This is a genomic window from Streptomyces sp. Tue6028, from assembly GCF_002300165.1.
Classification (GTDB): domain Bacteria; phylum Actinomycetota; class Actinomycetes; order Streptomycetales; family Streptomycetaceae; genus Streptomyces; species Streptomyces siamensis.
Genome location: NZ_MLCE01000010.1, coordinates 115,344 through 172,550, shown reverse-complemented (window position 1 = coordinate 172,550; position 57,207 = coordinate 115,344). Strand labels below are relative to the sequence as shown.

Genomic DNA, 57,207 nt, shown 5'->3' with positions numbered 1-57,207 from the left:
TGCGGGTCGGTCATCACGTCCCGCACGTCCTGCACGGGGGCCACCGCGGCCTCCGCCTTCTCGAAGGCCTCCAGGACCTCGGTGCGGTCGTGCCGGGCGATCCACGAGCCGACCGCCTCGTCCAGGACGTCCGCGTGCCGGGCCCGGTCCGCGCCCGTCGCGAACCACGGCTCGTCGATCAGGTCCGGGCGTCCGACCAGCCGCATCACCCGCTCCGCGATCGACTGCGCCGACGTGGAGACCGCCACCCAGGAGCCGTCCGCCGTGCGGTAGGTGTTGCGGGGGGCGTTGTTCGCGGAGCGGTTCCCGGTGCGCGGCTGGACGTGGCCGAGCTGGTCGTACCAGATGGGCTGCGGGCCGAGGACGGTCAGGATCGGTTCGATGATCGCCATGTCGATGACCTGGCCCTCGCCGGTGCGGTCGCGGGCCCGCAGCGCGGTCATCACGGCGTACGCCGTCGCCAGGCCCGCGATCGAGTCGGCGAGCCCGAAGGGCGGCAGGACCGGCGGCGCGTCGGGCTCGCCGGTGACCGCGGCGAAGCCGCTCATCGCCTCGGCGAGCGTGCCGAAGCCGGGGCGGTGCGCGTACGGGCCGAACTGGCCGAACGCGGTGACCCTGGCCAGCAGCAGACGGGGGTTGGCGGCCGACAGTTCGTCCCAGCCCAGGTCCCACTTCTCCAGCGTGCCGGGGCGGAAGTTCTCGACGATCACGTCGGCGGTGGCGGCGAGCCGGAGCAGGGTCGCGCGGCCGCCGCGCTTGGACAGGTCCAGCGTGATCGTGTGCTTGTTGCGGCCGAGGAGTTTCCACCACAGGCCGACGCCGTCCTTCGACGGGCCGTGACCTCGCGACGGATCCGGTTTGGCCGGATGCTCCACCTTGATGACCTCCGCGCCGAAGTCGCCGAGCATGGTGGCGGCCAGCGGTCCGGCGAAGAGGGTCGCGAGGTCCAGGACGCGCAGCCCGGCGAGCGGGCCGTCGCGTTCCGGTCGGGCGCTCGCGCGATGGGCCGGCCCTGTGCGCTCCGGGTGCGCGCTCACCGGACCGGTGCCGTGCGGGCCCGCCGGTCGGGCCGGGCGCGCGGTCATGAGCGCGCACCGTTCGACTGCGCGGCCTGGGCGTCGATCTCCGAGCGGTACGGCATCGAGGAGGACGCCCCCGGCCGCTGCACCGAGAGCGCCGCGGCCGCCGACGCCCAGACGAGCGCCTCCGGCATCTCCCGGCCCTCGGCGAGCGCCACGGCGAGGGTGCCCGCGAAGGTGTCGCCCGCACCGGTCGAGTCCACGGCGGTCACCCGGGGAGCGGGCACGGTGAGGGGCCGCGCGCCCCGGGCCGCGTACAGGCTGCCCGCCGCGCCCAGGGTGACGACGACCTGCGGGACCTGTTCGAGCAGGACCGCGGCGGCCTCGTACGGGTCGGTGACGCCGGTGAGCGCGGCGGCTTCGTGCTCGTTGGGCAGCAACAGGTCGATGGCACCGAGCAGTTCGGCTGCCAGGGGCTGGGCGGGGGAGGGGGTCAGAATCGTACGGACGCCGTGCCGGCGCGCGGCCCGGGCGCCCGCGACGACGGCGTCGAGCGGGATCTCCAGCTGGAGCAGGAGGGCGTCGGCGGTGGCGATGAGTCCCTCGTCGCCGGGGGCGAGGGCGGTGACCGTGCCGTTGGCGCCGGGGACGACGACGATGGCGTTGCCGCCCTCGTCGTCGACGACGATGTGCGCGGTGCCCGACGGGCCCTCGGTGGTGCGCAGGTGGTCGGTGTCCACGCCTGAGTGCTCCAGCGTGGACCGGAGCTGGCTGCCGAAGGCGTCCGCGCCCACCGCGCCGATCAGTGAGACGTCGGCGCCCGCGTGCGCCGCGGCCACCGCCTGGTTGGCGCCCTTGCCACCGGGGATCGTACGGAACTCCCGTCCCGTCACGGTCTCCCCGCGCTGCGGCGCCTTGGGGACGTACGCGACGAGGTCCATGTTCGTGCTGCCGAGCACGGCGATGTGGGTCATGGGCGACGGATCTCCCGTTGTGTGAGGTGGGCGAGGGTGTCGAAGCCGATGCCGTCGAAGTCGGCGATCGAGGTGGCGAGCCGGTTCTTCAGGGGGCTGGTCCAGCGGTCGGGCAGGGCCAGGGGGTCGCCCGCGAGGAGGCCCGCGACGCTGCCGGCCGTCGCGCCGTTGGAGTCGGTGTCCCAGCCGCCCGACACCGCCCGGCAGATGGAGCCGGTGAAGTCGCCGTCCGCGTGGGTGAGGGCGGCGGCGATCAGGGCGGTGTTGGGCACGGCGTGCACCCAGTGGCAGTCGTGGTGGACGGCGTGCAGTTCGTCGACGACCGTGTCGAAATCGTCCGTCGAACGGGCGAGCCGGACGGCGTGCCGGACCGCGCGGGCCAGTCGGGAGCCGGGCGGCACGACCGTGAGTCCGGTGCCGAGACACCGGTGGACGTCGCTCGCCCCGCCGGCCGCCTCGGCGATGACCGCCGCCGTGAACATCGCCGCGTAGACGCCGTTGGCGGTGTGGGTGAGGGTGGCGTCCCGGTGGGCCTGTGCCGCCGCGGCGCCCGGATCACCGGGGTTGGTCCAGCCGTGCACGTCGGCGCGGATCAGCGCGCCGATCCACTCGCGGAACGGGTTGCGGTGGCGGGCCGTCCGCGGGGGTTCGATACCGGACAGGAGGTTGCGGTAGGCGACGCGTTCCGCGGTGAACGTACGGCCCGCGGGGAGTTCGTCCAGCCAGAGCCGGGCCACGTCCGCGGTGGTGAACCGCCTGCCGTGGCGTTGCAGCAACAGGAGGTTCAGGAGCGGGTAGTTGAGGTCGTCGTCCTCCGGCATGCCGTCGATGTTCTCGGCGAGGGAAGTGGGCGCGGAGCGCTTGTTCCAGGGGTACGCCTCCTTGAGGTGCCCGGGCAGTCCGCGCGCCGTGAACCAGGTGTGCAGGGGCCAGTTCCCGGTGGCCCGGGCCAGCTCCCGGATGCCCCGCAGAGGCAGCTTCTCCACCGGTTTGCCCAGCAGGCAGCCGACCGCCCTGCCCAGCCAGGCCGCTTCGAGGCGGGCCTGGCCGGGGACCGGCGGCGGCACCGGTGGCGGCGCCGGCCAGTCCGCGCAGTGGGCTCTGATCCTCGGCAGGCCGGTCGGCTCCTGGTGCGCCGACGTGCTGGGCAGGTCCGCCAGTTCGTCGAGCAGGTCCTCGGCCAGGACCCGCAGGTACGGGGAGACGGGGGTCGGGGAGGAACCCGCGCGCAGCGGGGCCTCGGGGCCGCCCGCCGCGCGCCAGCGGGCCGCGACGGCCGCGGGAGAGCGGCCGTCCTGGGCCGCCTGGTGCAGTTCGTGGCCGAGGAGGTCCTCGGGCTGGACCCAGGTCAGCCGGAGCGCCTGCGCCGGCGGCCCGGCGGAGCCGGTCACCGTGGTCCCGCCAGAGCCGCGTACGCCGATTCGTGGGCCCGGCGGCGGCGCACGTCCCGCTCGAAGATCTCCCGGGTCACCTCCGCGAGCGTTCTGGCCGGTCCGTCCAGGTCGAGGCGGCTCGACTCCGCCACCGTCTTCGCCCAGTCGTGCGGGACCTCGGACCCGAGGGCGCCCGCGAGGGCCCCGGCCATGGTGGCGATGGAGTCGCAGTCGCGTCCGTAGTTGACCGCGCCGAGGACCGCGTGCCGGTACTCGCCGCCCGCGACCACCAACATGCCGAGGGCGACGGGGAGTTCCTCGATGGAGTGCAGGCGTGACGGACGGCGGGCGCCCAGCGAGGGGGCGCGGTAGTCGGGGCCGACGGTGTCGTAGGGGGCCACCGCCTCGCGCAGCGGGGCCAGCGCGGACTCGAAGTCCGTGTGGCGGGCGGCGACTTCGCAGACCGCCGCGACGGCGTCGCGGGTGCCGTCCTTCGCCAGAGCCAGGCAGGCGTCGACCACCGAGGCGGGGGTCGCCCCGGGGGCGCAGGCCGCCGCCACCGCCGCGGCGAAGACGCCCGCGGCCTCGCGGCCGTACGACGACTGGTGGGCGCCGGCGACGTCGAGCGCCTCGGCGTACGCGGCGGCCGGGTTCGCCGCGTTGACCAGGCCGACCGGGGCCATGTACATCGCCGCACCGCAGTTGACGATGTTGCCGGTGCCCGCCTCGCGGGGGTCCACGTGGCCGTAGTGCAGCCGGGCCACCAGCCACTTCTCCGCGAGGAAGATCCGTTGCAGGGGGAGCGCCTCGGCCTCCAGTTCGGGAACCCAGCGGGGGGTGCCCATGAGGTCGGGCACCAGGTGCTCGGCGACGGAGTACGCGTCGAGGTGGTCGCGGACGGTGGCGTACACCCGTACCAGCGCATGGGTCATCAAGGTGTCGTCGGTGACGTGTCCGTCGCCCTTGTGGTACGGGGCGATGGGGCGGGCGGTGCGCCACGCGTCGCCGTTCCAGGGGCCGACGATGCCGTGCACCCGGCCGCCGTGGCGCTCGGTGATCTGCTCGGGGGAGTACCCCTCGACGGGGCCGCCGAGCGCGTCGCCGACGGCGGCTCCGACGAGGGCTCCGGTGATCCGTTCGTCGAGGGTTACCGTTCCTTCTCCTTTGGGCGTCATGCCCGAATCATCCCTCTGGGTGGGCCAGTTCCGTCGCTTCGAGCAGATCGGCGAGTCCGATGAGGTCCGTCCCGGTCAGCCGGGGCAGCGCACAGCCGGAAAGCGTGCGGCAGGCGTCGCGCCAGGAGGCGGGGATCGCCGCACCCCCGCCGAGGGCTCCGGTCAGCGCGCCCGCGAGCGCCGGGGCGGAGTCGGCGACCCGGGACAGACAGGCGGCGGCCGGCACCGCCTCGGCGATCCGGCCGCGCGCGGCGGTGGCCAGGGCGAGGGCCACCGGGACGGTCTCGGCGGCGGCGATGCCGTAGCTGTACACGTGATCCACGATCTGGTGTTCCAGCAGCGGGACCAGGGCGAACGTGCCCTCGCTGGCACGCGCGAGGGTGAGCGCGTGCCGGGCGTTGCGGCCGATCTCCGTCGACTCGGGGAGTTCCGCGAGCGCGGCGTCCGCGCAGGCGTCGACGTCGGCCCCGGCGAGGGCCAGCGCCAGTGCCGCCGCCATCGCCCGGGCGCCGTGCACACCGTCGCCGTCCTGGGTGTAGCGGGCATCGAACTCCGCGAGTTCGGCGGCGAGTCGGGGGTCGCCCGGGTGGGCCACGGCCAGCACACAGGCCCGGACGCAGGCCGCGTCGTCGAAGTAGTGCGGATTGTCGTGGCCGGTGGCCGGTGGGCGCAGTCCGGTGGCGAGGTTGCCGAGCCCGGCCCGTACGGAGATCCGGGCGCGCAGCGGGAGCAGGGCGGACTCGACCTCCGGGGCGCGTTCCGCTGCGGCGGCGACCTCGCTGGCGATCGCGTTCCACGACAGGTCGATGGACGCCCGCATCCGCCGCTCCCGGCTCAGGTCGCCGAGCGCGGCGCCCTCTCCGGCGCGCAGCACGGCCTCCGCCGCGAACGCCGCCCACTCCGCGTCGTCCGACGGGCCGAGCCTGAGCGGCTCCGGCGGCTGGTTGAGCGCGATCGGCACGGGCAGCGTCGTGGTCGCGTTCTGCTCCGCGAACGTGTCCAGCTCCCGGGTCAGCCGCCGCGTCCACTCGGGCATCCGCGCGGCCCGGTGCCGGGCCGCGGGCCATCCCGCCGCGTCCCCCGCGGCGAGCCCGAGGAGCAGCCCCTCGATGCGACGGATGCGCGGCCGCCGGGCCACGCCCGCACGGACCTCGCGGCCGGGCTCCGCGGCGAGGCCTTCCGCGACGACGATCCGCACCGGACCGTCGGAGCGCCCGCGCACGGCCTCGTGGGCGCCGGGTGCGGGGGTGGTCACCCGGGCGGCAACGGGTGCGGTGGTGATCTCCGGCGCGGCGAGAGGCGCCGGGTCGGTATCCGGGACGGCGGTGGCTGCGGTGGTGACCTCCGGGACGGCAACGGGTGCGGTGGTGGTCTCCGGGACGGCGGTGGGCGTCGGGGTGATCTCCGGGACGGCGAGGGGTGCCGGGGTGGTGTCCGGCGCGGTGGGAGGCGCGGGCGTGGCCTTCGGTGCGGCGGGTGGGATGGACTCCTGCCCGGCAATGGGTGCGGTGGTGACCTCCGGAACGGCAACAGGTGCGGTGATGATCTCCGGGACGGCGAGGGGTGCCGGGGTGGTGTCCGGCACGGTGGGAGGCGCGGGCGTGGCCTTCGGTGCGGCGGGTGGGATGGACTCCTGCCCGGCAATGGGTGCGGTGGTGACCTCCGGGACGGCGGCGGGTGCGGTGATGATCTCCGGGACGGCGAGGGGTGCCGGGGTGGTGTCCGGGACGGCGGCGGGTGCGGTGGTGATCTCCGGGACGGCGAGGGGTGCCGGGGTGGTGTCCGGCGCGGTGGGTGGTGCGGGCGCGGGTTCCGGGGCGACGGCGGGTGCCGTGGTGGTCTCCGGGACGGCAGCGGGGCGGGGGGTGATCTGCCGTGCAGCGGGTGGTGCGGACGTGACCTTCGGCCTGGAGGCCGGGGTGGTCTCCGGAACGGCAACGGGTGCCGTGGTGGTCTCCGGTGCGGCGAGGGGTGCCGGTGGGTTTGTCTTCGGTGCGGCCGGTGGTGCGGGCGTGGCTTCCGGCATGGTGGCGGGTCCTGGGGTGGTTCCCGCTGCGGCCGGTACTGGGGGTGTGGTCTCGGGGGCGGCGGGCGCCGGGTCGGCGCCCGGTGCGCGCGGCGCCGGGGGTGTGGTTTCCGGGGTGGCGGCGGGCGCCGGGTTGGCTCCCGGGCGGGCGGCGCCGGGCGCGGACGTGGTGTCCGTGGCGGCGCCGGGCGCGGGCGTGGTCTCCGGGACGGACGCCGCTCCCTCGCCGCCCGCGCGATCCGCGGGCTCGTCTCCGACCAGACCGGGCCTCACGGGCGGACCTCCTCGTCCTCGGCGGCCGGCACGTAGGCGTCGGCGTACGCGTCGGCGCCGAGGGGCGGGCACGGGTGCGGGGTCGCGGGCGGGTGTCCGCCCGGGGACGCCGGCGGGCGCCTGCCCGCGGTGGTGAGCGGGCGCCGGCCGGAGAGCGGCGGCAGGTACGCCCCCGGTTCCAGCGGCGGCCACTCGCCCCCGGCACCGGCCTCGCCCCGTGCGCGCCCCTGGGGGCCCCACTTGCTCGCGTCCTCCGGCGTCAGCAGCTCCGCCACGTCCAGGACGTGGTGGCCCTTCATGGAGGGCAGGCAACTGCCCCGGGCCGGGCCGATCGCCGCGGCCCAGGCGGCCGGGATCGCCGAGACGCCGCGGGTCGCGCCGGCCAGGGCACCGGCCACCGCGGCCGTGGTGTCGGCGTCGCGGCCCATGTTGACGGCCGTCAGCACGGACTCCTCGAAGGCGCCGTCGGCGGCGGCGTACGCGCCGAAGGCGAGGGCCACCGCCTCCGGTGCCAGGTCGGTCCAGGGGTAGCCGCCGATGACGACCGCAGAGCGGACCGCCCGCTCGCCCCGGTGGGCGACCGCGACCGCCCGGCGCAGCGAGCGGGCCGTCCAGGAGTCGTCCGGGATCACCGCCAGCGCGGAGGCGACGACCGCGATGGTGTGGGCGCCCGCCATGGCCGCGGCGACACCCGCCGCGACCGTCTGGCCGCCGTAGATGCCCTCGCCGTCGTGGCTCACCGAACCGTCGACGGCCACGAGCCGTGCGGCCTCCGCCGGGCGGCCCGCCGCGAAGACCCCGAAGGGCGCCGCCCGCATCGCCAGCCCGTCGCTCCAGGCGTGCCGGTGCTGGGCCGAGATCGGCGCCGCCAGTCCCCGGCGCAGGTTCTCCAGCGTGCCGCGCTCGCTGAATCCGGCGCCCCGGAACGGGCCCTCGTCGCGGTCGGCGATCCACTGGTGCCAGGCCGCCTCGACATGGGCGACGGTGAGTGCCGAGCCGTGCCGGGCCAGCAGCAGTCCCGAGAAGATCGCGTACTCGGTGTCGTCCGTCCCGGCCGGGTGCTCGGTGACGTACCCGGTGATCCGGCCCCATTTCGCGCGGATCTCCGACGGCTTCATGTTCTCGGCGGGCGCGCCCAGCGCGTCCCCGACGGCCAGTCCCAGCAGCGCGCCGCGCGCCCGCTCACGGAGTTCGGCGGCGTCCCCGGGCGCCGGGACCGAGGGAATGCAGGCGATGGAAGCCATACGTGCCTCTCTTCCGAGGACCCCTGCCGGTGCGCGGCTTCGGTGCGCGGAGCCCTTTGCGGATCTGTCCCACATCGGCGGTTGACAAGAGCCTCACGGGCCCCGCTGTCACCCGGTCGACATCTGTGCGTCTCACATCTCGGATGAGCGGATGGAGGCAAAGTCGCAGGTAAGCCCAGCCTTTCCTTGCTGGCGGGCGGGAATTCCGAGGCGTACTTTGAGGGTTGTCGAAAAGTGGAAACAGTCCAATCAAGCATCATGGGGGACCCCGGCATGGCCATCATCGAGACCGAAGCGACCCTGCACGAGGCGCACCGCGACAACCACACGCACCGCGACGTCAACGGCGGCTGGCTGCGCCCCGCCGTGTTCGGCGCGATGGACGGGCTCGTCTCGAACCTCGCTCTCATGACCGGCGTCGCCGGCGGTGCCGTCTCCCACCGGACGATCGTGATCACGGGACTCGCAGGGCTCGCCGCGGGCGCCTTCTCGATGGCGGCCGGCGAGTACACCTCCGTCGCCTCGCAGCGCGAACTCGTCGAGGCGGAACTCGACGTGGAGAGAAGGGAGCTGCGCAAGCACCCCAAGGACGAGGAGCGTGAGCTCGCCGACCTGTACGAGGCGCGCGGCGTCGAGCCGGAGTTGGCGCGCGAGGTCGCCCGGCAGCTCTCCCGCGACCCCGAGCAGGCCCTGGAGATCCATGCGCGCGAGGAGCTGGGCATAGACCCGGGCGACCTGCCCTCCCCGTCCGTCGCCGCCGTGTCGAGCTTCGGCTCCTTCGCCCTCGGCGCCCTGCTCCCCGTCCTGCCGTATCTGCTCGGCGCGACGGCCCTGTGGCCGGCCCTGGTGCTCGCGTTCATCGGACTTTTCGCGTGCGGTGCGATCGTGGCCAAGGTGACCGCCCGGTCCTGGTGGTTCAGCGGACTGCGGCAGCTCGCTCTCGGTGGCGCCGCGGCGGGTGTGACGTACGCCCTGGGCAGTCTGTTCGGTACCGCCGTAGGATGAGGAGGCCGAGCACTTATGCAAGGGACTGCATAAATAGCCGTTACTCGGCGGTTTCGATTCCTTAACCACCGGGCATGAGCCGTAAGCACCGCAGGCAATGACGCCTGCGCCCGCAACCCTCGTGACGAGCGACGATGCCCGCTGCGAACCGGACCGACGGGCACTGATCTGTCCGCTTAGGTCCCCCTTGATTCCACCGTCTGGCGCGGAACCCCGACCGCGACCCCGCGGTGTCCGCATGTTGGAACGGTGTATCCGGTTTTCGAGAACCACTCCATCATGTAACCTGCGTGAAATTTTGAACCCCCAGCAGAGGGCCAACGTCGTCCCTCGGCAGATGTCATATGCCACGACGACGACGGGAGAGCCGATGCGTACGCCGCGCCAGCCGTCCCAGCACTCCGCGAATGGCCAGAACTGGTCCTTCATGGATGCTCGCCCTGCTGCGCAGGGTATGTACGACCCCCGCAACGAGCGCGACGCCTGTGGCGTCGGCTTCGTGGCCACCCTCACCGGCGAGGCGAGCCACGCGCTGGTCGAGCAGGCGCTCACGGTTCTGCGCAACCTGGAGCACCGCGGCGCGACCGGCTCCGAGCCCGACTCGGGCGACGGCGCCGGCATCCTCTCCCAGGTGCCCGACGCCTTCTTCCGTGAGGTGGCCGGATTCGAGCTGCCCGAGGCCGGTGCCTACGCCGTCGGCATCGCCTTCCTGCCCGAGGACACCACGGCCGACGCCGTCTCACAGATCGAGACGATCGCGGGCGACGAGGGCCTGACGGTCCTCGGCTGGCGCGAGGTCCCGGTCGCCCCCGAGCTGCTCGGTGCCACCGCTCGCTCCACGATGCCCGCCTTCCGGCAGATCTTCGTGGCCGACGGTGCCAGCACGGGCATCGACCTCGACCGCAAGGCGTTCGTGCTGCGCAAGCGCGCCGAGCGCGAGGCCGGCGTCTACTTCCCGTCGCTGTCCGCGCGGACCATCGTCTACAAGGGCATGCTGACCACCGGCCAGCTGGAGCCCTTCTTCCCGGACCTGTCCGACCGCCGCTTCACCTCCGCGATCGCGCTCGTGCACTCCCGGTTCTCCACCAACACCTTCCCGAGCTGGCCGCTCGCCCACCCGTACCGCTTCGTCGCGCACAACGGCGAGATCAACACGGTCAAGGGCAACCGCAACTGGATGCGCGCCCGCGAGTCCCAGCTCGTCTCCGACCTGTTCGGCGACAAGGGCCTGGAGCGGATCTTCCCCGTCTGCACTCCGGACGCGTCCGACTCGGCCTCCTTCGACGAGGTGCTCGAACTCCTGCACCTCGGCGGCCGTTCGCTCCCGCACTCCGTGCTGATGATGATCCCGGAGGCGTGGGAGAACCACGACTCCATGGACCCGGCCCGCCGCGCCTTCTACCAGTTCCACTCCACGATGATGGAGCCCTGGGACGGCCCGGCCTGTGTCACCTTCACCGACGGCACCCAGGTCGGCGCGGTCCTCGACCGCAACGGCCTGCGCCCCGGCCGCTACTGGGTCACCGACGAGGGCCTCGTCGTCCTCGGCTCCGAGGTCGGTGTCCTCGACATCGACCCCGCCAAGGTCGTCCGCAAGGGCCGCCTCCAGCCCGGCAGGATGTTCCTCGTCGACACCGCCGAGCACCGCATCATCGAGGACGACGAGATCAAGGCCGATCTCGCCGCCGAGAGCCCGTACGCGGAGTGGCTGGAAGCCGGCGAGATCGAGCTCTCCGACCTGCCCGAGCGCGAGCACATCGTGCACACCCACGCCTCGGTCACCCGCCGTCAGCAGACCTTCGGCTACACCGAGGAAGAGCTCCGCGTCCTCCTCGCGCCGATGGCCAAGGCCGCCGCCGAGCCGATCGGCTCGATGGGCACGGACTCGCCGATCGCCGCCCTCTCGCAGCGTCCGCGTCTGCTCTTCGACTACTTCACCCAGCTGTTCGCACAGGTCACCAACCCGCCGCTGGACGCGATCCGCGAGGAGCTGGTCACCTCCCTGCGCTCCTCGCTGGGCCCGCAGGGCAACCTGCTGGACCCGACGGCCGCCTCCTGCCGCTCGGTCACCCTGCCCTTCCCGGTGATCGACAACGACGAGCTGGCCAAGCTCATCCACATCAACGCCGACGGCGACATGCCCGGCATGAAGGCCGCGACCCTCTCCGGCCTCTACCGGGTCTCCGGCGGCGGCGACGCGCTGGCCGCGCGGATCGAGGAGATCTGCGCCGAGGCCGACGCAGCCATCGAGAACGGCGCCCGGCTGATCGTCCTGTCGGACCGCCACTCGGACGCCGAGCACGCGCCGATCCCGTCGCTGCTGCTCACCGCGGCCGTCCACCACCACCTCATCCGCACCAAGCAGCGCACCCACGTGGGCCTGCTGGTCGAGGCCGGTGACGTCCGCGAGGTCCACCACGTCGCCCTGCTCATCGGCTTCGGCGCCGCGGCGGTCAACCCGTACCTGGCGATGGAGTCCGTCGAGGACCTCGTCCGCGCGGGCACCTTCCTGTCCGGCATCGAGTCCGAGCAGGCCATCCGCAACCTGATCTACGCGCTCGGCAAGGGCGTCCTCAAGGTCATGTCCAAGATGGGCATCTCCACCGTCGCCTCCTACCGCGGCGCCCAGGTCTTCGAGGCCGTCGGCCTGGACGACGCCTTCGTCGAGAAGTACTTCAACGGCACGGCGACGAAGATCGGCGGCGCCGGTCTCGACGTCATCGCCAAGGAGGTCGCCGCCCGGCACGCCAAGGCCTACCCGGCCTCCGGCATCGCGCCCGCGCACCGCGCCCTCGACATAGGCGGCGAGTACCAGTGGCGCCGCGAGGGCGAGCCGCACCTGTTCGACCCGGAGACCGTCTTCCGCCTCCAGCACGCGACGCGCACCGGCCGCTACGACATCTTCAAGAAGTACACGGACCGGGTGAACGAGCAGTCCGAGCGTCTGATGACGCTGCGCGGCCTGTTCGGCTTCACGTCCGGCCGGCAGCCGATCTCCGTCGACGAGGTCGAGCCCGCCTCCGAGATCGTCAAGCGCTTCTCCACCGGCGCCATGTCGTACGGCTCCATCTCCAAGGAGGCGCACGAGACCCTCGCCATCGCCATGAACCAACTGGGCGGCAAGTCCAACACCGGTGAGGGCGGCGAGGACCCGGAGCGCCTGTACGACCCGGCGCGCCGCTCGTCGATCAAGCAGGTCGCCTCCGGCCGCTTCGGCGTGACCTCCGAGTACCTGGTCAACGCCGACGACATCCAGATCAAGATGGCGCAGGGCGCGAAGCCCGGCGAGGGCGGCCAGCTGCCCGGCCACAAGGTGTACCCCTGGGTCGCCAAGACCCGGCACAGCACCCCGGGCGTGGGCCTCATCTCCCCGCCCCCGCACCACGACATCTACTCCATCGAGGACCTGGCTCAGCTGATCCACGACCTCAAGAACGCCAACCCGCAGGCCCGCATCCACGTGAAGCTGGTCTCCGAGGTCGGCGTCGGCACGGTCGCCGCGGGTGTCTCCAAGGCCCACGCGGACGTCGTCCTGATCTCCGGCCACGACGGCGGTACGGGCGCCTCGCCGCTCACCTCGCTGAAGCACGCCGGTGGCCCCTGGGAGCTCGGCCTCGCCGAGACCCAGCAGACGCTGCTGCTCAACGGCCTGCGCGACCGCATCGTCGTGCAGACCGACGGCCAGCTGAAGACCGGCCGTGACGTCGTCATCGCCGCGCTGCTCGGCGCCGAGGAGTTCGGTTTCGCGACCGCGCCGCTCGTCGTCTCCGGCTGCGTCATGATGCGCGTCTGCCACCTGGACACCTGCCCGGTCGGCATCGCCACCCAGAACCCGGTGCTGCGCGACCGCTTCGCCGGCAAGGCCGAGCATGTGGTGAACTTCTTCCGGTTCATCGCCGAGGAGGTCCGCGAGATCCTCGCCGAGCTGGGCTTCCGCTCCATCGAGGAGGCCGTCGGCCACGCCGAGAACCTCGACGTCGCGCGCGCGGTCGACCACTGGAAGGCGCAGGGCCTGGACCTGTCCCCGCTGTTCCACGTGCCCGAGCTGCCCGAGGGCGCGGTGCGTCACCAGAGCGTCGCCCAGGACCACGGTCTGGAGAAGGCGCTCGACAACGAGCTGATCAAGCTGGCCGCAGACGCGCTGGCCGCGGACTCCGCGACCGACGCCCAGCCGGTCCGCGCGCAGGTCGCGATCCGCAACATCAACCGCACGGTCGGCACCATGCTCGGCCACGAGGTGACGAAGAAGTTCGGTGGAGCGGGCCTGCCCGACGACACCGTCGACATCACCTTCACGGGCTCGGCGGGCCAGTCCTTCGGCGCCTTCCTGCCGCGCGGTGTCACGCTGCGCCTGGAGGGCGACGCCAACGACTACGTCGGCAAGGGCCTCTCCGGCGGCCGGGTGATCGTCCGTCCCGACCGGGGCGCCGACCACCTCGCCGAGTACTCGACGATCGCGGGCAACACCATCGCGTACGGCGCGACGGGCGGCGAGCTCTTCCTGCGCGGCCGCACGGGTGAGCGCTTCTGCGTCCGCAACTCCGGTGCGCTGGTGGTCTCCGAGGGCGTGGGCGACCACGGCTGCGAGTACATGACCGGCGGTCACGCGGTGGTCCTCGGCGAGACGGGCCGCAACTTCGCGGCCGGCATGTCCGGCGGCATCGCGTACGTCATCGACCTCGACCGCGACAACGTCAACGTCGGCAACGTGGACGCCGTCGAGGAACTCGACGACACCGACAAGCAGTGGCTGCACGACGTGGTGCGCCGGCACGCGGAGGAGACCGGCTCCACGGTCGCCGAGAAGCTCCTCGCCGAGTGGTCCGTGTCCGTGGACCGCTTCAGCAAGATCATCCCCAGCACGTACAAGGCAGTGCTCGCCGCCAAGGACGCCGCCGAGCGAGCCGGACTCCCCGAGTCCGAGATCACCGAGAAGATGATGGAGGCGGCGACCAATGGCTGATCCCAAGGGCTTTCTGAACCACGGCCGCGAGGTCGCCCGGTCCCGCCCCGTCGAGGAGCGGGTCCGGGACTGGAACGAGGTCTACGTCCCCGGTTCGCTGCTCCCGATCATCTCGAAGCAGGCGAGCCGCTGCATGGACTGCGGCATCCCGTTCTGCCACAACGGCTGTCCGCTGGGGAACCTGATCCCGGAGTGGAACGACTACGCGTACCGCGAGGACTGGTCCGCCGCGTCCGAGCGCCTGCACGCCACGAACAACTTCCCGGAGTTCACGGGCCGCCTGTGCCCCGCTCCGTGCGAGTCGGCGTGCGTGCTCGGCATCAACCAGCCGGCCGTGACCATCAAGAACGTCGAGGTCTCGATCATCGACAAGGCGTGGGACAGCGGCGACGTCGCGCCCCGCGCCCCCGAGCGGCTGTCCGGCAAGACGGTCGCGGTGATCGGCTCCGGCCCCGCGGGTCTGGCCGCCGCCCAGCAGCTGACCCGGGCCGGCCACACCGTCGCGGTCTACGAGCGCGCCGACCGCGTCGGCGGCCTGCTCCGCTACGGCATCCCCGAGTTCAAGATGGAGAAGCGGCACATCAACCGCCGCATCGAGCAGATGCGCGCGGAGGGCACCCGCTTCCGCACCGGTATCGAGATCGGCCGCGACCTCAAGGCGACGGACCTGCGCAAGCGGTACGACGCCGTGGTCATCGCCGCCGGTGCGACGACCGCCCGCGACCTGCCCGTGCCCGGGCGGGAACTCACCGGCATCCACCAGGCCATGGAGTACCTGCCGCTGGCCAACAAGGTGCAGGAGGGCGACTACGTGGCGCCCCCGATCAGCGCCGAGGGCAAGCACGTCGTCGTGATCGGCGGCGGCGACACGGGCGCGGACTGCGTGGGCACCGCCCACCGCCAGGGCGCGGCCTCGGTCACGCAGCTGGAGATCATGCCGCGGCCGGGCGAGGAGCGGAACGCGGGCCAGCCCTGGCCCACCTTCCCGATGCTCTACAAGGTCACCTCCGCGCACGAGGAGGGCGGCGAGCGGGTCTACTCCGTCTCGACCACCCACTTCGAGGGCGACGAGGACGGCAACGTCCAGTGGCTGCACCTGTCCGAGGTGGAGTTCGTCGACGGCAAGCTGACGGCCAAGCCGGGCACGGAGCGCAAGATCCCCGCCCAGCTGGTGACGCTGGCCATGGGCTTCACCGGCACGGACGTGGAGAACGGCCTGGTCTCCCAGTTCGGCCTGGAGCTCGACGCCCGCGGCAACATCGCCCGCGACGCCGAGTTCGCGACCAACGTCCCCGGCGTGTACGTCGCCGGTGACGCGGGCCGCGGCCAGTCGCTGATCGTCTGGGCGATCGCCGAGGGCCGCTCGGCCGCCCGCGGGGTGGACCGGTTCCTCACGGGCGCCAGCGACCTCCCGGCCCCGATCCGCCCGACGGACCGCTCGCTGATGGTCTGACCCCCCGAACGGTGACCTGACGGTCACTCATCTGCGTCCCGTACAAAGGCGTACGGAACACAGACGGCGCCTGCCTCACTGTCCCCGACCGGACGAACTGGCAGGCGCCGCCACGTTGTCCGGTGGGGTGTCCCCGGCCAGGGGCCACCGCACCGGCTCCGGAACGCGGCCGGGACGCGGCCACGGAGCCCGGCGCACGATGGTCACTTCACGAAGACGATCACTTCACGAAGACGGTCACTTCACGAAGCGGTACTTCAGGTGGGTGGCGAGGGGCGTCTCGACCACCCTGACCTGTTCCAGATCCCGCCGTCCGGCCCCCGGTCCCTCGAAGAGCCGCAGCCCGTCGCCGAGCAGCGCGGGCACGACGTGCAGTTGCAGCTCGTCGACGAGCCCTTCCCGGAGGTACTGCCGCACGGTGCTCGCCCCGCCCGCGATGTCGACGTTCTTGTCCCCGGCGGCGGCCCTCGCCCGGTCGAGGGCGCTGTGGATGCCGTCGGTGACGAAGGTGAAGACGGTGCCGCCCTCCTTGACCAGGGTCGGCCGGGGCCGGTGGGTGAGCACGAAGACCGGGGTGCGGAACGGCGGGTTGTCGCCCCAGAACTCCTCGCCGGTGTCGTACATCATCCGGCCCATGACCACCGCGCCGGTGGCGTCGAACCACTCGCGCATCAGCTCGGAGTCGCGGTTCTCCTGCCCGCCGGTCATGCCCTGGCGCTCACGCCAGCTCGCCAGGCCGTGGATCCACTCGAAGAGCGGTTCGGCGCCGTCGCCTCCCGGGTTGTCGAGGGCGACTCCGGTGCCGGCGACGAAGCCGTCGAGGGAGATGGCGAGGTCCGCGGTCACGGTCACGGTGGGTGCTCCTGAACTCCTGGGGTGTACTGCCTCCACCCTCACGTCGATCGGGGACCCGCGCATTCGACACGCGGCTCAGGGAACCTTGTACGGCTCCCCGTAGACCTTCCACTCCAGCGGCGTCTTCAGGTCCAGGTTCCCGTCGTACAGGAACTGCCGCTGGGCCGTGTCGATGCGGGTCGTGTCGCGGTCGGGGTTCTTGGACTTCATGGCCTTGCGGCGGATGTCCAGGAAGATGTCCAGGTACGCCTTCTCGTCGCCGCCCTCGGAGGGCAGGTCTGCCTCGCGCATGGCGCGTTCGCGCAGGCCGTAGAAGCCGTCGGGGCCGGTGCCCGGGCCGTGCAGGACCATGGCGTCGTAGTAGACGAACTGGCCCAGGGTGCCGAGCCCGTCGAGCTTGGCGAGCCGGACGGCGGGGTCGAAGTAGACGCGGTCGCGTTCGGTGACCTGGGCGTCGCGGAAGGCGGGGAGCCGGGCCTCGTGCTTCCAGGCCGCGGTGAAGCCGGGGTCGAGGCCCTCGTGGGAGTCCGTGCCGTCGACCTTGCGCAGCGCGGGGAGATAGCGTGCGAGGCCGTTGTCCGGGTGGGCCTTGGTGTAGCGCTCCACGAGGGTGAGCAGGTCGTGGGTGCCCGTGCAGAAGCCGACGACGCCCGCGGTGTAGCCCTGGCCGTCGCCGATGTCCTCGATGTAGCCGTACGCCTCGCGCCAGTTCAGGGTGGAGTTCTCGGCGCTCGCCACGATCTGCTGGGCGAGCTCCTTCTTGCCCGGGGCGGCGAGGCCGGGCGGCATGTCGGCGATGACCTCGTCGTCGGCGGCCCGCTCGGCCTTGGCCTTGGCCTCCTCGCGGGCCTGGCTCGACGCCGAGGTGCCGCCCTTGCCGTCGGCCGTGGCCGGGTGCTCGGGCGTGGCGAAGTACACCACCACCGTGACCAGGACGGGGATCGCGCCGAACAGCAGGCAGCCAGCTCTCTTCATGGCGCACAGGTTACGGCGGGGAGGCGCACAGGTGTGCGCCCCCTCCCGCCTGCGGGGGACGGCGATGCCGCCACCGAGCCGTCATGGGGCACGCTCTAGGCCATACCGCTCTTCAGCGACGACACCTTGACCAGGGTCAGCACCACGAGGAGCGCCAGGAGGCCCGCACAGGCCGCCGCCTGCACCGCCGTACGCCGCCGGTCGCGGGGCGCGTAGGCGTACGCGGCCGTCACGGCGCCACCGGCCAGCAGACCGCCGAGGTGCCCCTCCCAGGAGGTGACCGCGGCCGAGACGGCCAGCCAGAGCAGCAGACCCACCATGAAGCGGTTGACGGCGCGCATGTCCGCGCCGAGCCGGCGGGCCATCACGTAGTACGCGGCACCGAGACCGAAGATCGCGCCGGACGCGCCGAGCGTGGGGTCCTCCGGGGAGATCAGCAGGACGAGGACCGAGCTGCCGAGCGCCGACAGCAGGTACAGCGTGATGTAGCGGGCACGGCCGAGCTGGGCCTCCACCACGCGGCCGATGTTCCACAGCGAGACCATGTTCATCACGATGTGCAGGATGCCGAATGTGCCCTCGGTGGGCGGCAGATGGAGGAACGCGCCGGTCAGCAGCCGGTACCACTCGCCGTCGACGAGGCCCTCCGCGTGGTAGCCCGCCGGGTACAGGGCCTGCCAGACGTAGTGGCCGCCGTCCGGCCCCACCAGACCGGCGCCGAGCATCTCGAACCGGTCCGTCACCGAGGAGCGCGCCAGTTCGGCGAGGTAGGCCAGCACATTGAGGCCTATGAGCACATACGTCACCGCGGGGACCGTCGAGATCCGGCCGCCGAAGGCGGTGCGGGCCTGGCGGACCGACCGCGCGCCCTCCTTCACGCATTCCACGCACTGGTGGCCGACGGCCGCCTCGCGCATGCAGTCCGGGCAGATGAAGCGGTCGCACCGGGTGCACCGCACATGGGACTCCACCTTGGGATGGCGATAGCAGGTGGTGACGGCGGACTCGGGCTCCACGGCCGGCTCCTCGGGAGTACGTGCGGGACAACAGGGCTGCGGGGGGCGGTCGAACGGATGCCGACGGTGCGGCGGCGAACAAAATAGCGAACGTCGGTGGGCAGGTGGGACGGCAGGGGGCCGTGGTGCCGTAATCTCGGCGGTCCCGTCACCAGCGCGCGATCGGAGATCCGTATGGCCGGAATCAGCCTCACCAAGGTGGAGGAGACCGCGCCGGCCCTGGTCGGTCCGTACAAGAGCGCGGGAGTCTCCCTCACCAAGCACGGGCTGAGCGGGCAGCGGGCCGCCGTGTACCTCGTGGTCGACTACTCGGGGTCGATGAAGCCGTACTACCGGGACGGCAGCGTGCAGGCGCTCGCCGACCGGGTGCTCGGCCTCTCCGCACACCTCGACGACGACGGTTCGGTCCCGGTCGTCTTCTTCTCCACGGACGTCGACGCCGTCACCGACATCGCGCTCGACAACCATCAGGGCCGGGTCGAACGGATCGTGGCCGGGCTCGGGCACATGGGCAAGACCAGCTACCACCTGGCCATGGACGCCGTCATCGACCACTACCTGGACAGCGGTTCGACGGCCCCCGCCCTCGTCGTCTTCCAGACCGACGGCGGCCCGATCAACAAGCTCGCCGCGGAGCGGTACCTGTGCAAGGCGGCGAAGCTCCCGCTGTTCTGGCAGTTCATAGGGTTCGGCGACCCGGGCAGCAGGCAGTTCGAATTCCTGCGCAAACTCGACGAGCTGGCCGTGCCCGAGAAGCGAGTGGTCGACAACGCCGGGTTCTTCCACGCCGGTTCGGATCCGCTGAAGGTGTCCGACGAGGAGCTGTACGACCGGATGGTCGGCGAGTTCCCGCAGTGGCTGACCGTCGCGAGGGCGCGGGGGATCGTGCGATGACCGTGCGCCTGTTGCCCGCCGCGGGGCGGGCCGCCGTGCCCTGGAAGAACGGCGGCGGGGTCACCCGGGAGATCGCCGCCGGGCCCGAGGGCGCGGGCATGGACGACTTCGCCTGGCGCATCAGCCTCGCCGACGTCGCCGCCGACGGGCCCTTCTCGGCGTTCGCGGGGGTGGACCGCATCCTGACCATGGTCGAGGGCGCGGGAATGGACCTCACCGTCGGCGCCGCGCACCGGCGGGTCGACACGCGGTACGTGCCCCAGCGCTTCCCCGGCGACCTGCCCACCGACTGCCGGCTTCTCGGGGGACCGGTCGTGAACCTCAACGTCATGTGGCGCCGGGGTGGCGAGGCCGCCCCGGCCGTCACCGTGGCGCACCCCGGCTCGCCGCCCGCCGGCCCGGCCGGACCGGCCGCGCTGGTCGTCGTGCTGGACGGGACCGCCGAGGTGGCGGGGCTGACCCTCGGGCGGTACGACGCCGCGCTGCTGACCGACGAGGTGGCCGTGCCGCGCGTGACGGGCCGCACCGCCGTCATCGACCTCGCCGGAGTGCGCCGGGCGGGCTGACCTCCTCCGCGTGACCGGCGAGCGGCGATTCCGGGAGCGCATCTGCGGCTCCGGCCGACCGGTGACGCCCCGTTGGCTTCGGCGGGACGGCATGCCACCCTTGGGGGCCGAGGGGAGCGGCGTATGGGCGCACGAGAGACCAACTCCGGGCGAGCTGCGGGGACTTCGGACGACGGGACACCACGCACCGGCGCGTCCGGGACCGCGGGGGCGGTGCCGGCCGACGCAGGGGTGGGGACGGCCGGGTCCGCGACGCCAGGCACCCGGAACGGGACGGCCGGGTCCACCACGGGCGGCACCCGCAACGGGACAGCCGGGTCCACCACGATCGGCGCGGGGAACGGGACGGCGCGCGCCGCGACCGGGACGACGGCCTCCCGACCCGTCGCGCCCGGATCCGGCACCTCCCGGGCCGGGCGGGCGGCCGAGCCCGCCAAGGGCGAACGGCTCGCGGACTGGGCCGACGGGCGGCTCGGCATCTACGCGCTGGCCAAGGCCAACATGCGCAAGGTGTTCCCGGACCACTGGTCCTTCCTGCTCGGAGAGATCTGCCTCTACAGCTTCCTCGTGCTGATCCTCACCGGCGTCTACCTCACCCTGTTCTTCGAACCGAGCGGCGTCGAGGTCGTCTACCACGGCTCGTACGAGCCGCTCAACGGCGTCATCATGACCAGGGCCTACGAGTCCACGCTCGACATCAGCTTCGACGTGCGCGGCGGGCTGCTGATCCGGCAGATCCACCACTGGGCGGCGCTCGTCTTCCTCGCCGGGATGCTCGTGCACATGATGCGGGTGTTCTTCACCGGTGCGTTCCGCAAGCCGCGCGAGGTCAACTGGCTGTTCGGGTGGACCCTGTTGATGCTCGGCCTCATCACCGGGCTGACCGGCTACTCGCTCCCCGACGACCTGCTGTCCGGCACCGGCGTCCGCTTCGCACAGGGCGCCATCCTCTCGGTCCCGGTCGTGGGGACGTACCTCTCCTTCTTCCTCTTCGGAGGGGAGTTCCCGGGGCACGACATCATTTCGCGCTTCTTCCCGATCCACGTGCTGCTGCTGCCCGGCATCATGCTCGGCCTGGTCGTCGCCCATCTGATCCTGGTCTTCTACCACAAGCACACGCAGTACCCGGGCCCCGGACGGGACGAGAAGTCGGTCGTCGGGATGCCCTTCATGCCCGTCTACATGGCCAAGGCCGGGGGGTTCTTCTTCCTCGTCTTCGGCGTGCTGTCGATCGTGGGCGCGATCGCGACGATCAACCCCGTGTGGGCCTTCGGCCCCTACCGTCCCGACCTGGTCACCACCGGCGCGCAACCCGACTGGTATCTGGGCTTCTCGGAGGGCCTGATCCGGGTGATGCCGGGATGGGAGATCAACGCCTGGGGCCACACGCTCCAGTTGGGCGTCTTCATCCCCTTCATGCTCTTCCCGCTCATCATGACCGCGATCGCCGTCTACCCCTTCGTCGAGGCGTGGATCACCGGCGACAGGCGCGAGCACCACATCCTGGACCGGCCGCGCAACGTGCCCACGCGCACCGCGCTCGGCGTGGCCTGGCTGACGCTGTACGCGGTGCTCCTCGTCGGTGGCGGCAACGACCTGTGGGCCACCCACTTCCACCTCTCGATCAACGCGATCACGTGGTTCGTACGGGTGGCCGTCTTCGTGGGTCCCGTGCTCGCCTTCGTCGTGACCAAGCGGATCTGCCTGGGACTGCAACGCCGGGACCGCGACAAGGTGCTGCACGGGCGCGAGTCCGGGATCATCAAGCGCCTTCCGCACGGCGAGTACGTGGAGGTCCACGAACCGCTCACGCCGGCCCAGCGGTTCACGCTCACCGAGCACGAACAGGCGCCGCCGTACGAGGTGGGGCCGCGCGTCGACGCGAACGGCGTCACCCGGCGGATCCCCGTCGCGCACCGGCTGCGGGCACGGCTGGCCCGCGCCCTGTACGGACCCGGGACACGGATACCCAAGCCGACGGCCGAGGAGTACCGGGAGGTCACGAGCGGGGACCAGCACCACTGAGTCCGCGCAGGACCTCCGCCCGGCACTCGGCCGGAGTGCCCCACGCGGTGCGCAGCGCACGGGCCTTGGTCAGCCAGAGGGAGAGGTCGTACTCCGCCGTGTAGCCGATCGCGCCGTGCAACTGCAACGCGGACCGCGCCGTCGTCCAGGCCGCCTCGCAGGCCGTGACCTTGGCGGCGGCCACGTCCGCCGGGGTCATCGACAGCGCGGCGCCGAACAGCAGCGGACGCGCGAACTCCAGGGCGATCCTCGCGTCCGCCAGCCGGTGCTTGACCGCCTGGAACGAACCGATGGGCACACCGAACTGGGTGCGCCGCCGGACGTGGCCGACGGTCCGGTCGAGCAGCGCCTGCCCGACGCCGAGGGCCTGGGCCGCGGTGGCGAGACGGGCCCAGTCGAGCGCACGGGCGGCCGCGTCGGCCACCTGCGGGCCTCCGGCGAGGCGTTCGCCGCCGGAGCTGGGGAGAGCCAGTCGGCGGGCGGGGTCCAGGGACGTCCGCGGGAGGCCGGTGGGCCCGGCGGCGGCCCGGGACGACCCCCGCAGCTCCGCCGCCGCGCCGGTGCCGTGCACCGTCAGATGCAGGTCCGCCACGTCGCCGTCCAGTGCGAAGGGGCCCCCGCCCGGCAGGACCAGCGTCGTCATGGACTTGCCCGACACGATCGCCGGCAGGAGCCGCTCGGCCGGTCCCTCCTCGCCGAGAGCGGCGAGGAGGGCGGCCCCCGCCACCGTCTCGGCCAGCGGTCCCGGCACGGCGTGACGCCCCAGCTCCACGAAGGCGACGGCGATGCCGACGGGCAGCGGGCCCACCCCCTCGTACGCCTCGGGTGCCGCCAGCGCGAAGACGCCCGCGTCGGCGAGCTTGGACCACACGGCGCGGCCCGGTCCGTGGTCGCCCGAGGCCCAGGCGCGTACGACGGTCGGCGTGTCCGCGGACGACAGCATCGCGTCGAGCGAGGCGGCGAAGGCGCGTTGTTCGGTGTCGAGCAGGAAACGCATCAGCGGCGGCCCTTCGGCAGGCCGAGCAGCCGCTCGGCGATGATGTCGCGCTGGATCTCGTTGGTGCCCGCGTAGATGGGGCCGGCGAGGGAGAACACGAACCCCTCGGACCATTCGGTGTCCGCCTGCTCGCCGGCCGGGCCGAGCAGGTCGAGTGCCGTCTCGTGCAGCGCGATGTCGTACTCGGACCAGAAGACCTTGTTCAGGCTGGACTCCGGCCCGACGCTCTCGCCGTCGAGGAAGCGGGAGGCGTGGGCGTAGGTGAACAGCTGGTAGGCGCGGGCGCCGATCACCGCGTCGGCCACTCGGTCGCGCAGGGCCGTGTCCGAGGGGTCGGCACGGTCGCGCCACAGGCCAACCAGCCGGTCGGCGGCGGCCAGGAAGCGGCCCGGCGAACGCAGGGTCAGCCCGCGTTCGTTGCCCGCCGTCGCCATGGCGACCCGCCAGCCCGCGCCCGGCTCGCCGATCACGTCCGTGTCCGGGACGAACACGTCGTCCAGGAACAGCTCGGCGAAGGCCGGCTTGCCGTCCAGCCGGCCGATCGGGCGGACCGTCACCCCCGGCGCCCGCAGGTCGAACATCAGGTAGGTCAGGCCCTGATGGGGCTTCGGGGTGTCCGGTTCGCTGCGGAAGAGGCCGAACGCACGGTCGGCGAACGCGGCCCGCGACGACCACGTCTTCTGTCCCCGCAGCAGCCAGCCGCCGTCCGTGCGCACCGCGCGGGAGGTGAGCGAGGCCAGGTCGGAACCCGCCTCCGGCTCGGACCACGCCTGCGCCCAGACGACCTCGCCCGTGGCCATCGACGGCAGCACGCGCGCACGCTGCTCCGCCGTCCCGTGGTCGAAGAGCGTCGGGGCGAGCAGGCTGATGCCGTTCTGGCTCACCCGGCCCGGGGCGCCCGCGGACCAGTACTCCTCCTCGAAGACCAGCCAGCGCACCACGTCCGCGGCGCGCCCGCCGTACTCCTCGGGCCAGGACACCACCGACCAGCGGTCCGCGGCCAGTTCGGCCTCCCAGGCGCGGTGGGCGGCGAATCCCTCCGCGGTCTCCAGGGAGGGCAGGGGGACGGCCGGGACATGAGCGTCGAGCCAGGCGCGGGCCTCGGCGCGGAACGCCTCGTCGGCGCGGGAATGGGCGAGATCCATCGGCGGCACCTTCCGGCGGCAACCTTCCCTAACAAGTGTTTGGTAGGTTAGCGTGGAGCCATGAGCGACGTCGAGAGCCCGGCGTACGTCCCCGGGCACGGGCTGCTGGAGGGGCGCACCGCCGTCATCACCGCCGCGGCGGGTGCGGGCATCGGCGGGGCCACGGCGCGGAGGTTCCTGGAGGAGGGGGCGCGCGTTCTGATCAGCGATGCCCACACGCGCCGGCTCAAGGAGACCGAGCAGGCCCTCGCCGCGGAGTTCGGTGCCGAGCGTGTCGCCGCACGGCCCTGCGACGTCACCGACGAGACCCAGGTCCGGGCGCTCTTCGAGGCGGCCACGGACCTGCACGGAGGCCTGGACGCCGTCGTCAACAACGCCGGGCTGGGCGGCACTTCACCTGTCGTCGACATGAGCGACGAGCAGTGGTCGAAGGTCCTCGACGTGACACTGACCGGCACCTTCCGGTGCACCAGGGCGGCCCTGCGGCTGTTCCGGGCGCAGGCCGGCGGAGGAGTCCTCGTCAACAACGCGTCCGTCGTCGGCTGGCGCGCCCAGGCCGGCCAGGCCCACTACGCCGCCGCGAAGGCCGGGGTCATGGCGCTCACCCGCTGCGCGGCGATCGAGGCCGCCGCCTACGGAGTGCGGGTCAACGCCGTCTCGCCGAGCCTCGCCATGCACCCCCACCTGGCGAAGGTGACCACCTCCGAACTGCTGGAGGAGCTGACCGGACGCGAGGCCTTCGGGCGGTACGCGGAACCGTGGGAGGTGGCCAACGTGATCGTCTTCCTGGCCTCCGGCTACTCCTCGTACCTGACGGGCGAGGTCGTCTCCGTCAGCAGCCAGCATGCCTAGCCGCCGGCCCGGCGCGATGCGTCGGACGGGCACAGCCCGCGCAGCGGCGCCCGCGGTGCGGGCCCCCGCGGTCCGCGGGACCACAATGGACCCGTGCCTACCAAGAAGAAGCCCCAGGTGACCGCGACACCGGAGCGGCGCCGCGAACTGCTCGACACCGCCGCCGAGGTCTTCGCCGAGCAGGGCTACAACGCCACCACCGTACGCAAGATCGCGGACGAGGCCGGGATGCTCGCGGGCAGTCTCTACTACCACTTCGACTCCAAGGAATCGATGCTGGAGGAGATCCTGCGGACCTTCCTCGACGAGCTCTGGAGCGGGTACGACGCCGTCCTGGACGCCGGCCTCGGCCCGCGCGAGACCCTGGAGGCACTCGTCACGGAGTCCTTCCGGGAGATCGACCGGCATCGGGCGGCCGTCGCGATCTACCAGAAGGAGTCCCGGCAGCTCGCCGCGCAGCAGCGCTTCGCGTTCCTCGCCGCATCGCAGCGCAACTTCGAGAAGGCGTGGCTGAGCACACTGGAACGCGGCGTCGTCGCCGAGGTCTTCCGGGCCGACCTCGACATCCGGCTCACCTACCGGTTCGTGCGCGACACCGTGTGGGTCGCCGCGTCCTGGTACCGGCCCGGAGGACAGCACAGCCCCGAGGAGATCGCCCGGCAGTACCTGTCGATGGTGCTGGACGGCATCTCCGCACGGGAGTAGCCGTACGCCAACACCCCATGTCCGCCAAGGAGTCGCCATGGCCGAGGCCTACATCGTCGAAGCGGTCCGCACGCCCGTCGGGCGCCGCGGGGGAGGCCTGGGCGGTGTCCACCCGGCCGACCTCGGCGCGCACGTCCTGAGGGCCCTGATCGAGCGGTCCGGCATCGACCCGGCCGCCGTCGAGGACGTCGTCTTCGGCTGTCTGGACGCGGTGGGACCGCAGGCGGGGGACATCGCCCGCACCTGCTGGCTCGCCGCCGGACTCCCCGAGGAGGTGCCGGGGGTCACCGTCGACCGGCAGTGCGGGTCCTCCCAGCAGGCCGTGCACTTCGCCGCCCAGGCCGTGCTCTCCGGAACCCAGGACCTGGTGGTCGCGGGCGGAGTGCAGAACATGACCCTCGTCCCCATCGCCTTCGCCTCCCGGCAGGCCGCCGAACCGCTCGGCCTGACCGAGGGACCCTTCGCCGGCAGCGAGGGCTGGCGGGCGCGCTACGGCAGCCTTCCCGTCAACCAGTTCCACGGCGCCGAGTCGATCGCCCGGAAGTGGGGCATCGACCGGCGCGCCCAGGAGGAGTTCGCACTGTGCTCGCACCGGCGGGCGGTCCGCGCGCTCGACGAGGGCCGCTTCGCACGCGAGACGGTGCCCTACGGAGACGTGACGGCCGACGAGGGCCCGCGCCGTGACACCTCGCTGGAGAAGATGGCGGGACTGAAACCCGTCGTCGAGGGCGGCACCATCACCGCCGCCTGCTCCTCGCAGGTCTCCGACGGCGCCGCCGCGATCCTGCTCGCCTCGGAGCACGCGGTCCGCGAACACGGACTGACTCCGCGCGCCCGCGTGCACCACCTCTCCGTCCGGGGCGAGGACCCCATCCGGATGCTGTCGGCCCCGATCCCCGCGACGGCGTACGCCCTGAAGAAGACCGGCATGTCCCTCGACGAGATCGACCTCGTCGAGATCAACGAAGCCTTCGCCCCGGTCGTCCTCGCCTGGCTCAAGGAGACCGGCGCAGACCCGGACAAGGTCAACGTCAACGGTGGCGCGATCGCGCTGGGCCACCCGCTCGGTGCCACCGGAGCGAAACTGATGACGACGCTCCTGCACGAACTGGAGCGCACCGGCGGCAGGTTCGGCCTCCAGACCATGTGCGAGGGCGGAGGGCAGGCCAACGTCACCATCGTCGAACGGCTCTGACCGGCCCGGCAGTTCCCCGCAGGGGCGTCACCCGGCCCGGGGGGGGGCCGGGTGACGCCGGAGCGGCCTCAGCGGACGAGGGAGAAGCCCAGCAGCACGGCTCCGTGCACCTCCACCATGCCGGGCGCCAGGTCGCCGTCGGAGTTCCCGCCGCCGCTGCCGTGCCCGCGCCCGCCGCCGCGCAGCTCCCAGGACTCCGCGTCCACGTCCTGGATGTGCAGCACCGTGCCCAGCTCGACCCCCGCGGCCTCCGCGTACACCTCGGCCTTGCGGCGGGCCGCCGCCACCGCCCTGCGGCGCGCCTCGTCGCGGACCGCCGGCTTGTCCCGGACGTCGAAGACGACGTCCTCGACGCGGTTGGCACCCGCCTCGACCGCGTCCACGATCAGCTGCTGGAGGGTGTCGATGGCCTCGGTCTCCACCGCGTACGAAGCCCGGCAGCGGTACCCGAGGAACTTGCGGTCGCTGCTGTACCCCTCGTACTCCGAGTTGAGCTTGAGGCGGGAACCGGACACCGACGCGTCCGGTATGCGGTGCGTGCGCAGCGTCTCCCGCAGCCGGGACACCGATGCACCCGCCTCCTGGAAGGCCCGGTCCGGGGAAGGCTCCAGGACATCGATGGTGAGTCTCACCCGCACCAGCTGGGGTTCCAGCCGGACGCTTCCCGCACCGAAGACGCTGAGGCCCCACGGCTCGTTGATCGACTGATTCATGCGGGCATTGAAGCATCGGGGTCCGGCAGGGCGCCGAGGGTTTCCTGCGCCTGGGCCATCACGCGGGTGACCAGCTCGGCGCACGTCGGCAGGTCCTCGATGACACCCGCGACCTGCCCCGACGCCATCACCCCCAGATCCGTGCGCCCCTCCACCATCGACGCCCGCAGCAGCATGGGGGTGTTGGCGGCGAGCAGGACCTGGCTCCATGTCAGGTCCCGGCCGTGCTTCATGGCCAGGCCGTCACGGACCATCCGCGACCAGGACAGTCCGGACAGCCGCCGGAAGCCGGCCGCCCGGTGCACGGCCCGGACCAGCGTCCGGGCACGGCCGGACCGCTCCAGGGAGTCGACGAGCTCGCTGCGCAGCATGCGGTGCGGCAGCCCGTCGACCGCCCTGGTCACCGTGACGTCCTTGACCGTCGCCGCCAGGTACCTCGCCTTCACCGCGTCGGGGACGGTGGAGTCCGAGGTGAGCAGGAAACGGGTGCCCATGGCGATGCCCGCCGCGCCGTACGCCAGCGCGGCCACCAGCCCCCGCCCGTCGTGGAAGCCGCCCGCGGCGACGACCGGTATGCGGACCGCGTCCACCACCTGGGGCAGCAGCACCGTCGTCGCCACCTCCCCGGTGTGGCCGCCGCCCTCGCCGCCCTGCACGATCACGGCGTCCGCGCCCCACGCGGCCACCTTCTCCGCGTGCCGTCGGGCGCCGACGGACGGGACGACGACCACGCCGGCCTCCTTCAGCTCGGCGATCAGTTCGCGTGAGGGGGCGAGCGCGAAGGACGCGACGCGGACGCCCTCGTCGATGATGATCCGCACCCGGTCTCCCGCGTCCCCGGCGTCGGCGCGCAGATTCACCCCGAACGGCTGGTCCGTACGGGACTTGACCTCCCGCACGGCCTCCCGCAGCCGGTCGGGCGTCATGGTCGCGGAGGCCAGGACACCCAGCGCACCGGCGTTCGCCGTCGCCGAGACGAGACGGGGGCCCGCCACCCAGCCCATCCCGGTCTGCACGAGGGGGTGACGGACCCCGACGAGCCGGGTCAGCGCGGTCTCCATCAGCGCCCGCCCCGCCCCGCCGGAGGGACCTCACGGTCGCGCGCCCCGGTCGGATCGATGACCTCGCGGATCAACTCCAGCTCCCGATCCGTCGGTTCTCGGGTGGCCGGCACCTCGTCGGGGACGGTCAGTGCGAAGCCCGTGGCCGCCCGGACCTCGTCGACCGTGACACCCGGGTGCACCGAGGCCAGCCGCATCGAGCGGTCGGGTGTCGCGAAGTCGAGGACGGCGAGATCGGTCACCACGCGCGGCAGGCGGTGGAAGCGGGCGGCGCTCGGACCCGCGGCGGCGGCGCGGTCGTACCCTACGCCGCACACCATGTCGACCCGCTCGACGAAGACGCGCGGGGAGTGCTTCGGGATCCAGTAACTCGTCGGGTTGTTCAGGGTGTTGACCGGGGCGCCGCGCACGCCCAGCAGCTGACGTGCGGGGCGCTCCCGGTCGCCGATGCGGGAGATGTTCTGGTTGCCGAAGCGGTCGATCTGGCTCGCGCCCATCATCACGTGACGGCGCCCGCCGGTGACCGCCGTGAGATGCCGGCGGTAGGGCAGCCAGCCCTCGGGCGTGCCGTCGGGGCCGACGAGCATGGCCTCGCCGTCGGTGAGCAGCAGGTCGGGCGAGAAGGTGCGCCGGGCGAGGCGGGCGGCGATGGAGGGGATCAGGCCCATGGGGCTGGCGAGCACCTCGCCGTCGCCCCGCCAGGCCTCGGCGCAGGCGATCACGCAGTACTCGGCGCGGGTCGTCCTCACGGGGTCCCCTCCTTCCGCCAGGCCTGGACGGCGCGTTGATAGGCGTGTTCGTCGCCGCTCAGGAAGCGCTCGGCGAACTCGGCGTGCCCGGTGGTCGCGTACAGCTTCTGGAAGGCCTCGTCGCGTCCGTAGTCGGGGGCGCAGGAGGTGAAGTGCGCGCCGTTCGGCGTCTCCACGACGCCCGTCACGCTCGACCGCTGGAGCAGCAGCGTCTGCGGGGCGGCCTCCTTGATGAGGTCCGCAGTGTCCACGATCCGCTCGCAGGAGACGTACGCCGCGTCCGCCGCCTCGCAGAACAGGTCGTCGAAGTACGGGTCGGGGCCCAGATACTGGCCGTTGCCCAGGCGGTCCGCGCGGTTCATGTGGACCAGGGCCGCGTCGAGGCGCAGCGCGGGCATGGCGACGAACTCCTCGCGCACTCCCGTGGACGGGTCGGCGTACGGCGAGGTGACCGTCCGCAGGCCCCGGTCGGCCCCCAGGACGTCCGAGCCGAGGCCCGCCCGCACCGGCAGGAACGGCAGCCGGTTCGCTGCGGCGTGCAGCCCCCACATGAACATCGCCTCGTCGACCTCCGTCAGCTCGATGGCGCCGCTCTCCCGCACCGCGCGGTAGTGCGGTTCGAGGGGGATCGAGTCGAGGGTGACGAAGGCGGTGACGAGCTTGCGGATGCGTCCGGCGGCGGCCAGCAGGCCCACGTCCGGGCCGCCGTACGACACGACGGTGAGGTCCGTGACCTCGGTACGGAGCAGGGCCCTGACCAGGGCCATCGGCTTGCGGCGTGCGCCCCAGCCGCCGATGCCCAGGGTCATCCCGCTCTCCAGGCGGGCGACGGCCTGATCCGCGGACATGGTCTTGTCGGTCACTGGACGGCCTCCTTGCCGAAGGTGCCGCGGACGCGGTCGGCCACCCCGCTCAGGTTGGCCTCGAAGGTGAAGCCCTGCTCGAAGCGGTAGCTGCGGCGCACGTCGACGGGGTCGATGCCGTTGATCGCGGCCTTGGCGAGGCGGATGAGCCGGCCGTCCTTGGCGGCTATCTCGCGGGCCAGCTCCAGCGCGGCGGCGCGCAGCCGCTCCCGCCCGACGACCCGCCACACGGAGCCGTGCGCGTGCAGTTCGGCCGCGCTCGCCGTGCGTGAGGTGTAGTACAGCGCGCGCATCAGGTGCTGCGGGACCAGCCGGGCCAGATGCGTGGCCGCGCCGAGCGCGCCCCGGTCCAGCTCGGGGAGACCGAAGGTGGCGTCCTCGCTCGCCACGATCGCGTCCGCGTTCCCCACGAGGCCTATGCCGCCGCCCAGGCAGAAGCCGTGCACCGCGGCCACGACCGGGACCTCGCACTCGTACACCGCGGCGAAGGCCTCCGCACAGCCGCTGTTGGCGCCGAGGAGCGCGGTGTGGCCGTCCTGGTCGCGCTGCATCTCCTTGATGTCGACTCCCGCGTTGAACCCGCGTCCCTCGGCCGCCAGCACCACGCAGCGATGGGCGGGGTCGCGGCCCGCCGCGCGGATCGCGTCGGCCAGGGCGAACCAGCCGCTGACCGGCAGCGCGTTCACCGGGGGGTAGTCGACCGTGACGACGGAAATCCCCTTTTCCGGGGACGAGGTGGAGACACCCATGGGCGCATCAGCTACCTTTCCACCAAACGTTTGTTAGGTGCAATCTCGAAGCTAGCAGCGAATGCATCCGCGCGGGAGGCCCTGTGGACAACCTGGATCGCGACGGCAGGACGGTCGTCGTCACCGGCGGCACCCGTGGTGTCGGGGCCGGGATCGCGCGGGCCTTCGCACGGACCGGCGCGCGGGTCGTGGTCTGCGCGCGCAGACCGCCCGAAGTCCCGCTGGAGGGCGTCGACTTCGTCTCCGTCGACCTGCGCGACACGGCCGCCGTCCACGCCTTCTTCGACGCCCTGCCGCGACTGGACGTCCTGGTCAACAACGCGGGCGGCGCCCCCTACCGCCCGCTGGCACAAGCGGACGCGGGGCGGCACGCCCGGGTGATCGAGCTCAACCTCACCGTGCCGCTCACCGCCTCGCTCGCCGCGTACGAGCACCTCAGGCGGGCCGGGGGCTCCATCGTGATGATCGGCAGCGTGAGCGGGACACGGCCGTCACCCGGGTCGGCGGCGTACGGCGCGGCCAAGGCGGGGCTGGAGAACCTCGCCCGCTCGATGGCCGTCGAATGGGCCCCCGACGTCCGGGTCAACACGCTGGTCGTCGGCATGGTCCGCACCGAGCTGGCCCATCTGCACTACGGCGGTGAGGACGGGGTCGCGGCCGTCGCCGGCACCGTCCCGCTGGGCCGCCTCGCCCGGCCGTCGGACGTCGGGGAGGCCGCCGTCTTCCTCGCGTCGGACGCCGCCGCGTACATCAGCGGGGCCTCGCTCCTCGTCCACGGCGGCGGGGAGCGGCCGGCGTTCCTGGACGCCGCGACGGTCAACAAGGAGAAGGGAGACGCGCGATGAGTGAACGGCCGCTGTGCGAAGGGCGGGTCGTCGTCGTCACGGGGGCGGGCCGCGGGCTCGGGAGGGCGCACGCCCTCGCGTTCGCCGCCGAGGGTGCCCGGATCGTGGTGAACGACCTCGGCGTCGGCCTCGACGGCACGCCGGGGGAGAGGGGCCCGGCCGCGCTGGTGGCCGAGGAGATCCGCACGGCGGGCGGCGAAGCGGTGGCGCACGGCGGCGACATCGCGACCGCCGAGGGCGCCGCGTCGCTGGTCCGCACCGCCCTGGAGACGTACGGCCGCCTCGACACCCTCGTCAACAACGCCGGGTTCCTGCGTGACCGGATGCTCGTCAATCTCGACGAGGACGACTGGGACGCCGTGATGCGCGTCCATCTGAAGGGGCACTTCCTGCCGTTGAAGCACGCGGCGGCGCACTGGCGCACCGAGGCCAAGGCGGGACGGACCCCGTCGGCCCGCGTCGTCAACACCAGCAGCGGAGCCGGACTGCTGGGCTCGGTCGGGCAGGGCAACTACAGCGCGGCCAAGGCGGGGATCGTCGGGCTGACCCTCGTCGCCGCCGCGGAGCTGGGGCGCTACGGCGTCCAGGTCAACGCGATCGCCCCGGCGGCCCGTACGCGGATGACCGAGGGGACGTTCGCCGAGACCATGGCCGCGCCCGGGACCGGGTTCGACGCCATGGCCCCCGAGAACGTCTCACCGCTCGTCGTCTGGCTGGGCTCGGCCGCCGGCGCCGGGGTCACCGGCCGGGTCTTCGAGACCGAAGGCGGACGGATCACCGTGATGGAGGGCTGGCGGCCGGGCCCGAGCGCGGACAAGGGTGCGCGCCGCACCCCGGCGGAGGCGGGCGAGACGGTGCTGAAACTGCTGGCGGCGGCGGAGGCGCCCGGCGCGGTGTACGGAGCGGGGTAGTCCGACCCGCAGGCGCGGCGTGGCAGGCCTGCCTGGTGCGCCGCGGTCCGGCCCCTTGAACAGGCCCTTTGGGTGGGCCGCGGCCCGGCTCCCTTCCTGAGCGGGCGAGCATCCCGGCGGGCGAGCGTCCTGATTTCCCCCTGGGCGGGCGGGAGTTCGGCCTCCCCGAGGCGGGGGGGCACCCGAATTCCTCGGGCGCGCCGTGGCCCGGCCTCCCGGGCGTGGAGCCGTGTGCCGGTGCCAGAAGCCCGGCCGCGCCGTCGTCACGGGCGCGCCGGCACGTCCCGCGGCGGCCGTGCGGCCGGGCCCGCTACCGGGCGAGGCGGGCGGCGGCCTTGCGCTGCCGTTCCGACATCACGGACAGGAAGCGGATCACGGTCTCCAGCTCGTCCGTGCCGAACTCCTCGCAGGCGTCGACCACATCGCGCGCCCAGTCCTCGAAGAACCCGGCCAGTTCGGCGATCTTCCCGTCGTCCAGCTCGACGACGACCCGGCGCTTGTCGGTCGGGTGCTTGACCCTGCGGACGAAACCCTTGGCCTCCAGCCGGTCGATGAGTCCGGTGACCGACGCGGGGGCCAGTCCCGTGTGCCCGGCCAGGTCCTTCGCGGTCAGCGGACCGAACCGCTGGAGCAGGTCGAGGGTCTTGGTCTCGGTGGCGTTCAGCCCCTGACGGGCCGCGACCGCCGAATGGAACATCACGGTCACCCCGCTGTGCTCACGGCCGACGGTCATGAGCCGCTCCAGCGTCTGCGCGCGCCGGGCATCGGCGTCGTCGGCCGGCGCACGCGCGGCCCGATCGCCGGTCCGAGCGTCGGCCGGGTCGCCCGCCGGATCGGCAGCCGCGCCGGAGCGCTCCGCGCTGCCGCCCCTCTCCTCGCTGCTCATGGCGGCAAGGCTAGCAAATATTTCGTTCGGTCGAACTAAGGACTTGCGATCAGGGTGGGGCCGATGCAAGTCTTTCGTTAGTTCGAACGAAATAAATCACCCGGTCACTCCGTCACGGAGCCACCGGTGACCCACGCCTTCGAGTCAGGGGGAACCCATGTCCACGACCCTCGCCGCCACCGCCCCGCCGGTGTCCGAGCCCCACCCGCGCCGCTGGGCCGCAGCCGTCGTGATGATGGTCGCGGCGCTGATGGACCTGCTGGACGTGACGATCGTGAACGTCGCCATCCCGTCCGTGGGCCGTGACCTGCACGCCTCCCAGAGCGCCCTCCAGTGGCTGGTCTCCGCGTATCTCCTGGGCTTCGCCGCCACCCTGATCCTCGCCGGGCACCTCGGGGACCGCATCGGGCGGCGCTTCCTCTTCCTCGCCGGCACGGCCGGGTTCGGCCTCGCGAGCCTCGGCTGCGGGCTGGCCCAGTCGCCGGGGCAGCTCATCGCCGCCCGTGCCGTGCAGGGGGTGGCGGCGGCCGTGCTGATGCCGCAGGTGCTCGGCTCGTTCCGCACGCTGTTCCAGGGCAAGGAGCGCGGTGCCGCCTTCGGGATGTACGGCGCCGTGGCCGGCTTCGCCTCCGCCGTCGGACTGCTGCTCGGGGGCGTGCTCACCGACGCCGACCTGTTCGGATGGGGCTGGCGGTCCGTCTTCCTGGTGAACGTGCCGATCGCCGCGGCGACCCTGGCGGCCGGGTTCGTCCTCGTACCGTCCACGCGTGAGCGGTCCGCCGGACGGCCCGACGTGCTCGGCAGCGCGCTCCTCGCCGGCGGCCTGGTCGCGATCGTGCTTCCCCTGGTGCAGGGGCGTGGCAACGGGTGGCCGCTGTGGGGCTGGATCTGTCTCGCGGCCGGGGTGCTCGCCGTGGGCGGGCTCGGGGTGTACGAGGCGCGGCGGCACCCGTCGGTGACGGTGCCCCTGCTGCCGGTGCGCGCCTTCCGGCTCCCCGCGTTCTCGGTGGGCGTCCTCGTCCAGCTCCTCTTCTCCGTCGGGATGCAGGGCTTCTTCCTGGTCTTCGCGATCTGGCTGCAGGGCGGCGAGGGGTACACGCCCACTCAGGCGGGGGTGCTGACCGTGGCGTTCTCCGCCGGGAGTTTTCTGACGGCGCCCGCGGCCGACGGGCTCGCCGTGAAGTTCGGCCGGCTGGTGCTGGGACTCGGCGCGCTGCTCATGGCCGGCGGCTTCGGGTGGATCTGGGCGGCCGTCGCCGACTCCTCCGCCGCGGGGACCGGGGCGTGGCCGCTGGTGCCGGGGCTGGCGCTCGCCGGGGCGGGGCTCGGGTTCCTCGTGGTCCCGCTGGTGAACGTGGTGCTGTCCGCCGTGCCCGGCGAACTCGCCGGTGCCGCGTCGGGGATCTTCTCCACGGCCCAGCAGTTCGGCGGGGCGCTCGGTGCGGCGGTGATCGGGAGCGTGTTCTTCGGGCGGGCGTCGCACGGGCTGACCGACGCGCTGACCTCGGCGATGCCCTGGGTGCTGGCCGGGTTCGTGCTCTGCGCCGGGTTGTGCGCCGTTCTGCCCCGCAGCGCCGTGGCCGAGCACGAGGCGTGACCTCGGGGTCGGTGTGAACGGCCGTGGCCACAAGCGACGGAGGGGGCGGGGGCTTGCCGCGAGGGGGCTCGTGGCCCCTCCGGCTCGCTGTGACCGCCCGATGGCGGCCGGCCGCCGCGCGCGGAGCGCCGCCCTCGCGTCGCCTGTCCTCGCCGCCCGCTACGGGCCTTCCAGGAGGGCGGCGATCTCCGCGTGGCCCGTCTCGCGGTCGTCGCCGGCGAAGGGGTGGCCCTGTGCGTCGAGGAGCTGGACCTCGACGACCGTCCGGCCGTCCTGCCGTGAGAGGTGGGTGGTGGACGGGTGTCCCGCGCCGTGGGTCAGGGTCAGCCCCGCGAGGAGCTCGGCCGCCACGTCCAGGGTGAGCTGGCGGCGGGCCTCCGCCAGCGCCTCGCGCCTGGCCCCCGCGCCTCGCGCGAGAAGGGCGCGGACGCAGCCGGGGGAGCCCCGGTGGGCGGCGGCCACCAGCGGCGCCTCGCCCTGGGGGCCGGGCCGGTCCGGGTCGGCGCCCGCGGCGAGGAGGGCCTCGGCCACCGCGGAGTGGCCGCGCCTGAGTGCCCAGGTGAGGGCGGTGAATCCGAAGGCCTCCACCGTGTCGGGCCCGGCCCCGGCCGCGAGCAGGGCGCGCGCCACCTCGGTGTGCCCGCCGCAGGCCGCGCCGCACAGCGGGGCGTCGGTGCCCTGGCTCAGCCGGTCGGGGTCGGCCCCGGCCACGAGCAGCAGGCGTACGATGCCGGGCTGGTCGCTCACCGCCGCCAGGTACAGCGCCGTCTGACCGTCCTCGTCCACCGACTCGGGGCTCGCTCCGGAGCGCAGCGACCGTACGACCGCGTCCTCGTCACCCTCGTACACAGCGGTGAAGAGACGCGCCGCGGGGTCGTTCGTGCTCATCCTTCGACCCTCGCGCGCGAAGGAGGCGCGAGGCAAAGGCTTTTGAGGTGTTCTGTCTCACCTCTCGCCCTTCCTCGCACGCGACTCACCCGTCATGTGTCGCACTCCAGCACCGTCCTGCACAGCGTGCAGCGGGCCCGTACCCGGCCGCGTACCGGGACCCTGATCCGCTGGTGGCAGGTCGGGCAGGGGAAGGAGACGCGCAGGGGGCCCCGGCTGTCGGGCGTGAAGGAGTAGGGGGCGCCGGGCCGGTGGGCCGAGGAGTGGTGGTCCTGGGCGTAACGGCGGTCCTTCGCGTAGCGGTGGCGGCCCGCCCAGCCGGCCGCGGTCAGCGGCGGCTGCTGCTCGTCGCGGCGGGCCTGCGCCATGCCCTTGGTGTACGCCGTGTAGGCCTGCGGGCTGGTGAACCAGACGGAGGGGTCCTCGCCGAAGAGGAGGGCGCGTTTGGCGAGGACGTACCCGAACTCCTCCGGGGTGAGGTAGCCGAGCTTCTGCGAGGACGCCGCGTCCTCGCGGTAGGCGTCGAGGAGGAGCCAGCCCGCTCCCAGGTAGGCCGCGGCCGTGTCGGTGAGGATCTCGTTGTCGCGGGTGCCGGGGAAGGAGAGGTCGAGACGGTGCAGATAGACGTGCATCACCTCATGGGCGAGCGCGGCCCCGATGTCCCTGCGATGGGTGCGGAAGCGGTCGTTGAGGTCGACGAAGTACTCGGGTCCCGCGGCGAGCTCGACGTTCGCGGCGTGGGTCATCTCGCGGAAGCCGATGATCATCCGGGCGTCCGGCAGCCGGTAGTGCCGGACCATCTCGCGGGCCACGCGCTGCGCGCCGAGGTGCAGGTCGTCGGCGTCGGCGAAGGCGACGTCCGCGGGGGCGACGCTGGTCGCGAACGTGTGGATCGTGTCGTACGAGAGCCTTCTGTAGAGCGCGGTGATCGACGCCCGCACCGTGTCCAGATGCGGGTATCCGTGCTCGACGGGACCGCCGTTCGCCACGTCCGCACCCCCTGAAGACGCCGGAACCGACTTCCACTCTAAGCGGGGTCTCCTCCCGGTGACGCGGGGTGCGCGGGCGCCCGGCGTCGTGTCTGGCCGGAATCCGGCCCTTGCCCCTGCCGTGCCCGGGTCCTCATAATCCGCACAGCTTGGCAGGAGCATGCCAGGACATTTCGGCGTGCCTTCCGCCCGGCGTTCAACCCCCCACGAAAGGAAGCGCGTTGAAGTCTCTCAAGAAGCACGGCGTCATCAGAAGACTGCTCACCGTCGCGGCGGTGGCGCTCGCCGCCGCGTCCCTCCAGCCGCTGTCCGCCCAGGCCGCCCCCGCGCCCGTGGTCGGCGGGACCCGCGCCGCCCAGGGTGAGTTCCCGTTCATGGTCCGCCTGTCCATGGGCTGCGGCGGCGCCCTGTACACCAAGAGCATCGTCCTGACCGCCGCGCACTGCGTGGACGGCTCGGGCAACAACACCTCCATCACCGCCACCGCCGGGGTCGTCGACCTGCAGAGCAGCAGCGCGATCAAGGTCAAGTCGACGAAGGTGCTCCAGGCACCCGGCTACAACGGCAAGGGCAAGGACTGGGCCCTCATCAAGCTCGCCAGGCCGATCGAGCAGCCCACCCTGAAGATCGCCACCACCACGGCGTACAACAACGGGAACTTCACCGTCGCGGGCTGGGGCGCCACCCGCGAGGGCGGCGCCCAGCAGCGGTACCTGCGCAAGGCCACCGTCCCCTTCGTCGACGACGCCACCTGTCAGCGGGCGTACGGCAGCGATCTCGTCCCCGGTGACGAGATCTGCGCCGGCTTCGTCCAGCAGGGCGGGGTCGACACCTGCCAGGGCGACTCCGGCGGGCCCATGTTCCGCAAGGACGACACGGGCGCGTACATCCAGGTCGGGATCGTCAGCTGGGGCCAGGGCTGCGCGGAGCCGGGCTACCCCGGCGTCTACAGCGAGGTCTCCACGTTCGCGGCCGACATAGCCCGCGCGGCATCCGGGCTGTAACCGTCGTCGCACCTCGTGCGGTGCGGGCGCCCGTGACCAGGTCGCGGGCGCCCGTCCGGGAGCGAGAAGCGTTCGCCCGTCCGGGAGCGAGAAGCGTTCGCCCGTCCGGGGGCGAGAAGCGTTCGCCCGTCCGGGGGCGAGAAGCGTTCGGCCCTCCGGGAACGAAAAGCGTTCGGCCGCCGCCCCCTCGCGCTGCGATACTCCCGGCCATGACCGCCCAGCAGCCCACCGGCCCCGCCCAGCAGCCCACCGCCACCGCGTCGTTGGAGGTGGGAGCCAAGGACGCGGCCCTGGAACGGCGGCTCGACGACGAGCTCACCGCGTTCAACGCGGAGGCGACCGGAGCCGGCACACCCCAGCCGCTCTCGGTCCGCGTCACCGACGAGGCGGGGGACCTGGTCGGCGGACTGACCGCCTGGGTCTGGGGAAGCTGCTGCGCCGTCGACATGCTCTGGGTGCGCGAGGACCAGCGGCACGCCGGCTGGGGCAGCGAGCTGCTGAGGGCCGCCGAGGAGGAGAGCGCGCGGCGCGGCTGCACCGAGATGATCGTCTCCTCCTTCACCTTCCAGGCCCCCGACTTCTACCGCGGACACGGCTACCGCGAGACGGGCCGCACGGAGGGCATCCCGGGCGGCCATCAGGACGTGCACTTCCACAAGGAGCTGAAGGCGCCGGTCGGTTAGTCCAACTCCTCTCCCTCCTTTGTCCATGGGCACGTTCACCTCACCCGGCGCAGGCTGACGGCACCGATCGCAGCCCCCAGGAGGAGTGCCTTGCAGCCCTCAGCCATGCCCTCGCCCGCATTCGCCCCCACGCGCCGCGCGGTCGTCGCGGCGGGCGCCGCCGCCGGAGTCGGGGCCGCGCTCGGCGCGGCCGGTCCGGCCTTCGCCGAGGCCGCCGCCCCCGGTGCGGACCTCGTCCTGCGCTCCCGCGCCCTCGACGTCCGGGTCGCCGCCGGATTCCCGCGGATCGTCTCCTACACCGACCGCGCGACCGGTGCCGTCCTGCACGCCCAGGAGGACGAGGTCACCTCCGTCCTCGTCGACGGCACCGAGCGGACCCCGACGGTCACCGCCACGGCCGGCGGCGACGCGGTCGCGTACCGCCTCGTCTTCGACGGCGGCACCACGATCGACGCCGAGATCGCCGTCACGGACCGGCGGGTGACCTGGCGGATCACGAAGATCACCGAAACCGCCGCGCTGCCCGTCGGCACCCTGCGCATCCCCGGCCTCGCCCTGCTCTCCGTCCGCAGCGACCAGCCCGGCGCACAACTCCTGGCCGCCAGGATCCAGTTGGACAAGTCCAAGAGCGGCGACACGCTCGTCACCCCGGCCCGCGACACCCCGGCGGAGGCGGCGACCGGATGCGCGTACGCCGTCGTCGCGCACCATGGCCTCGCGGGCGCCGTCGAGACCAACACGGTCTACGACAAGCCCGACAGCACCAGTTCGTGGGAGAACGGCCGGCTGTGGCGGCAGACCGTCCGCAAGGAGCCGGCGGGCGGAGCCGACGGATACGTCAAGGCCCAGCTCGTCCCCGGCGAGTGGACCCACCGGGCCGCGACCGCGACCGACACCGAGCCGCTCCCGTACGCCACCGTGATCGTCACCGGCGACCGCAACGGCGACGGCGTGATCGACTGGCAGGACGCCGCGATCGCCTTCCGGGACATCATGGTCGACCCGCTCGGTGCCGACGGCACGTACCGCCGTGTCGTGCCGCACATTCCGTTCAACTTCGCCTCACAGGCCACCCATCCGTTCCTCGCCACGCTCGACGACGTCAAGCGGATCTCCCTGGCGACCGACGGGCTGGGGCAGTTCACCCTCCTCAAGGGCTACCAGTCCGAGGGGCACGACTCCGCCCATCCCGACTACGCGGGCAACCACAACAAGCGCGCCGGCGGCCTCGCCGATCTCAACACCCTGGTCTCCGAGGGCAGGAAGTGGAACAGCGACTTCGCCGTCCACGTCAACGCCACCGAGTCCTACCCGGTCGCCCGCGCCTTCTCCGAGACCCTGGTCGACAAGACCAATGAGCAGTGGGACTGGCTGGACCAGTCCTACCGGATCGACCAGCGCCGCGACCTCGTCTCCGGCGACATCGTCAAGCGCTTCGCCGACCTGCGCGCGGAGACGCACCCGGCCCTCAACTCCCTGTACATCGACGTCTTCCGCGAGTCCGGCTGGACCTCCGACCGCCTCCAGCGCGCCCTGCGCGAGCAGGGCTGGCACGTCACCTCCGAGTGGGGCCACGGCCTGGAACGCTCCAGCCTGTGGTCGCACTGGGCGACCGAGACGGACTACGGCCCGGACACCTCGCGCGGGATCAACTCCCGGCTCATCCGCTTCGTCCGCAACCATCAGAAGGACGTCTTCGCCGACAAGTGGCCCACCCTGCTGGGCATCGCCCGCATGGGCAACTTCGAGGGCTGGACCGGCAAGACCGACTGGAACTCCTTCTACGCGCTGATCTGGACGCACTCCCTGCCCGCCAAGTACCTCCAGGCCCACCCGATCAGCACCTGGGGCGAGCACACGATCACCTTCTCCGGTCCGGGTGGCACCTCGGTCTCCGACACGGACGGCGTCCGCCGCATCACGACCGACGGCCGGCTCGTCTACGACGGCGGCGCCTATCTGCTGCCCTGGGACCCGAAGAAGCCCACGAAGCTCTACCACTACAACCCGGCCGGCGGCAGCGGCGAGTGGCGGTTGCCGCGCGACTGGGAAGGCCTCTCCCGGGTCGCCCTGTACCGGCTCACCGACCAGGGCCGGGTGTTCGTCGCCGACGTCCCCGTGCACGACGGCCGGATCACCCTCGACGCCGAGCCCGCCCAGCCGTACGTCGTGTACCGCGCCCGCGTGGCCCAGCCCCCCGCCCCCCGCTGGGGAAAGGGCACCCCACTGTACGACCCCGGCTTCAACTCGGGCTCCCTGAAGGGCTGGACGGTCAGCGGCCCGGCCTCCGTGGTGCGCGGCGACCTCGGCGACCACGAGCTGGTGATCGCCCCCGGCGGCGCCGCCACGGTCTCCCAGCGGCTCAGCCGCCTCAGGCCCGGCCAGTACGCCGCGTCCGTGCAGGTCGAGGTCGGCGAGAGCGCCGACGGCAGCCGCAGGGCGTCCCTCCGGGTCCGCACCGCCGACGGCGTCACCGCCGCCAACTGGACCGACACCTCGACCGCGGGCAACTTCGTCGCCGCCGACCGCAAGCACGGGACCCGCTTCCAGCGGATGTTCACCTGGTTCACCGTGCCCGAGGGCGGCGGTCCCGTCGAGCTCGCCCTGTGCGCCGCCGCCGGGCAGGCACGGGTGCGGTTCGACAACGTCCGGGTCGTGCCCGCCCGGCGCCCGGCGAAGCGCGGGACGCTGGTCTTCGAGGACTTCGAGAACGTCCCGCAGGGGTGGGGCCCCTTCGTGAAGGGCGACGCGGGCGGGTCCACCGACCCGCGCACCCACATCGCCCAGCGGCACGCGCCGTTCACCCAGCGGAGCTGGAACGGCAAGGCGATCGACGACGTCGTCGACGGCTCCGAGTCGCTCAAGTCACGCGGCGAGAACGACGGCCTGGTCTACCGGACCGTGCCGCACACCGTCCGGTTCACGCCGGGGCGCCGCTACCGGGTCTCGTTCCGTCACGAGAACGAGAAGGCCGGCCAGTACGCCTGGATCACCGCCGTCGACCGGGGAGCGACGACGATCGAGCTCGAACGGACCGCCCTCCCCGTCGCCACCGAACCGACGCTGCACTCCTACGAGTTCACGGCGCCCACCGACGGCGAGGCCTGGGTGGGGCTGCGCAAGACCGGGGACGACGGCACGGCCGAGTTCGTGCTCGACTCGTTCGAGGTGAGCGAGGCCGGCTGAGCGGCCGCCTCCAGCTCCAGCACCCGCACCTCGTTCACCCCCTCCCGCAGCACGGGACCGGGCACGTACAGCGCGTGCTGCGGGCCGACGGACCAGTAGCGCCCCAGACAGAAACCGTTGACCCACACGAACCCCCGCGTCCAGCCCGGGAGTTCGAGGAAGGCGTCCCCGGCACCGCGCACCTCGAAGGTGCCGCGGTACAGGCCGGGGGCGCCGCCCGCGGGAAGCGGGCCGAACGGCACCCCCGCCACGTCGTCCAGCGCGTCCAGCCGCAGCCCCCGCGCCCGCACCCCGTGCAGATACTGCCGCTCGTGCAGCACGCCCCCGGTGATGCCCTTCGGCTCACCCGTGCGCGGCCCGTAGTTGACCCGCCCCAGGGACTCCACCCACAGCTCCACGCGGGCGGGCCCCGCGACCGGCTCCTTCAGCTGTGCGGAGTCCTCGCCGAGCACCCCGGCCGCCACCCCGTCGACGGACACCACCGCCAGGTCGCGCAGCCCGCGCACGGTCAGCGGGTACGGCTGCCGGGGGCCGGGCACGCTCACCTCGTACTTGACCAGCCCCTGGCCGACGTCCAGGTCCTCGAACGTGGGCGGCACCGCATACTCGCCCCCCGCGCCGCCGAGCGTCTCCAGCAGCGTGTCCCGGGAGGCCCACTCCCCGAGGACGACCGGTGTGGCGGCACCGAGCGGCCCGGGGGCGGGCGGCACGTCCGGCAGCGGCCCGTCCGCGTAGGCGGCGAGAATCTCCCGGAACCGCCAGAACTTCTCCGTGGGGCGGCCCAGTTCGTCGACCGGTGCGTCGTAGTCGTACGAGCTGACGTCCGGCTCCAGCGGCCCGTCGTGCAGCGCGCCACCGCCCCGGTTGGCGCCCGCCCAGCCCGCGAAGCTGGTGCCGCCGTGCGCCATGTAGAGGTTGACCGAGGCACCGCACTCCAGGATCTCCCGCAGGGTGTCCGCCGCGTCGCCGGGATCGCGCACCACGTGCTCGGCGCCCCAGTGGTCGAACCAGCCGCACCAGAACTCCATGCACATCAGTGGACCCGTCGGCCGGTGCCGGCGCAGCGTCGTGAAGGCCTCCCGGGCGTGCGAGCCGAAGTTCGCGGTGGCCAGGACGCCGGGGACCGAGCCGCCGGTGAGCATGTGGTCCTCGGGGCCGTCCGAGGTGAACAGCGGAACGCTCACGCCCAAGGTGTGCAGCAGATCCGCGAGCCGGCGCAGGTACACCTGGTCGGAGCCGTAGCTGCCGTACTCGTTCTCGACCTGCACCATCAGCACCGGGCCGCCGCGGTCGATCTGCCGGGACACGACCTGGGGCAGCAGCCGCCGGAACCAGCGCTCGACGTGCTCCAGGTACTCCTCGTCGCGGGTGCGGAGCCTGCCCGTCAGCCAGTGCGGCAGCCCGCCGTTGTCCCACTCCGCGCAGATGTACGGCCCGGGCCGCACGATCGCCCACAGCCCGGCCTCGGCGGCCGCGTCCAGGAAACGGCCCAGCTGCTCCACGTCCCGGTAGCCGCCGGGGCGCGGCTGGTGGAGATTCCACGGCACGTACGTCTCCACACAGTTCAGCCCCATCGCCCGCAGCATCCCCAGGCGATGCGCCCACTGCTCCTCGTGCACCCGGAAGTAGTGCAGTGCGCCGGACAGCAGCCGCACCGGGCGGCCGTCCAGCAGGAAATCCGTGTCCCCCACCGTGAACTCGCTCATGGCCACCACGATCAGCCCTGGCGGCGGTGGCGTCCATGGACAAAGATCGTCGCTGATTGGACGCAAGAGGCGGCCGGACGGGCGGGAGGAAAGCGGATGTACCACACCTGGATGCGCTATTTCACCCCCGGACCCGTCCACCACCGGCTGGGCCTCGCCTGCCTCGGCGTCGGCCTCCAGTACGGCGAGCTGCCGGCCGTCGGCCCCCGCACCCTCGATCATCACGTGGCCGTCGTGATCGGCGCCGGCAGCGGCTGGTACCGCACCCCCGACGGACACCGCCATACCGTCACCGCGCCCGCCCTGATCTGGCTCACCCCCGGAGTGCCGCACCACTACGGGCCCGACCCGAGCTGGGACGAATGCTTCGTCGACTTCACGGGACCCGCGGCAGCGACGTACACCGAACTCGGCTACATCGAACCCGGCCGGCCCGTCGTGCCCCTCTCCGACGCGGCCGCCGCCCGTGCCGTCGTGGGCCGCATCGCGCGTGCCGCCCGCCGCGGCAACCCCCTCCTGGAGGTGGAGACGGGCGCGGCCGTCCACGAGCTCCTCGTCGCCCTGCGCCGCGCCCGCGCCGACCTCGCCCCCGACGGCGACGAGGTCCTCCAGGCCCTCGCCCGCGACGCGTTCAAGGCGATGTCCGTCGCCGACCACGCCGCCCGGCACGGCATGACCCCCGCCGAACTGCGCAGCGCCGTGCGCCGCGGCGCCGGATGCAGCCCCAAGGACTACCTCCTCGGCATCCGCCTGGGACGCGCCAAGGAGCTCCTCGCCGCCACCGAACTCCCGGTCGCCGCCGTCGCCCGCCGCGTCGGCTACGACGACCCCGCCTACTTCTCCCGGCTGTTCACCCGGCGCGTCGGCATGGCTCCGGTCCGCTTCCGTGCCCAGCAGGGACGAACCGTCCCCGGTGGCTGGAGCGACCGGATCCCCGACCCCGACGATCCGCCCATGATCGAGCGGCCGCAGGCCACGTAGGGTGGGACCTCATGACCACGAGCAAGCCCCAGGAAGTCGACCCCGCCGTCAGCGCCGAACTCGCCCGGCTGCGCGACAGCATCGACAACATCGACGCCGCCGTCGTGCACATGCTCGCCGAGCGTTTCAAGTGCACCCAGCAGGTCGGACACCTCAAGGCCGCCCACCAGCTGCCGCCCGCGGACCCGTCCCGCGAGGCCCAGCAGATCGAGCGGCTGCGCAGGCTGGCCGAAAGCGCCAAGCTGGATCCGGCCTTCGCCGAAAAGTTGCTGAATTTCATCATTGCCGAGGTCATCCGGCACCACGAGCGCATCGCGGACGACGCGGGAGGCGCCGCGGCGGACGCGGGGGAGTGACACCGGGCGGTGCGAGCGTGCATCCTGCCTGAACACTCCGTGCCGGGTACACGCCGGGCACATGCCGGGAACAAGAGCACGCGCCGAACACACGCCCAGCACGCCCTGCCGGGCACGCGCTGTCAGGCCACGGGCGCAGTCCGTGAGTCCGTACGGGCATAAGCTGTACGCCCAACCGAGGGGACGTCGGGCCATGCCGTCGGATGCCAAGATCCTCATCGTCGACGACCACAAAGACACGCTGTACGCCCTGGAGAGCGCCCTGGCACCGCTGGGATACCAGGTGGCGCGGGCCACCAGCGGCGACGAGGCGCTCAAGGAGGTCCTGCGCGGCCAGGTGGGGCTGCTCCTCCTCGACGTGCGCATGCCCGGCGTCAGCGGCCTCGACGTGGTGCGCTACATGCGCCGGGTGGAGCAGACCCAGCACATCCCGATCATCCTGCTCACCGGCTTCGGCCCCGACGCCGAACTCACCTCCACCGCCTTCGGCCTCGGCGTCGCCGACCTCCTCATGAAACCCATCGACCCCTGGGCACTGCGCACCAAGGTCCGCTACCTGTTCGACAGCCACCGGCGCCACCGGGCGCTGGAGGAGGAGCTGCGCGAACTGCGCGCACAGTCCAAGGACGCCACCCCGCGCGCCGCCGGCCCGGTCCTGCACCGCCCGGACACCCGCTTCCCCGTCCAGCGCGAGCCACGCAACGGCACACTGGAGCAGGGCCGCACCCCTTAGGGGCCCGCTCCGCGGGAGGAGGACCGCGGGGTGGAGCGGGAGGCGAGTGGTGCGGTGCATATGCCGCGTACCGGACCACCTCTGTGCCCTGTCGGAGCCATCAGGCAGCATGTCCTCATGTCCGTACTGACGCGCGACGAAGCGCAGACCCGTGCCAAGCTCCTCGACGTCCACCACTACGGGATCGAACTCGACCTGACCCGCGGGGACGAGACCTTCGACTCCCGGACCGTCATCCGGTTCACCGCCCGCGCCGACGCGGACACCTTCGTCGAGCTGAAGCCCGCCGAGCTGCGCTCCGTCACCCTCGACGGGCGGTCCCTCGACCCGGAGACCCTGGCCGAGAACCGGCTGCCCCTCAAAGGCCTGACCGCGGGCGAGCACGAGCTGCGCGTCGACGCCGTCATGCGCTACTCCCGCACCGGCGAGGGCATGCACCGCTTCACCGATCCCACCGACGGCGAGACCTACCTCTACACCCAGCTGTTCATGGAGGACGTCCAGCGCGTCTTCGCCGCCTTCGACCAGCCCGACCTGAAGGCCGTCTTCGAGCTGTCCGTCACCGCCCCCGAGGGCTGGACCGTCCTCGCCAACGGCGTCACCGAGCACCTCGGCAACGGCCGCTGGACGGCAGCCCCCACGCCGCTGGTCTCCACCTACCTCGTCGCCGTCGCCGCGGGTCCCTGGCACTCCGTCCGCACCGAACACCGCGGCCTGCCCTTCGGCATCCACTGCCGGCGCTCCCTGGCCCCCTACATGGACGCCGACGCCGACGAGATCCTCGACATCACCCGCGCCTGCTTCGACCGCTACCACGAGAAGTTCGACGAGCCCTACCCCTTCGACTCCTACGACCAGGCGTTCGTCCCCGAGTTCAACGCCGGCGCCATGGAGAACCCCGGGCTCGTCACCTTCCGCGACGAGTTCATCTACCGCTCCGCCGTCACCGACACCGAGCGGCAGACCCGCGCCATGGTCATCGCCCACGAGATGGCCCACATGTGGTTCGGCGACCTCGTCACCCTGCGCTGGTGGGACGACATCTGGCTGAACGAGTCCTTCGCCGAGTACATGGGTTACCAGACCCTCACCGAGGCCACCCGCTTCACCGACACCTGGACCGACTTCGGCGTCGCCCGCAAGTCCTGGGGCTACGACGCGGACCAGCGCCCCTCCACCCACCCCGTCGCCCCGGACCCGGACGCCGTCCCCGACACCGCGTCCGCCATGCTCAACTTCGACGGCATCTCCTACGCCAAGGGCGCCTCCGCCCTGCGCCAACTGGTGGCCTGGCTCGGCGAGAAGGACTTCCTCGCCGGCATCAACACCCACTTCGCCCGCCACAAGTTCGGCAACGCCACCCTCGCCGACTTCATCGACAACCTCGCCTCCGCCACCGAGCGCGACGTGCACGCCTGGGCCGACTCCTGGCTGCGCACCACCGGCGTGGACACCCTCGTCCCCACGATCACCGCGGCGGCCGACGGCGGCCACACCCTCACCGTCGAGCACCGGGGCAGCCGCCCGCACCGCATCGCCGTCGGCCTCTACGACCCGGACCTGTCCGACGGGGGCCGCCTCACCCTCCGCGAGCGCCTCGAACTGGACGTGCCGCAGACCGAGTCGGTGGCCATCGGCAAGCGGCCGGCCCTGCTCCTCCTGAACGACGGGGACCTCTCGTACGCCAAGGTCCGCTTCGACGCCGAGTCGTTCCGGGCCGTGCGCGGCTCCCTGTCGGGCCTGCCCGACCCGCTCACCCGCGCGGTCGTGTGGAACGCCCTGCGGGACGCCGTGCGCGACGGCGAACTGCCCGCCATGGCCTACGTCGAGGCCGCCCGCGCCCACCTCCCGCACGAGACGGACCTCGCCCTCGTCCAGGGCGTCCTGTCGTTCGCGAGCGCCCACGTCGCCGACCGGTTCGTGTCCGCCGAGGAGCGGCCCGCCGCGCTCGCCACCCTCACCGACCTGTGCCGCGACCTGATCCGCCGGACCGAGGACGGGTCCCACCCGGGGCTGCGCCTGACCGCCGTACGCCACCTCATCGACGTTGCGGCCCACCCCGACACCATCAGTGCCTGGTTCTCCGAGGGCACCGTGCCCGGCGGCCCGGAACTCGACCCGGAGCTGCGCTGGCGCATCCTCGGCCGGCTCGCCGTGCTCGGCGCCGTCGACGACGCCGTCATCGACGCCGAACTCGTCCAGGACCCGAGCGCCACCGGTCAGGAGGGCGCCGCCCGCTGCCGGGCCGCGCTGCCCGACCCGGAGGCCAAGCGCAGGGCGTGGGAGGAGATGTTCACCACCGACGACCTCTCCAACTACCTGTTCACCGCCACCGCCCAGGGCTTCTGGCAGCCCGAACAGGCCGAGCTCGTACGGGAGTACGTCGAGCGGTACTGGACCGACGCGGTGGCCGTCGCCACCCGTCGCGGTCCCGCGATCGCCGAGGCGGCGGGACGCTGGGCGTTCCCCGTGCACGCGATCTCCGACCGGACGCTGGCGCTGGGCGAGGCATGTCTGCGGGACGCCGAACCCATTCCGGCGCTGCGGCGCAAGCTCGCCGACCAACTCGACGATCTCGCACGGGCGCTGCGGGTCCGCGAGGCCTGATCCCGGGAGATCCGTGCCCGCCCTTCGAGGGCGGGCACGGACGTCTCGTCCCCGGGCACGGCGCCGGACGTCTCGTCCCCGGGCACGGCGCCGGACGTCTCGTCCCTGGGCGCGGCGTCGGACGTCTCGTCCCCGGGCGCGGCACGTGCCGCTCCCCGGCCCGTCCGGCACCTGAGGAGCGCCGCCCACCGCACGGACCGGGGCGGCGGGCGCGCAGGGCCCACGGGCGAATTGGGGCGGCAGGGCACGCACGGCCCACGGGCGAACGGGGGCGGCGGGGCGCGCAGGGCGCGCGGGCGGACCGCGGCGCGTAGCACCCCGGCCGCCCCGACACATTTCCTCCGCACGGCAGTACCCCCTTTCGGGTCGGATCGTTGTCCCATACGGGTGCGCCGACCCGAAATGCGTACACCCTGGAAATCACCCCGCCGCGCGCCCACCGGAGGACACCCCATGAGCACGCCGCCCCTCGCCTCAGGTCCCGAAGGTCCCGGCGCTCTGCGGCCACTGCTCGACACCGTCCTCGACGCCCTGCGCGAGGGCGCGGCGGCGCGCGGGGGCCCGCTGCCCGCCGGAGGCCCGGAGGCGGTCGCGCGGCACGTGCGCGACGCGGTGGGCGAGGTGCTGCCCCGGGAGGGCCGCGACGACGCCCTGCGCGTCCTGGTGCGCGCCCTGGCGGCAGGCGCGGCCGACCCCGCCGACCCGCTGTGCGCCGCCCACCTGCACTGCCCGCCTCTCGCCGTCGCGGCCGCCGCAGACCTGGCCGCCGCCGTCCTCAACCCGTCCCTGGACTCCTGGGACCAGGCGCCGGCCGCCTCCGCGCTCGAAGCCCTCGTCACCGCGGCGCTGGCCGCGGAGGTCTACGCGGAGGCCGAAGAGCCGCCCGGACGGGCCGACGCCCTCGTCACCACCGGCGGCACCGAGTCCAACCAACTCGCCCTCCTCCTCGCCCGCGAGGCCCGCGGGGGCGTGCGGCTGGTCTGCGGCGCCAACGCCCACCACTCCCTGCACCGCGCCGCCTGGCTGCTCGGCCTGCCCGAGCCCGTCGTCGTCCCCGCCCCGGCCGGCACGATGGACCCGGCCGCCCTCGACGAGGCGCTCACCGAACTCCCCGGCCCCCGCGGCTCCCTCCTGGTGGCCGCCACCGCCGGCACCACGGACGCCGGACTCCTCGACCCGCTGGCCGACATCGCCGACCTGTGCACGGCGCACGGCGCCCGCCTCCACATCGACGCGGCCTACGGCGGAGGCCTCCTCTTCAGCGACCGGTACGGCGCGCGGCTCGACGGGCTGCACCGTGCCGACACCGTCACCCTCGACCTGCACAAACTGGGCTGGCAGCCCGTGGCCGCGGGACTCCTCGCCGTACGGAACGCGAGCGACCTCGCCGTCCTGCAGCACAGCGCCGACTACCTGAACGCCGACGACGACACCGAGGCCGGCCTCCCCGACCTCCTCGGCCGCTCCCTGCGCACCACCCGGCGCCCCGACATCCTCAAGATCGCCGTCACCCTCGCCACGCTGGGACGGGCCGGCCTCGGCGCGCTCGTCGACCAGGTCTGCGCGCAGGCCGCCGAACTGGCCGACCTGATAGCCGCACAACCCGGCTTCGAGCTCTACGACCGGCCGGTCATCAGCACGGTCCTGTTCCGGCCCACAGGGGCTTCCGACGCCGCCGTCGCCGCGGTGCGCCGCACCCTCCTGCACGAGGGCCGTGCCGTCCTCGGCCGCGCCGCCCTCGACGGCCGCCTCTGGCTCAAGGTCACCCTCCTCAACCCCCACACCCGGCCGGGCGACCTGGCCACCCTCCTGAAACTGGTGGAAGGACACACACCGCGATGAGCCAGACGCCCAACCCCCCACGTCCCGCCGCCGAAGCACCCCGCGACCTGGTGGGCATCGGCATCGGCCCGTTCAACCTCTCCCTCGCCGCCCTCGCCCACCCCCTGGCCGAACTCGACACCGTCTTCTACGAACAGCGCCCCGGCTTCGACTGGCACCCCGGCCTGCTCATCGACGGCGCCACCCTCCAAGTCCCCTTCCTGGCGGACCTGGTGACCCTCGCCGACCCGGCGAACCCCTGGTCGTTCCTCAACTACCTCAAGGACCGCGACCGCCTCTTCCCCTTCTACTTCGCCGAGCGCTTCCACATCCAGCGCGCCGAGTACGACGCCTACTGCCGGTGGGTCGCCGACAGCCTCCCCGGACTGCACTTCGGCCATCAGGTCGACGCCGTCCGCTGGGACCCCGAACGCGCCCTCTTCGAGGTCGACTTCAGCCAGCTCGACGCCGACGGGGAGGCCGAGGCGCTGGGCCGCTCGTACACGCGCAACATCGTGCTGGGCGTCGGCACCGCCCCGCACATCCCCGACCCCCTCAGACCCCTGGTCGAGGCACCCGGCGTGCCCGTCATCCACGCCGCGGACTATCTCCAGCACCGGGAGCGGTTCCTCACCGCCGAGCACATCACCGTGATCGGCGCGGGACAGTCCGGAGCCGAGGTCTTCCTCGACCTGCTGCGCAACCGCCCCGCCGGACGCGAGAAGATCCACTGGCTGGCCCGTACCGAGGCGTTCGCGCCCATGGAGTACTCCAAGCTCGGCCTGGAACACTTCACGCCCGACTACACCCGCTACTTCCACGCCCTGACCGAACCGGTCCGCGACCGGCTCGTCGCCGCGCAGTGGCAGCTCCACAAGGGCATCGACGCCGACACCATCGCCGCCATCCACGACGAGCTCTACCGCCGCACCCTGCACGGCGGCTGGCCCGACGCCGTCCTCACCCCCGCCGTCACCGTGCGCACCGCGGGACGCGTCGCCACCACCAAGGTCGAACTCCACCTGGAACACGTCCAGCAGGGCGCCCGTTCCCGGCTCACCACCGACGCCGTCGTCCTCGCCACCGGCTACCGCGAGCGCCCGCTCGGCCGCATCCTCGCCGGGCTCGACCCCTACCTGCGCCGTGACAGCGCCGAGCGCCCCCGGATCGACGACCACTTCCGCCTCGTGCTGGACCCCTCCGTCACGGGCCATCTGTATGTCCAGAACGCCGAACTCCACACCCACGGTGTCGGTGCGCCCGATCTCGGTCTCGCCGCCTGGCGCAGCGCCACCATCCTCAACTCCCTCACCGGCAAGGACCCCTACCCGCTGCCCGGTCGCACCGCCTTCACCACGTTCGGACTCGAGCAGCAGCAGGTCCCGGGTGCGCGCCGGGACGAGCTGACGCTCACCCCGCTCGTCGACGGGCGGTAGACGAGGTGGCGCGCGCCCGCCGGAACGCCGACGGCGTCGGCGCGGAGTCCGCGCCGACGCCGTCGGTCCCGCAGGGAGCCCGGGAACGGGCCACCCGGACTGGAGGACAGGCCTCATGGGCTAGAAGACGGGCGTGCCGTTCCGCGTCAGCTTCCAGTCCGCGGAGGCGAACTCCTTCGGGTCCAGCGTGCCCTTGGCGGTGACCCACTCGGAGATCCGCGTGCGGATCTCCGTCGACTCCGACCACACCTCGGTGGCCGACGCGACGTGCGGGAAGGCGCCGCCGCCGTTCGCGCGGTAGTTGTTCACGGCGAGCACGAACTGCTGGGCGCCGTCCAGCGCGGCCCCGTTGTAGGTCAGGTTCTTGATGCGTGAACCGGCCGCCTGCGCGACGTCGATGTCGTACTGGAGTCCCGACACGTAGTCGTAGTTGTAGTCGGGGCGGTTGTTCGCGTTGGTGAGCTTGTCCACGTCGACCGGCGCGTCGGCCGCGGTCTGCACGAAGTACTCCGCCGAGTACTCCAGGTACGCCCGGATCTGAGCGCCCGTCATCACCTTGGCGACCAGGGTGTTGTCGTACACGTACAGGCTCGACAGGTCGCGGATGGTCACGTCGCCGGCCGGGATCTCCGAGGTCCGCGAGAACGGCGAGGCCTGCGCGATCACGGGCAGCGAGGCGTACGAGGTGCCCGCCAGCGCCGCCTTGACCACGTCCTCCTGCACCTTGGTGATCAGGTCGATGATCGGGGCGTCCTTGTACCGCGCCTCGACCGTCGTCAGGGTGTCGGTCGCCGTGCCGACCACCTGGTTGACGTACTCCACGACCGCCGCGTGCTCGTCCTTCAGCAGCTTGGTGATCTTCGGGTCGTCGGCGACCGAGTTCGAGTTGCGGACCGACGACGCCACCGACTCGACCTGCCACCTGCCCTTCTCGAAGACCAGCTCGATGTCGAACACGGACAGCCGCTCGGCGAAGGCCAGCGGCTCCGAGAGGACGACCGTCTTCCCGGTGGCGGTGTTGGTGACCTTCAGCTCGGGGATCTCCACGTGCGCGTGGCCGACGAGGATCGCGTCGATGCCCGGCACCTGCTGGGCCACCAGGGCCGCCGAGTTCTCGACGTAGGGCAGCTGGTCACCGTACGAGGAGGTGCCGGAGGAACCGGAGTGCGCCGACACGACGACGACGTCCGCGCCCATGGAGCGCAGCTTCGGCACCCACTTGGCCGCCTGCTCCTCGAGTCCCGGGAACGTCAGCTTGCCCTGCACGTAGGCCTTGTCCCAGATCGCGATGCCCGGGTTTGTCAGACCGAGCACGGCCACCTTCACCGGCGCGGCACCCGGCACGTGGAACGTCTTGATGAAGTACGGCGGGAAGGCGGGCTTCTGGGTCTTCGCGTCGAGCGCGTTGGCGCCGAGCAGCGGGAAGTGGCACTGCGACTCGAACTTCCGCAGCGTCTCGATGCCGTAGTTGAACTCGTGGTTGCCGAGGGCCGCCGCGTCGTAGCCGATCGCGTTCATCGCCTGCGCCATCGGGTGCACCGGACCGCCCTTGGCGGTGATCGGGTCGACCTTCGCGTAGTAGTACGTCAGCGGGGTGCCCTGAATGGTGTCGCCCGCGTCGAGGAGGAGCGTGTTGCAGCGGCCCTTCTCCTCGCGGATCTGGTTCACCAGCGTCGAGATCCGGGACAGGCCCTGGGCGTTGCCCGCCGCGTCCTTGTACTCCGCGTCCTTGAAGTAGTCCCAGTTGAAGACGTGGCCGTGCAGGTCCGTCGTGCCCATCACCGTCAGGGAGTACCGCTTGGGCTTCTTGCCGCCCGTGGCCTCGGCGGCCTGCGCCGCCGGAGCAGCCGCCGCGCCGGCGAGCGCGACGCCCGCACCCGTCACGGCGGACTTCTTGAGGAACTTCCTGCGGTTCAACGGCATGTCTGTGGCTCCTAGGAAATGGGTCGACGACGCGCGTAGATTCTGGCCCACGCGCCACGGCGGCAACAGGTCCGTGAGGTTTCTTTCTGATGACCTGTGGGCGCCACAACCGGCCGTCCCGGTGACAGAGTGGGACGTATGGCCCCCAATGCAGACTCCGCCCCGGAAGAACCCCAACTCGCCGTCCCGTACGGGACGCCCGAGTCCCCGCGCATCGCCGTGCGCGGCGAGGCCCACCTGGAGGTCGACCCGGAGATCGCCCGGATCGGCGTCACCGTCGCCGCGCGCGGCAAGGACAGGCAGGAGGCGCTCGCCGACCTCACCCGCCGCAACGCCGCCGCACTCGACCTGGTGAAGTCCTACGGAGACGCCGTCGAACGCGTGGAGACCGGCGGGTTCTCCATCACCCCGGAACTGACCCGGCACGGCCGCGGCGAACGCGTCCACGCCTACGTCGGCCATGTCCGGATCGACGCCGAACTCACCGACTTCACCGCGCTCGGCGAGCTCACCACACGACTGGCGGACCTCCAGATCACCCGTGTCGACGGCCCCTGGTGGGCCCTGCGCCCGGATTCGCCCGAACACCGCAGGGCCAGGCAGCACGCCGTCCGCGAGGCCGTGCAGCGCGCCCGCGAGTACGCGGAGGCCCTCGGCACCACCCTTACGGCCCTGGTGGAACTGGCGGACATCGGCGCGGAGAACGTCCAGCCGTACGGTCTCGCCGGCGCCGCGCGCTCACGGTCCGTGTACGCCTCGTCCGCGGACGAGGAAGCCGCGCCCCTCGATCTCGAACCGCAGCGCCAGCACGTCTACGCCCAGGTCAACGCCCGCTTCACGATGGCGCCGCCACGGTTGTGACCACCGAATGTCCGGTATTTCGAATAGAGGGGCGAAGGATCCCTCGAATTGTTCCGGGGCGCTTCCGAATGCTCATCGGAGCGCCCCGGTGCACAATTCAACACTTGTCAATAACGCTTCACGCAAGCGTTGTTGAGTAGTCACACGCGACCAATTCTCTACCCGCCGGTAAGGCCTAGGCTCGAATCATGCGCCGAGCAAAGATCGTTTGTACATTGGGCCCCGCCACCGACTCGTACGACCAGATCAAGGCACTGGTCGATGCCGGAATGGACGTAGCCCGCTTCAACCTCAGTCACGGCACCTATGCCGAGCACGAGGAGCGTTACCAGCACGTGCGGAAGGCCTCCGACGAGACCGGCCGCAGCGTCGGCATCCTCGCCGACCTTCAAGGCCCGAAGATCCGGCTCGGCCGCTTCAGCGAAGGTCCCGTACTCCTTGAACGCGGAGACAGCTTCACCATCACCGTCGAGGACGGCTTCGAGGGCGACCGCCAGACCTGCGGTACGACCTACGGGGGTCTGGCCTCCGACGTCACGCCCGGTGAGCGCATCCTCGTCGACGACGGCAAGGTCTGCCTGGAGGTCACGGCCGTCGACGGCCCCCGCGTGCACACCACGGTCGTCGAGGGCGGCATGGTCTCCGACCACAAGGGCCTCAACCTCCCCGGTGTCGCCGTCTCCGTCCCCGCCCTCTCCGAGAAGGACGAGGCGGACCTGCGCTGGGCCCTGCGCTCCGGATTCGACGTCATCGCCCTGTCGTTCGTCCGCAGCGGCAAGGACATCGAGGACGTCCACCGGATCATGGACGAGGAGGGCCGCCGCCTCCCGGTGATCGCCAAGGTCGAGAAGCCCCAGGCCGTCGAGAACATCGACGACATCGTCGCCGCGTTCGACGGCATCATGGTCGCGCGCGGCGACCTCGGCGTCGAAATGCCGCTGGAGCAGGTGCCGATCGTCCAGAAGCGCGCCATCAAGCTGGCCAAGCGGAACGCCAAGCCGGTCATCGTCGCCACCCAGATGCTCGACTCGATGATCGACAACTCCCGGCCCACCCGCGCGGAGGCCTCCGACGTCGCCAACGCCGTCATCGACGGCACGGACGCGGTGATGCTGTCCGGCGAGACGAGCGTCGGCAAGTACCCCGTCGAGACCGTGCGCACCATGGCGCGCATCGTGGAGGCGGCGGAGGAGGACATCCTCGCCAAGGGGCTCCCGCCGCTGACCGAGCGCAACAAGCCCCGCACCCAGGGCGGTGCCGTGGCACGCGCCGCCGCCGAGATGGGCGACTTCCTCGGCGCCCGGTTCCTCGTTGCCTTCACCCAGTCCGGGGACACGGCCCGCCGGCTGTCCCGCTACCGTTCGCCGATCCCGCTGCTGGCCTTCACCCCGGCCCAGGCGACCCGCTCCCAGCTGAACCTCACCTGGGGCGTGGAGACCTTCCTCGGCCCGCACGTCGGCTCCACCGACGCCATGGTGGAACAGGTGGACGAGCTGCTCCTGAAGTACGGCCGGTGCGAGAAGGGCGACATCGTCGTGATCACGGCGGGGTCGCCGCCCGGGGTCTCCGGTTCGACCAACCTGGTCCGCGTGCACCACATCGGTGAGGACGACAGCCCCAAGTAGCCGGTACGGCGACGGGCCCCTGCGGAATCGTCCGGAGGGGCCCGTCGGTGTGCCACGACGTCACGGCCGGGTGGTGATCGGGCGGTGTTGTCGCAGGACGGGACGGAGCCCCAACGGGTACGCGTGGACAGCCCGGTTCACGGACGGGGGCGTGGGGCTGTCATGTCCTGGCGCCCGGGGCGAATACACCGGGGAACGGATCGTCCGCGACGCGCGCAAAAGGCGCGGATGTTCAAGGGAAAGGAAACATCCACTTCTGGATGGCGACCTTGGAATCGAAAGAAAAGTGCCCCGGGTCGGACTCGAACCGACACTGTATGGGTTTTGAATCCATTGCCTGCTGCCAATTGGGCTACCGGGGCCCGCTGAATCGAAGGTTTACCCCGACCCGCTGCCAGACCACCATACCGCAGCTGGGTAGGCTCTTGGGAGCAGTACCCGCGCCCTGAACGAGGAGCCCCCGTGACCGCCCCCGAGTCGCCCCAGCCCGTAGACGCGCCCGACGACGACAAGTCGCACGTGCCTCCGCTGACGACCCGTGTCGTCATCGCTGAGGACGAGGCACTGATCCGACTCGACCTCAAAGAGATGCTGGAGGAGGAGGGCTACACCGTCGTGGGCGAGGCGGGCGACGGTGAGCAGGCCGTCGAGCTGGCCCGCGAGCACAAGCCGGACCTCGTGATCCTCGATGTGAAGATGCCGAAGCTGGACGGGATCTCCGCGGCGGAGAAGATCGCCGAGGAGAGCATCGCCCCCGTCCTCATGCTGACCGCGTTCTCGCAGCGCGACCTCGTCGAGCGGGCCCGTGACGCCGGCGCGATGGCGTACCTGGTCAAGCCCTTCAGCAAGAGCGACGTGGTGCCCGCCATCGAGATGGCGGTGTCGCGCTTCACCGAGCTGAAGGCGCTGGAGAAGGAGATCGAGGATCTCACCCAGCGGCTGGAGACGCGCAAGCTCGTCGACCGGGCCAAGTCCGTTCTGCAGACGGAGTACGGGCTGACGGAGCCGGCCGCCTTCCGGTGGATCCAGAAGACGTCCATGGACCGTCGGATGTCCATGCAGCAGGTGGCCGAGGCGGTCATCCAGGACGCCGCGGAGAAGAAGGCCGCGAAGGGCTAGTCCGCCGCACCGCTGCGGCCGGCGCGTCGCCCGCGACGGCGAGCGGACTCCGTACCGAGGGCATGCGAGAGGCCCGCACCCCGAGGGGTGCGGGCCTCTTCGCGCGTCCGGGGACGTGCCGGGCGGGGTGCCTCAGTCCTCGCCGAGGTACGCCTTCCGCACGGACTCGTCGTGCAGCAGGTCCT

Annotated in this window: 46 protein-coding genes and 1 tRNA gene (2 of these 47 running past the window's edge); 24 read left to right on the top strand and 23 right to left on the bottom strand. The window is 72.4% G+C overall.

All coding sequences use genetic code 11. The annotated features are described in order from the left end of the window. From BKI49_RS08905 to BKI49_RS08880, 6 genes are all read right to left on the bottom strand, one after another. Window positions 1–1,085, bottom strand: the 5' portion of a protein-coding gene (locus BKI49_RS08905) for a CaiB/BaiF CoA transferase family protein (RefSeq protein WP_257004667.1). It extends 208 nt beyond the left edge of the window; the window shows 1,085 of its 1,293 coding nt (coding positions 1–1,085); it begins with the start codon at window positions 1,083–1,085; the stop codon falls past the left edge of the window. Further along, entirely contained in the window at window positions 1,082–1,993 is a 912-nt protein-coding gene (gene rbsK / locus BKI49_RS08900) for a ribokinase (RefSeq protein WP_095933661.1), read from the bottom strand. The genes BKI49_RS08905 and rbsK overlap by 4 nt, the downstream gene beginning before the upstream one ends. After that, window positions 1,990–3,384, bottom strand: a complete 1,395-nt coding sequence (locus BKI49_RS08895) for an ADP-ribosylglycohydrolase family protein (protein ID WP_095933660.1) — start codon at window positions 3,382–3,384, stop codon at window positions 1,990–1,992. Before BKI49_RS08895 ends, rbsK begins: the two co-directional genes overlap by 4 nt. After that, window positions 3,381–4,541: an ADP-ribosylglycohydrolase family protein gene (locus BKI49_RS08890; protein WP_095933659.1), complete on the bottom strand. Its 1,161-nt coding sequence runs from the start codon at window positions 4,539–4,541 to the stop codon at window positions 3,381–3,383. The genes BKI49_RS08895 and BKI49_RS08890 overlap by 4 nt, the downstream gene beginning before the upstream one ends. A 7-nt stretch (window positions 4,542–4,548) precedes the next feature. Further along, window positions 4,549–5,763: an ADP-ribosylglycohydrolase family protein gene (locus BKI49_RS08885; RefSeq protein WP_373557529.1), complete on the bottom strand. Its 1,215-nt coding sequence runs from the start codon at window positions 5,761–5,763 to the stop codon at window positions 4,549–4,551. Between the two features lie 1,073 nt (window positions 5,764–6,836). Then, entirely contained in the window at window positions 6,837–8,084 is a 1,248-nt protein-coding gene (locus BKI49_RS08880; protein WP_095933658.1) for an ADP-ribosylglycohydrolase family protein, read from the bottom strand. 273 nt (window positions 8,085–8,357) lie between these two features. Between BKI49_RS08880 and BKI49_RS08875 the strand changes: the two genes are divergently transcribed. The 3 genes from BKI49_RS08875 (at window position 8,358) to BKI49_RS08865 (ending at window position 15,505) form a co-directional block, all read left to right on the top strand. Continuing rightward, window positions 8,358–9,089: a VIT1/CCC1 transporter family protein gene (locus BKI49_RS08875; protein ID WP_095933763.1), complete on the top strand. Its 732-nt coding sequence runs from the start codon at window positions 8,358–8,360 to the stop codon at window positions 9,087–9,089. A gap of 370 nt (window positions 9,090–9,459) precedes the next feature. Next, window positions 9,460–14,052: a glutamate synthase large subunit gene (gltB, locus tag BKI49_RS08870; RefSeq protein WP_095933657.1), complete on the top strand. Its 4,593-nt coding sequence runs from the start codon at window positions 9,460–9,462 to the stop codon at window positions 14,050–14,052. Then, window positions 14,045–15,505, top strand: a complete 1,461-nt coding sequence (locus BKI49_RS08865) for a glutamate synthase subunit beta (RefSeq protein ID WP_095933656.1) — start codon at window positions 14,045–14,047, stop codon at window positions 15,503–15,505. Before gltB ends, BKI49_RS08865 begins: the two co-directional genes overlap by 8 nt. A gap of 237 nt (window positions 15,506–15,742) precedes the next feature. On the opposite strand, the gene BKI49_RS08860 is transcribed toward BKI49_RS08865, so the two are convergent. From BKI49_RS08860 to BKI49_RS08850, 3 genes are all read right to left on the bottom strand, one after another. Beyond that, window positions 15,743–16,357 (bottom strand): dihydrofolate reductase family protein, encoded by a 615-nt coding sequence (locus BKI49_RS08860; RefSeq protein ID WP_095933655.1) that lies wholly within the window; start codon window positions 16,355–16,357, stop codon window positions 15,743–15,745. Between the two features lie 78 nt (window positions 16,358–16,435). Continuing rightward, window positions 16,436–17,335 carry a chitosanase gene (locus BKI49_RS08855; RefSeq protein ID WP_095933654.1) on the bottom strand — a complete coding sequence of 300 codons (900 nt, stop codon included), beginning with the start codon at window positions 17,333–17,335 and terminating at the stop codon, window positions 16,436–16,438. A 95-nt stretch (window positions 17,336–17,430) separates the two neighbouring features. Further along, window positions 17,431–18,351: a rhomboid family intramembrane serine protease gene (locus BKI49_RS08850; RefSeq protein WP_095933653.1), complete on the bottom strand. Its 921-nt coding sequence runs from the start codon at window positions 18,349–18,351 to the stop codon at window positions 17,431–17,433. A gap of 174 nt (window positions 18,352–18,525) precedes the next feature. On the opposite strand from BKI49_RS08850, the gene BKI49_RS08845 reads away from it, so the two are divergent. From BKI49_RS08845 to qcrB, 3 genes are all read left to right on the top strand, one after another. Continuing rightward, entirely contained in the window at window positions 18,526–19,245 is a 720-nt protein-coding gene (locus BKI49_RS08845) for a vWA domain-containing protein (protein WP_095933652.1), read from the top strand. Beyond that, on the top strand, window positions 19,242–19,811 hold the full coding sequence (locus BKI49_RS08840; RefSeq protein WP_095933651.1) for a HutD/Ves family protein: 570 nt from the start codon (window positions 19,242–19,244) through the stop codon (window positions 19,809–19,811). Before BKI49_RS08845 ends, BKI49_RS08840 begins: the two co-directional genes overlap by 4 nt. A 213-nt stretch (window positions 19,812–20,024) precedes the next feature. Beyond that, a complete protein-coding gene (gene qcrB / locus BKI49_RS08835; protein ID WP_257004666.1) occupies window positions 20,025–21,836 on the top strand; it encodes a cytochrome bc1 complex cytochrome b subunit in 1,812 nt (603 codons plus the stop codon). On the opposite strand, the gene BKI49_RS08830 is transcribed toward qcrB, so the two are convergent. Together BKI49_RS08830 and BKI49_RS08825 are read right to left on the bottom strand one after the other, a co-directional pair. Continuing rightward, the gene (locus tag BKI49_RS08830) at window positions 21,811–22,833 is read right to left on the bottom strand and encodes an acyl-CoA dehydrogenase family protein (RefSeq protein WP_095933650.1); all 1,023 of its coding nucleotides are present in this window, start codon (window positions 22,831–22,833) and stop codon (window positions 21,811–21,813) included. The two genes, qcrB and BKI49_RS08830, sit on opposite strands and share 26 nt — an antisense overlap. Beyond that, on the bottom strand, window positions 22,833–23,978 hold the full coding sequence (locus BKI49_RS08825; protein ID WP_095933649.1) for an acyl-CoA dehydrogenase family protein: 1,146 nt from the start codon (window positions 23,976–23,978) through the stop codon (window positions 22,833–22,835). Before BKI49_RS08825 ends, BKI49_RS08830 begins: the two co-directional genes overlap by 1 nt. Window positions 23,979–24,038: 60 nt before the next feature. Between BKI49_RS08825 and BKI49_RS08820 the strand changes: the two genes are divergently transcribed. The 3 genes from BKI49_RS08820 to BKI49_RS08810 all read left to right on the top strand — a co-directional run bounded on the left by BKI49_RS08820 (window position 24,039) and on the right by BKI49_RS08810 (window position 26,730). Further along, on the top strand, window positions 24,039–24,830 hold the full coding sequence (locus BKI49_RS08820; RefSeq protein ID WP_095933648.1) for an SDR family oxidoreductase: 792 nt from the start codon (window positions 24,039–24,041) through the stop codon (window positions 24,828–24,830). Between the two features lie 93 nt (window positions 24,831–24,923). Beyond that, complete coding sequence (locus BKI49_RS08815; RefSeq protein ID WP_095933647.1) at window positions 24,924–25,535, top strand: TetR/AcrR family transcriptional regulator; 612 nt, start codon at window positions 24,924–24,926, stop codon at window positions 25,533–25,535. A gap of 37 nt (window positions 25,536–25,572) precedes the next feature. Further along, window positions 25,573–26,730 (top strand): acetyl-CoA C-acetyltransferase, encoded by a 1,158-nt coding sequence (locus BKI49_RS08810; protein WP_095933646.1) that lies wholly within the window; start codon window positions 25,573–25,575, stop codon window positions 26,728–26,730. A 68-nt stretch (window positions 26,731–26,798) separates the two neighbouring features. Here the strand turns inward: BKI49_RS08810 and BKI49_RS08805 are convergent, their stop codons facing one another. The 5 genes from BKI49_RS08805 to BKI49_RS08785 are packed head-to-tail and all read right to left on the bottom strand — an operon-like array spanning window position 26,799 to window position 30,865. Next, complete coding sequence (locus BKI49_RS08805; protein WP_095933645.1) at window positions 26,799–27,443, bottom strand: SIMPL domain-containing protein; 645 nt, start codon at window positions 27,441–27,443, stop codon at window positions 26,799–26,801. Next, the gene (locus BKI49_RS08800) at window positions 27,440–28,504 is read right to left on the bottom strand and encodes an NAD(P)H-dependent flavin oxidoreductase (RefSeq protein ID WP_095933644.1); all 1,065 of its coding nucleotides are present in this window, start codon (window positions 28,502–28,504) and stop codon (window positions 27,440–27,442) included. Before BKI49_RS08800 ends, BKI49_RS08805 begins: the two co-directional genes overlap by 4 nt. After that, window positions 28,504–29,253 (bottom strand): CoA-transferase subunit beta, encoded by a 750-nt coding sequence (locus BKI49_RS08795; RefSeq protein ID WP_095933643.1) that lies wholly within the window; start codon window positions 29,251–29,253, stop codon window positions 28,504–28,506. Before BKI49_RS08795 ends, BKI49_RS08800 begins: the two co-directional genes overlap by 1 nt. Then, window positions 29,250–30,116 carry a CoA transferase subunit A gene (locus BKI49_RS08790; protein WP_095933642.1) on the bottom strand — a complete coding sequence of 289 codons (867 nt, stop codon included), beginning with the start codon at window positions 30,114–30,116 and terminating at the stop codon, window positions 29,250–29,252. Before BKI49_RS08790 ends, BKI49_RS08795 begins: the two co-directional genes overlap by 4 nt. After that, window positions 30,113–30,865 carry an enoyl-CoA hydratase family protein gene (locus tag BKI49_RS08785; RefSeq protein WP_095933641.1) on the bottom strand — a complete coding sequence of 251 codons (753 nt, stop codon included), beginning with the start codon at window positions 30,863–30,865 and terminating at the stop codon, window positions 30,113–30,115. Before BKI49_RS08785 ends, BKI49_RS08790 begins: the two co-directional genes overlap by 4 nt. 92 nt (window positions 30,866–30,957) lie before the next feature. On the opposite strand from BKI49_RS08785, the gene BKI49_RS08780 reads away from it, so the two are divergent. Together BKI49_RS08780 and BKI49_RS08775 are read left to right on the top strand one after the other, a co-directional pair. Further along, window positions 30,958–31,710 carry an SDR family oxidoreductase gene (locus BKI49_RS08780; protein ID WP_095933761.1) on the top strand — a complete coding sequence of 251 codons (753 nt, stop codon included), beginning with the start codon at window positions 30,958–30,960 and terminating at the stop codon, window positions 31,708–31,710. Further along, window positions 31,707–32,621: an SDR family oxidoreductase gene (locus BKI49_RS08775; protein ID WP_095933640.1), complete on the top strand. Its 915-nt coding sequence runs from the start codon at window positions 31,707–31,709 to the stop codon at window positions 32,619–32,621. The genes BKI49_RS08780 and BKI49_RS08775 overlap by 4 nt, the downstream gene beginning before the upstream one ends. Window positions 32,622–32,931: 310 nt before the next feature. Here BKI49_RS08775 and BKI49_RS08770 read toward each other — a convergent pair whose 3' ends face one another. Then, window positions 32,932–33,507, bottom strand: a complete 576-nt coding sequence (locus BKI49_RS08770; RefSeq protein WP_095933639.1) for a MarR family winged helix-turn-helix transcriptional regulator — start codon at window positions 33,505–33,507, stop codon at window positions 32,932–32,934. Between the two features lie 157 nt (window positions 33,508–33,664). Between BKI49_RS08770 and BKI49_RS08765 the strand changes: the two genes are divergently transcribed. Next, window positions 33,665–35,104: an MFS transporter gene (locus tag BKI49_RS08765; protein WP_095933638.1), complete on the top strand. Its 1,440-nt coding sequence runs from the start codon at window positions 33,665–33,667 to the stop codon at window positions 35,102–35,104. A gap of 159 nt (window positions 35,105–35,263) precedes the next feature. On the opposite strand, the gene BKI49_RS08760 is transcribed toward BKI49_RS08765, so the two are convergent. Continuing rightward, window positions 35,264–35,992 (bottom strand): ankyrin repeat domain-containing protein, encoded by a 729-nt coding sequence (locus BKI49_RS08760; protein ID WP_095933637.1) that lies wholly within the window; start codon window positions 35,990–35,992, stop codon window positions 35,264–35,266. A 92-nt stretch (window positions 35,993–36,084) separates the two neighbouring features. Further along, window positions 36,085–36,981, bottom strand: coding sequence for a hypothetical protein (locus BKI49_RS08755; protein ID WP_095933636.1), 897 nt, complete (start codon window positions 36,979–36,981; stop codon window positions 36,085–36,087). Between the two features lie 221 nt (window positions 36,982–37,202). Between BKI49_RS08755 and BKI49_RS08750 the strand changes: the two genes are divergently transcribed. From BKI49_RS08750 to BKI49_RS08740, 3 genes are all read left to right on the top strand, one after another. After that, window positions 37,203–37,985 carry a S1 family peptidase gene (locus BKI49_RS08750; protein WP_095933635.1) on the top strand — a complete coding sequence of 261 codons (783 nt, stop codon included), beginning with the start codon at window positions 37,203–37,205 and terminating at the stop codon, window positions 37,983–37,985. Window positions 37,986–38,194: 209 nt separating this feature from the next. After that, a complete protein-coding gene (locus BKI49_RS08745; protein ID WP_095933634.1) occupies window positions 38,195–38,668 on the top strand; it encodes a GNAT family N-acetyltransferase in 474 nt (157 codons plus the stop codon). A 105-nt stretch (window positions 38,669–38,773) separates the two neighbouring features. Next, window positions 38,774–41,854, top strand: coding sequence for an endo-alpha-N-acetylgalactosaminidase family protein (locus BKI49_RS08740; protein WP_143658397.1), 3,081 nt, complete (start codon window positions 38,774–38,776; stop codon window positions 41,852–41,854). Here BKI49_RS08740 and BKI49_RS08735 read toward each other — a convergent pair. Continuing rightward, complete coding sequence (locus tag BKI49_RS08735; protein ID WP_095933633.1) at window positions 41,740–43,560, bottom strand: glycoside hydrolase family 35 protein; 1,821 nt, start codon at window positions 43,558–43,560, stop codon at window positions 41,740–41,742. The two genes, BKI49_RS08740 and BKI49_RS08735, sit on opposite strands and share 115 nt — an antisense overlap. A 96-nt stretch (window positions 43,561–43,656) precedes the next feature. Between BKI49_RS08735 and BKI49_RS08730 the strand changes: the two genes are divergently transcribed. From BKI49_RS08730 to BKI49_RS08705, 6 genes are all read left to right on the top strand, one after another. After that, complete coding sequence (locus BKI49_RS08730; protein ID WP_095933632.1) at window positions 43,657–44,541, top strand: helix-turn-helix domain-containing protein; 885 nt, start codon at window positions 43,657–43,659, stop codon at window positions 44,539–44,541. A gap of 11 nt (window positions 44,542–44,552) precedes the next feature. After that, window positions 44,553–44,897: a chorismate mutase gene (locus BKI49_RS08725; protein ID WP_095933631.1), complete on the top strand. Its 345-nt coding sequence runs from the start codon at window positions 44,553–44,555 to the stop codon at window positions 44,895–44,897. Between the two features lie 193 nt (window positions 44,898–45,090). After that, window positions 45,091–45,630: a response regulator gene (locus BKI49_RS08720; protein ID WP_095933630.1), complete on the top strand. Its 540-nt coding sequence runs from the start codon at window positions 45,091–45,093 to the stop codon at window positions 45,628–45,630. Between the two features lie 117 nt (window positions 45,631–45,747). After that, complete coding sequence (gene pepN, locus BKI49_RS08715; protein ID WP_095933629.1) at window positions 45,748–48,237, top strand: aminopeptidase N; 2,490 nt, start codon at window positions 45,748–45,750, stop codon at window positions 48,235–48,237. 453 nt (window positions 48,238–48,690) lie between these two features. Further along, window positions 48,691–50,079 (top strand): pyridoxal phosphate-dependent decarboxylase family protein, encoded by a 1,389-nt coding sequence (locus BKI49_RS08710; RefSeq protein WP_095933628.1) that lies wholly within the window; start codon window positions 48,691–48,693, stop codon window positions 50,077–50,079. Continuing rightward, entirely contained in the window at window positions 50,076–51,494 is a 1,419-nt protein-coding gene (locus tag BKI49_RS08705; RefSeq protein ID WP_095933627.1) for a lysine N(6)-hydroxylase/L-ornithine N(5)-oxygenase family protein, read from the top strand. The genes BKI49_RS08710 and BKI49_RS08705 overlap by 4 nt, the downstream gene beginning before the upstream one ends. Before the next feature lie 120 nt (window positions 51,495–51,614). Here the strand turns inward: BKI49_RS08705 and BKI49_RS08700 are convergent, their stop codons facing one another. Further along, on the bottom strand, window positions 51,615–53,417 hold the full coding sequence (locus BKI49_RS08700; RefSeq protein WP_095933626.1) for a bifunctional metallophosphatase/5'-nucleotidase: 1,803 nt from the start codon (window positions 53,415–53,417) through the stop codon (window positions 51,615–51,617). A gap of 138 nt (window positions 53,418–53,555) precedes the next feature. Here BKI49_RS08700 and BKI49_RS08695 point away from each other — a divergent pair, with 138 nt between their 5' ends. Next, entirely contained in the window at window positions 53,556–54,278 is a 723-nt protein-coding gene (locus BKI49_RS08695) for an SIMPL domain-containing protein (RefSeq protein WP_095933625.1), read from the top strand. Between the two features lie 188 nt (window positions 54,279–54,466). Further along, a complete protein-coding gene (gene pyk / locus BKI49_RS08690; RefSeq protein ID WP_095933624.1) occupies window positions 54,467–55,903 on the top strand; it encodes a pyruvate kinase in 1,437 nt (478 codons plus the stop codon). A gap of 287 nt (window positions 55,904–56,190) precedes the next feature. Here the strand turns inward: pyk and BKI49_RS08685 are convergent. Beyond that, a tRNA-Leu gene (locus BKI49_RS08685) sits at window positions 56,191–56,265 on the bottom strand. Window positions 56,266–56,365: 100 nt separating this feature from the next. On the opposite strand from BKI49_RS08685, the gene BKI49_RS08680 reads away from it, so the two are divergent. Next, on the top strand, window positions 56,366–57,022 hold the full coding sequence (locus tag BKI49_RS08680) for an ANTAR domain-containing response regulator (RefSeq protein ID WP_028803101.1): 657 nt from the start codon (window positions 56,366–56,368) through the stop codon (window positions 57,020–57,022). Window positions 57,023–57,154: 132 nt separating this feature from the next. On the opposite strand, the gene BKI49_RS08675 is transcribed toward BKI49_RS08680, so the two are convergent. After that, window positions 57,155–57,207 carry the final stretch of an ABC transporter ATP-binding protein gene (locus tag BKI49_RS08675; protein WP_028803100.1) on the bottom strand. It continues 664 nt past the right edge of the window, so 53 of the gene's 717 nt are visible here — the last part of the coding sequence; its start codon lies off the right edge, out of view; its stop codon occupies window positions 57,155–57,157.

Bases quoted from the DNA above. Each gene is read 5' to 3' on its own strand.
- BKI49_RS08785 (WP_095933641.1), bottom strand. From the start codon at position 30,865: ATGGGTGTCTCCACCTCGTCCCCGGAAAAGGGGATTTCCGTCGTCACG.
- BKI49_RS08700 (WP_095933626.1), bottom strand. From the start codon at position 53,417: ATGCCGTTGAACCGCAGGAAGTTCCTCAAGAAGTCCGCCGTGACGGGT.
- BKI49_RS08745 (WP_095933634.1), top strand. From the start codon at position 38,195: ATGACCGCCCAGCAGCCCACCGGCCCCGCCCAGCAGCCCACCGCCACC.
- BKI49_RS08760 (WP_095933637.1), bottom strand. From the start codon at position 35,992: ATGAGCACGAACGACCCCGCGGCGCGTCTCTTCACCGCTGTGTACGAG.
- BKI49_RS08855 (WP_095933654.1), bottom strand. From the start codon at position 17,335: ATGAAGAGAGCTGGCTGCCTGCTGTTCGGCGCGATCCCCGTCCTGGTC.
- BKI49_RS08880 (WP_095933658.1), bottom strand. From the start codon at position 8,084: ATGGCTTCCATCGCCTGCATTCCCTCGGTCCCGGCGCCCGGGGACGCC.
- BKI49_RS08720 (WP_095933630.1), top strand. From the start codon at position 45,091: ATGCCGTCGGATGCCAAGATCCTCATCGTCGACGACCACAAAGACACG.
- BKI49_RS08725 (WP_095933631.1), top strand. From the start codon at position 44,553: ATGACCACGAGCAAGCCCCAGGAAGTCGACCCCGCCGTCAGCGCCGAA.
- BKI49_RS08840 (WP_095933651.1), top strand. From the start codon at position 19,242: ATGACCGTGCGCCTGTTGCCCGCCGCGGGGCGGGCCGCCGTGCCCTGG.
- BKI49_RS08695 (WP_095933625.1), top strand. From the start codon at position 53,556: ATGGCCCCCAATGCAGACTCCGCCCCGGAAGAACCCCAACTCGCCGTC.
- BKI49_RS08805 (WP_095933645.1), bottom strand. From the start codon at position 27,443: ATGAATCAGTCGATCAACGAGCCGTGGGGCCTCAGCGTCTTCGGTGCG.
- BKI49_RS08845 (WP_095933652.1), top strand. From the start codon at position 18,526: ATGGCCGGAATCAGCCTCACCAAGGTGGAGGAGACCGCGCCGGCCCTG.
- pepN (WP_095933629.1), top strand. From the start codon at position 45,748: ATGTCCGTACTGACGCGCGACGAAGCGCAGACCCGTGCCAAGCTCCTC.
- BKI49_RS08875 (WP_095933763.1), top strand. From the start codon at position 8,358: ATGGCCATCATCGAGACCGAAGCGACCCTGCACGAGGCGCACCGCGAC.
- BKI49_RS08735 (WP_095933633.1), bottom strand. From the start codon at position 43,560: ATGAGCGAGTTCACGGTGGGGGACACGGATTTCCTGCTGGACGGCCGC.
- rbsK (WP_095933661.1), bottom strand. From the start codon at position 1,993: ATGACCCACATCGCCGTGCTCGGCAGCACGAACATGGACCTCGTCGCG.
- BKI49_RS08865 (WP_095933656.1), top strand. From the start codon at position 14,045: ATGGCTGATCCCAAGGGCTTTCTGAACCACGGCCGCGAGGTCGCCCGG.
- BKI49_RS08810 (WP_095933646.1), top strand. From the start codon at position 25,573: ATGGCCGAGGCCTACATCGTCGAAGCGGTCCGCACGCCCGTCGGGCGC.
- BKI49_RS08825 (WP_095933649.1), bottom strand. From the start codon at position 23,978: ATGGATCTCGCCCATTCCCGCGCCGACGAGGCGTTCCGCGCCGAGGCC.
- BKI49_RS08765 (WP_095933638.1), top strand. From the start codon at position 33,665: ATGTCCACGACCCTCGCCGCCACCGCCCCGCCGGTGTCCGAGCCCCAC.
- BKI49_RS08830 (WP_095933650.1), bottom strand. From the start codon at position 22,833: ATGCGTTTCCTGCTCGACACCGAACAACGCGCCTTCGCCGCCTCGCTC.
- BKI49_RS08775 (WP_095933640.1), top strand. From the start codon at position 31,707: ATGAGTGAACGGCCGCTGTGCGAAGGGCGGGTCGTCGTCGTCACGGGG.
- BKI49_RS08710 (WP_095933628.1), top strand. From the start codon at position 48,691: ATGAGCACGCCGCCCCTCGCCTCAGGTCCCGAAGGTCCCGGCGCTCTG.
- BKI49_RS08770 (WP_095933639.1), bottom strand. From the start codon at position 33,507: ATGAGCAGCGAGGAGAGGGGCGGCAGCGCGGAGCGCTCCGGCGCGGCT.
- BKI49_RS08740 (WP_143658397.1), top strand. From the start codon at position 38,774: ATGCCCTCGCCCGCATTCGCCCCCACGCGCCGCGCGGTCGTCGCGGCG.
- BKI49_RS08730 (WP_095933632.1), top strand. From the start codon at position 43,657: ATGTACCACACCTGGATGCGCTATTTCACCCCCGGACCCGTCCACCAC.
- BKI49_RS08705 (WP_095933627.1), top strand. From the start codon at position 50,076: ATGAGCCAGACGCCCAACCCCCCACGTCCCGCCGCCGAAGCACCCCGC.
- gltB (WP_095933657.1), top strand. From the start codon at position 9,460: ATGCGTACGCCGCGCCAGCCGTCCCAGCACTCCGCGAATGGCCAGAAC.
- pyk (WP_095933624.1), top strand. From the start codon at position 54,467: ATGCGCCGAGCAAAGATCGTTTGTACATTGGGCCCCGCCACCGACTCG.
- BKI49_RS08890 (WP_095933659.1), bottom strand. From the start codon at position 4,541: ATGACGCCCAAAGGAGAAGGAACGGTAACCCTCGACGAACGGATCACC.
- BKI49_RS08820 (WP_095933648.1), top strand. From the start codon at position 24,039: ATGAGCGACGTCGAGAGCCCGGCGTACGTCCCCGGGCACGGGCTGCTG.
- BKI49_RS08800 (WP_095933644.1), bottom strand. From the start codon at position 28,504: ATGGAGACCGCGCTGACCCGGCTCGTCGGGGTCCGTCACCCCCTCGTG.